This is a genomic window from Lysobacter sp. Root916, assembly GCF_001429785.1.
Taxonomy (GTDB): domain Bacteria; phylum Pseudomonadota; class Gammaproteobacteria; order Xanthomonadales; family Xanthomonadaceae; genus Lysobacter.
The window spans coordinates 469,634-520,044 of record NZ_LMJF01000013.1 but is presented as its reverse complement, the minus strand read 5'-3'; the positions used below and the strand labels follow the sequence as shown (position 1 = coordinate 520,044).

The 50,411-nt window shown below is 67.0% G+C and carries 45 protein-coding genes, 2 rRNA genes and 1 pseudogene (2 of these 48 running past the window's edge); 33 read left to right on the top strand and 15 right to left on the bottom strand.

Annotated elements, in window-relative coordinates; translation table 11 throughout:
- A 23S ribosomal RNA gene (locus tag ASE35_RS14810) occupies nt 1–2,392 on the top strand; it begins 486 nt to the left of the window's first position.
- Nucleotides 2,393–2,576: 184 nt separating this feature from the next.
- Nucleotides 2,577–2,691, top strand: a 5S ribosomal RNA gene (gene rrf, locus ASE35_RS14805).
- Nucleotides 2,692–3,662: 971 nt separating this feature from the next.
- On the opposite strand, the gene ASE35_RS14800 is transcribed toward rrf, so the two are convergent.
- Nucleotides 3,663–4,409, bottom strand: coding sequence for a 2OG-Fe dioxygenase family protein (locus ASE35_RS14800; protein WP_056181222.1), 747 nt, complete (start codon nt 4,407–4,409; stop codon nt 3,663–3,665).
- Nucleotides 4,410–4,501: 92 nt separating this feature from the next.
- On the bottom strand, nt 4,502–4,912 hold the full coding sequence (locus ASE35_RS14795; protein WP_057164317.1) for an MAPEG family protein: 411 nt from the start codon (nt 4,910–4,912) through the stop codon (nt 4,502–4,504).
- A 538-nt stretch (nt 4,913–5,450) separates the two neighbouring features.
- On the opposite strand from ASE35_RS14795, the gene ASE35_RS14790 reads away from it, so the two are divergent.
- From ASE35_RS14790 to ASE35_RS14775, 4 genes are all read left to right on the top strand, one after another.
- On the top strand, nt 5,451–6,029 hold the full coding sequence (locus ASE35_RS14790; protein WP_057164316.1) for a sigma-70 family RNA polymerase sigma factor: 579 nt from the start codon (nt 5,451–5,453) through the stop codon (nt 6,027–6,029).
- Nucleotides 6,026–6,775, top strand: coding sequence for a hypothetical protein (locus tag ASE35_RS14785; protein ID WP_057164315.1), 750 nt, complete (start codon nt 6,026–6,028; stop codon nt 6,773–6,775). Before ASE35_RS14790 ends, ASE35_RS14785 begins: the two co-directional genes overlap by 4 nt.
- Complete coding sequence (locus tag ASE35_RS14780) at nt 6,772–8,112, top strand: S8 family serine peptidase (RefSeq protein ID WP_082611295.1); 1,341 nt, start codon at nt 6,772–6,774, stop codon at nt 8,110–8,112. Before ASE35_RS14785 ends, ASE35_RS14780 begins: the two co-directional genes overlap by 4 nt.
- Before the next feature lie 72 nt (nt 8,113–8,184).
- Nucleotides 8,185–8,619, top strand: coding sequence for a hypothetical protein (locus tag ASE35_RS14775; RefSeq protein ID WP_057161110.1), 435 nt, complete (start codon nt 8,185–8,187; stop codon nt 8,617–8,619).
- Nucleotides 8,620–9,275: 656 nt separating this feature from the next.
- On the opposite strand, the gene ASE35_RS14770 is transcribed toward ASE35_RS14775, so the two are convergent.
- Both ASE35_RS14770 and ASE35_RS14765 read right to left on the bottom strand, forming a co-directional pair.
- Nucleotides 9,276–11,051, bottom strand: a complete 1,776-nt coding sequence (locus ASE35_RS14770; protein WP_057164313.1) for a M28 family metallopeptidase — start codon at nt 11,049–11,051, stop codon at nt 9,276–9,278.
- Nucleotides 11,052–11,168: 117 nt separating this feature from the next.
- Nucleotides 11,169–11,840 (bottom strand): hypothetical protein, encoded by a 672-nt coding sequence (locus ASE35_RS14765; RefSeq protein WP_056181201.1) that lies wholly within the window; start codon nt 11,838–11,840, stop codon nt 11,169–11,171.
- 184 nt (nt 11,841–12,024) lie between these two features.
- On the opposite strand from ASE35_RS14765, the gene gpmI reads away from it, so the two are divergent.
- From gpmI to ASE35_RS14750, 3 genes are all read left to right on the top strand, one after another.
- Nucleotides 12,025–13,593: a 2,3-bisphosphoglycerate-independent phosphoglycerate mutase gene (gene gpmI, locus ASE35_RS14760; RefSeq protein WP_056181199.1), complete on the top strand. Its 1,569-nt coding sequence runs from the start codon at nt 12,025–12,027 to the stop codon at nt 13,591–13,593.
- Entirely contained in the window at nt 13,593–14,843 is a 1,251-nt protein-coding gene (locus ASE35_RS14755) for a peptidoglycan DD-metalloendopeptidase family protein (protein ID WP_057164312.1), read from the top strand. Before gpmI ends, ASE35_RS14755 begins: the two co-directional genes overlap by 1 nt.
- A 270-nt stretch (nt 14,844–15,113) precedes the next feature.
- Nucleotides 15,114–16,472, top strand: coding sequence for a S41 family peptidase (locus ASE35_RS14750; RefSeq protein WP_082611294.1), 1,359 nt, complete (start codon nt 15,114–15,116; stop codon nt 16,470–16,472).
- Nucleotides 16,473–16,593: 121 nt separating this feature from the next.
- Here the strand turns inward: ASE35_RS14750 and ASE35_RS14745 are convergent, their stop codons facing one another.
- The 3 genes from ASE35_RS14745 to ASE35_RS14735 all read right to left on the bottom strand — a co-directional run bounded on the left by ASE35_RS14745 (nt 16,594) and on the right by ASE35_RS14735 (nt 18,608).
- Nucleotides 16,594–17,241 carry a hypothetical protein gene (locus tag ASE35_RS14745; RefSeq protein WP_057164311.1) on the bottom strand — a complete coding sequence of 216 codons (648 nt, stop codon included), beginning with the start codon at nt 17,239–17,241 and terminating at the stop codon, nt 16,594–16,596.
- A gap of 211 nt (nt 17,242–17,452) precedes the next feature.
- Entirely contained in the window at nt 17,453–17,773 is a 321-nt protein-coding gene (locus ASE35_RS14740) for a DUF1820 family protein (protein ID WP_055901988.1), read from the bottom strand.
- A gap of 142 nt (nt 17,774–17,915) precedes the next feature.
- A complete protein-coding gene (locus tag ASE35_RS14735) occupies nt 17,916–18,608 on the bottom strand; it encodes a rhomboid family intramembrane serine protease (RefSeq protein ID WP_056181188.1) in 693 nt (230 codons plus the stop codon).
- Nucleotides 18,609–18,851: 243 nt separating this feature from the next.
- Here ASE35_RS14735 and ASE35_RS14730 point away from each other — a divergent pair, with 243 nt between their 5' ends.
- The 5 genes from ASE35_RS14730 (at nt 18,852) to ASE35_RS14710 (ending at nt 24,633) form a co-directional block, all read left to right on the top strand.
- A complete protein-coding gene (locus ASE35_RS14730; protein WP_057164310.1) occupies nt 18,852–20,213 on the top strand; it encodes a porin in 1,362 nt (453 codons plus the stop codon).
- Nucleotides 20,214–20,480: 267 nt separating this feature from the next.
- Nucleotides 20,481–22,232, top strand: coding sequence for a SprB repeat-containing protein (locus tag ASE35_RS14725; protein WP_200957036.1), 1,752 nt, complete (start codon nt 20,481–20,483; stop codon nt 22,230–22,232).
- Between the two features lie 600 nt (nt 22,233–22,832).
- Nucleotides 22,833–23,138, top strand: coding sequence for a hypothetical protein (locus ASE35_RS22085; protein ID WP_057164308.1), 306 nt, complete (start codon nt 22,833–22,835; stop codon nt 23,136–23,138).
- Nucleotides 23,139–23,301: 163 nt separating this feature from the next.
- On the top strand, nt 23,302–23,787 hold the full coding sequence (locus ASE35_RS14715; RefSeq protein WP_057164307.1) for a hypothetical protein: 486 nt from the start codon (nt 23,302–23,304) through the stop codon (nt 23,785–23,787).
- A gap of 432 nt (nt 23,788–24,219) precedes the next feature.
- Nucleotides 24,220–24,633, top strand: coding sequence for a hypothetical protein (locus tag ASE35_RS14710; RefSeq protein ID WP_057164306.1), 414 nt, complete (start codon nt 24,220–24,222; stop codon nt 24,631–24,633).
- Nucleotides 24,634–24,801: 168 nt separating this feature from the next.
- Here ASE35_RS14710 and putA read toward each other — a convergent pair whose 3' ends face one another.
- Nucleotides 24,802–28,011 (bottom strand): bifunctional proline dehydrogenase/L-glutamate gamma-semialdehyde dehydrogenase PutA, encoded by a 3,210-nt coding sequence (gene putA / locus ASE35_RS14705; protein WP_056181172.1) that lies wholly within the window; start codon nt 28,009–28,011, stop codon nt 24,802–24,804.
- Between the two features lie 455 nt (nt 28,012–28,466).
- Here putA and coxB point away from each other — a divergent pair, with 455 nt between their 5' ends.
- The 5 genes from coxB (at nt 28,467) to ASE35_RS14685 (ending at nt 32,877) form a co-directional block, all read left to right on the top strand.
- Nucleotides 28,467–29,396 carry a cytochrome c oxidase subunit II gene (coxB, locus tag ASE35_RS14700; protein ID WP_056181169.1) on the top strand — a complete coding sequence of 310 codons (930 nt, stop codon included), beginning with the start codon at nt 28,467–28,469 and terminating at the stop codon, nt 29,394–29,396.
- Nucleotides 29,397–29,423: 27 nt separating this feature from the next.
- The gene (gene ctaD, locus ASE35_RS14695; RefSeq protein WP_056181166.1) at nt 29,424–31,043 is read left to right on the top strand and encodes a cytochrome c oxidase subunit I; all 1,620 of its coding nucleotides are present in this window, start codon (nt 29,424–29,426) and stop codon (nt 31,041–31,043) included.
- Between the two features lie 150 nt (nt 31,044–31,193).
- Nucleotides 31,194–31,340 carry a hypothetical protein gene (locus tag ASE35_RS21770; RefSeq protein ID WP_200944024.1) on the top strand — a complete coding sequence of 49 codons (147 nt, stop codon included), beginning with the start codon at nt 31,194–31,196 and terminating at the stop codon, nt 31,338–31,340.
- Nucleotides 31,337–31,942, top strand: a complete 606-nt coding sequence (locus ASE35_RS14690) for a cytochrome c oxidase assembly protein (protein ID WP_057164305.1) — start codon at nt 31,337–31,339, stop codon at nt 31,940–31,942. The genes ASE35_RS21770 and ASE35_RS14690 overlap by 4 nt, the downstream gene beginning before the upstream one ends.
- A gap of 56 nt (nt 31,943–31,998) precedes the next feature.
- Nucleotides 31,999–32,877 carry a cytochrome c oxidase subunit 3 gene (locus ASE35_RS14685; protein WP_056181161.1) on the top strand — a complete coding sequence of 293 codons (879 nt, stop codon included), beginning with the start codon at nt 31,999–32,001 and terminating at the stop codon, nt 32,875–32,877.
- A gap of 127 nt (nt 32,878–33,004) precedes the next feature.
- Here ASE35_RS14685 and ASE35_RS14680 read toward each other — a convergent pair whose 3' ends face one another.
- Nucleotides 33,005–33,229, bottom strand: coding sequence for a twin transmembrane helix small protein (locus ASE35_RS14680; protein ID WP_057161100.1), 225 nt, complete (start codon nt 33,227–33,229; stop codon nt 33,005–33,007).
- Nucleotides 33,230–33,295: 66 nt separating this feature from the next.
- Here ASE35_RS14680 and ASE35_RS14675 point away from each other — a divergent pair, with 66 nt between their 5' ends.
- The 4 genes from ASE35_RS14675 (at nt 33,296) to cyoE (ending at nt 36,723) form a co-directional block, all read left to right on the top strand.
- Entirely contained in the window at nt 33,296–34,015 is a 720-nt protein-coding gene (locus ASE35_RS14675) for an SURF1 family protein (protein WP_057164304.1), read from the top strand.
- Nucleotides 34,012–34,581: a hypothetical protein gene (locus ASE35_RS14670; protein ID WP_057164303.1), complete on the top strand. Its 570-nt coding sequence runs from the start codon at nt 34,012–34,014 to the stop codon at nt 34,579–34,581. The genes ASE35_RS14675 and ASE35_RS14670 overlap by 4 nt, the downstream gene beginning before the upstream one ends.
- A 64-nt stretch (nt 34,582–34,645) precedes the next feature.
- Nucleotides 34,646–35,794 carry a COX15/CtaA family protein gene (locus ASE35_RS14665; protein WP_057164302.1) on the top strand — a complete coding sequence of 383 codons (1,149 nt, stop codon included), beginning with the start codon at nt 34,646–34,648 and terminating at the stop codon, nt 35,792–35,794.
- Between the two features lie 2 nt (nt 35,795–35,796).
- Nucleotides 35,797–36,723 (top strand): heme o synthase, encoded by a 927-nt coding sequence (gene cyoE / locus ASE35_RS14660; protein WP_056181146.1) that lies wholly within the window; start codon nt 35,797–35,799, stop codon nt 36,721–36,723.
- 22 nt (nt 36,724–36,745) lie between these two features.
- Here the strand turns inward: cyoE and ASE35_RS14655 are convergent, their stop codons facing one another.
- On the bottom strand, nt 36,746–37,636 hold the full coding sequence (locus ASE35_RS14655; protein ID WP_057164301.1) for a PD40 domain-containing protein: 891 nt from the start codon (nt 37,634–37,636) through the stop codon (nt 36,746–36,748).
- Nucleotides 37,637–37,751: 115 nt separating this feature from the next.
- Between ASE35_RS14655 and ASE35_RS14650 the strand changes: the two genes are divergently transcribed.
- From ASE35_RS14650 to ASE35_RS14640, 3 genes are all read left to right on the top strand, one after another.
- Nucleotides 37,752–38,198: a RidA family protein gene (locus tag ASE35_RS14650; RefSeq protein ID WP_200957035.1), complete on the top strand. Its 447-nt coding sequence runs from the start codon at nt 37,752–37,754 to the stop codon at nt 38,196–38,198.
- Between the two features lie 130 nt (nt 38,199–38,328).
- On the top strand, nt 38,329–39,465 hold the full coding sequence (locus tag ASE35_RS14645) for a membrane dipeptidase (RefSeq protein ID WP_057161095.1): 1,137 nt from the start codon (nt 38,329–38,331) through the stop codon (nt 39,463–39,465).
- Nucleotides 39,466–39,509: 44 nt separating this feature from the next.
- Entirely contained in the window at nt 39,510–40,643 is a 1,134-nt protein-coding gene (locus ASE35_RS14640) for a membrane dipeptidase (RefSeq protein WP_057164300.1), read from the top strand.
- Nucleotides 40,644–40,969: 326 nt separating this feature from the next.
- Here ASE35_RS14640 and ASE35_RS22210 read toward each other — a convergent pair whose 3' ends face one another.
- From ASE35_RS22210 to rpsU, 4 genes and pseudogenes are all read right to left on the bottom strand, one after another.
- A complete protein-coding gene (locus ASE35_RS22210) occupies nt 40,970–41,524 on the bottom strand; it encodes a hypothetical protein (protein WP_255356397.1) in 555 nt (184 codons plus the stop codon).
- A pseudogene (gene dnaG / locus ASE35_RS14635) lies at nt 41,501–42,739 on the bottom strand (DNA primase); the annotation flags it as partial. The gene ASE35_RS22210 and the pseudogene dnaG, both read right to left, overlap by 24 nt.
- A 358-nt stretch (nt 42,740–43,097) precedes the next feature.
- Entirely contained in the window at nt 43,098–43,544 is a 447-nt protein-coding gene (locus ASE35_RS14630) for a GatB/YqeY domain-containing protein (protein ID WP_057164298.1), read from the bottom strand.
- Nucleotides 43,545–43,757: 213 nt separating this feature from the next.
- A complete protein-coding gene (gene rpsU, locus ASE35_RS14625) occupies nt 43,758–43,973 on the bottom strand; it encodes a 30S ribosomal protein S21 (protein WP_056181125.1) in 216 nt (71 codons plus the stop codon).
- Between the two features lie 125 nt (nt 43,974–44,098).
- Between rpsU and tsaD the strand changes: the two genes are divergently transcribed.
- The 4 genes from tsaD to ASE35_RS14605 all read left to right on the top strand — a co-directional run bounded on the left by tsaD (nt 44,099) and on the right by ASE35_RS14605 (nt 47,254).
- Complete coding sequence (tsaD, locus tag ASE35_RS14620) at nt 44,099–45,121, top strand: tRNA (adenosine(37)-N6)-threonylcarbamoyltransferase complex transferase subunit TsaD (protein ID WP_057164297.1); 1,023 nt, start codon at nt 44,099–44,101, stop codon at nt 45,119–45,121.
- 235 nt (nt 45,122–45,356) lie between these two features.
- Complete coding sequence (folB, locus tag ASE35_RS14615; RefSeq protein WP_057164296.1) at nt 45,357–45,716, top strand: dihydroneopterin aldolase; 360 nt, start codon at nt 45,357–45,359, stop codon at nt 45,714–45,716.
- A gap of 58 nt (nt 45,717–45,774) precedes the next feature.
- Complete coding sequence (gene folK / locus ASE35_RS14610) at nt 45,775–46,263, top strand: 2-amino-4-hydroxy-6-hydroxymethyldihydropteridine diphosphokinase (protein WP_056181115.1); 489 nt, start codon at nt 45,775–45,777, stop codon at nt 46,261–46,263.
- Nucleotides 46,264–46,423: 160 nt separating this feature from the next.
- Nucleotides 46,424–47,254: a DUF6159 family protein gene (locus tag ASE35_RS14605; RefSeq protein ID WP_056181112.1), complete on the top strand. Its 831-nt coding sequence runs from the start codon at nt 46,424–46,426 to the stop codon at nt 47,252–47,254.
- Between the two features lie 364 nt (nt 47,255–47,618).
- On the opposite strand, the gene ASE35_RS14600 is transcribed toward ASE35_RS14605, so the two are convergent.
- Nucleotides 47,619–48,371 carry a pteridine reductase gene (locus ASE35_RS14600; RefSeq protein WP_057161091.1) on the bottom strand — a complete coding sequence of 251 codons (753 nt, stop codon included), beginning with the start codon at nt 48,369–48,371 and terminating at the stop codon, nt 47,619–47,621.
- A 130-nt stretch (nt 48,372–48,501) separates the two neighbouring features.
- Here ASE35_RS14600 and ASE35_RS14595 point away from each other — a divergent pair, with 130 nt between their 5' ends.
- The 3 genes from ASE35_RS14595 to ASE35_RS14585 form a co-directional block, all read left to right on the top strand.
- Nucleotides 48,502–49,716: an SAM-dependent methyltransferase gene (locus tag ASE35_RS14595; RefSeq protein ID WP_057164295.1), complete on the top strand. Its 1,215-nt coding sequence runs from the start codon at nt 48,502–48,504 to the stop codon at nt 49,714–49,716.
- On the top strand, nt 49,713–50,153 hold the full coding sequence (locus tag ASE35_RS14590; RefSeq protein ID WP_157489487.1) for a VanZ family protein: 441 nt from the start codon (nt 49,713–49,715) through the stop codon (nt 50,151–50,153). The genes ASE35_RS14595 and ASE35_RS14590 overlap by 4 nt, the downstream gene beginning before the upstream one ends.
- A 130-nt stretch (nt 50,154–50,283) precedes the next feature.
- Nucleotides 50,284–50,411, top strand: partial view of a TonB-dependent receptor gene (locus tag ASE35_RS14585; RefSeq protein ID WP_082576584.1) — the 5' portion only. 2,386 nt of this gene lie beyond the right edge of the window; 128 of the gene's 2,514 nt are visible here — the first part of the coding sequence; its start codon is at nt 50,284–50,286; the stop codon falls past the right edge of the window.

Here is a 50,411-nt window from a genome sequence, read left to right as displayed (position 1 = left end):
AAATAGACCCTGAAACCGTGTGCGTACAAGCAGTAGGAGCCCGCAAGGGTGACTGCGTACCTTTTGTATAATGGGTCAGCGACTTACTGTTCGTGGCGAGCTTAACCGTATAGGGGAGGCGAAGGGAAACCGAGTCTGATAAGGGCGCATAGTCGCGGGCAGTAGACCCGAAACCGGGTGATCTAGTCATGCCCAGGGTGAAGGTTGAGTAACATCAACTGGAGGCCCGAACCCACTCCCGTTGCAAAGGTAGGGGATGAGGTGTGATTAGGAGTGAAAAGCTAATCGAACCCGGAGATAGCTGGTTCTCCTCGAAAGCTATTTAGGTAGCGCCTCGGACGAATACTACTGGGGGTAGAGCACTGTTATGGCTAGGGGGTCATTGCGACTTACCAAACCATGGCAAACTCCGAATACCAGTACGTACTATCCGGGAGACACACGGCGGGTGCTAACGTCCGTCGTGAAAAGGGAAACAACCCAGACCCACAGCTAAGGTCCCAAATTCATCGCTAAGTGGTGAACGATGTGGAAAGGCACAGACAGCCAGGAGGTTGGCTTAGAAGCAGCCACCCTTTAAAGAAAGCGTAATAGCTCACTGGTCGAGTCGGTCTGCGCGGAAGATTTAACGGGGCTAAGCGATGAACCGAAGCTTGGGGTGCATACTTTGTATGCGCGGTAGAGGAGCGTTCCGTAAGCCGTTGAAGGTGGATTGAGAAGTCCGCTGGAGGTATCGGAAGTGCGAATGCTGACATGAGTAACGATAATGCGGGTGAAAAGCCCGCACGCCGAAAGCCCAAGGTTTCCTTGCGCAACGTTAATCGACGCAGGGTGAGTCGGCCCCTAAGGCGAGGCAGAAATGCGTAGTCGATGGGAAGCTGGTTAATATTCCAGCACCTCGCGTAAGTGCGATGGAGGGACGGAGAAGGTTAGGTCTACCCGGCGTTGGTTGTCCGGGAGAAAGCAGGTAGGTGTGGGTCTTAGGCAAATCCGGGACCCTTTAACACCGAGCAGCGAGACGAGCTCATTAGAGCGAAGTGACTGATACCACGCTTCCAGGAAAAGCTCCTAAGCTTCAGCTTACGCAGACCGTACCGTAAACCGACACAGGTGGGCAGGATGAGAATTCTAAGGCGCTTGAGAGAACTCGGGTGAAGGAACTAGGCAACATGGCACCGTAACTTCGGGAGAAGGTGCACCCCTCTTGGTGGCTCATGCGAGCTACAGCTGAGAGGGGTCGCAGTGACCAGGCCGCTGCGACTGTTTATCAAAAACACAGCACTCTGCAAACACGAAAGTGGACGTATAGGGTGTGACGCCTGCCCGGTGCTGGAAGGTTAATTGATGGGGTCAGCCGCAAGGCGAAGCTCTTGATCGAAGCCCCAGTAAACGGCGGCCGTAACTATAACGGTCCTAAGGTAGCGAAATTCCTTGTCGGGTAAGTTCCGACCTGCACGAATGGCGTAACGACAGCGGCGCTGTCTCCACCCGAGACTCAGTGAAATTGAAATCGCTGTGAAGATGCAGCGTTCCCGCGGCAAGACGGAAAGACCCCGTGAACCTTTACTATAGCTTTACACTGAACGTTGAGTTCGTCTGTGTAGGATAGGTGGGAGGCTATGAAACCATGGCGCTAGCTGTGGTGGAGCCATCCTTGAAATACCACCCTGTCGTGCTTGACGTTCTAACCTAGGCCCGTAATCCGGGTCGGGGACCGTGTATGGTGGGTAGTTTGACTGGGGCGGTCTCCTCCCAAAGTGTAACGGAGGAGCACGAAGGTACGCTCAGCGCGGTCGGACATCGCGCACTGTGTGCAAAGGCATAAGCGTGCTTGACTGCAAGATCGACGGATCAAGCAGGTACGAAAGTAGGTCTTAGTGACCCGGTGGTTCTGTATGGAAGGGCCATCGCTCAACGGATAAAAGGTACTCCGGGGATAACAGGCTGATACCGCCCAAGAGTTCATATCGACGGCGGTGTTTGGCACCTCGATGTCGGCTCATCACATCCTGGGGCTGTAGTCGGTCCCAAGGGTATGGCTGTTCGCCATTTAAAGTGGTACGCGAGCTGGGTTCAGAACGTCGTGAGACAGTTCGGTCCCTATCTGTCGTGGGCGTTGGAGATTTGAGAGGGGCTGCTCCTAGTACGAGAGGACCGGAGTGGACGAACCTCTGGTGTTCCGGTTATCACGCCAGTGGTATTGCCGGGTAGCTATGTTCGGAAGCGATAACCGCTGAAAGCATCTAAGCGGGAAGCGCGCCTCAAGATGAGATCTCCCGGGACTTTAAGTCCCCTAAAGGAACCATCAAGACTAGGTGGTTGATAGGCAGGGTGTGTAAGTGCAGCAATGCATTGAGCTAACCTGTACTAATGATCCGTGTGGCTTGACCATATAACCTCAAGTTGCTTTGGTCTCCACGATATGTCTGACGGCTTTCGTCAACGCTTCTTTATGAAGTAAACTTCGCTACGTCCCAACTTATTCGCCAACGACGGGGATCATTCCGTCGAAAGCAACCCAACGAGAGCGTGCGCGCAACCTCAGTACACCGAGATCTGCGACCCTCCACCCTCTCCCTGGTGATAATAGCTGTGTGGAACCACCCGATCCCATCCCGAACTCGGAAGTGAAACGCATATGCGCCGATGGTAGTGTGGCCTAAGCCATGCAAGAGTAGGTCATCGCCAGGGGCTTCATCCGAAGGCCGGTTCCCGCAAGGGGGCCGGCCTTCTTCTTTGCGCGAAACAAAGATAATGCGCTGGCATGACGAGTTAATGCGGCCCGAATCCGCGGCGTCGGCGAGTTAATCCGGATGCGCTCGTTCGGACACCAAGAGTTAATCCGCGCACCGTCGACCCGCCCCGCAACCCCACCCGCCCCCTGTAGGAGCGGCGCAAGCCGCGACCGCGGAGCAGGGAGGCTGCGGAGGCCACGGGCCGCCCGCATCCCGCCCTGTGGGAGCGGCGTCAGCCGCGATCGCGACACACCGAACTACGGCGCTGCTCCACTGACATCGCGGCTCACGCCGCTCCCACAGGAGGCGGGCCCGAAGCGGCGACGTCGCTCGGACTGGCGCGGTCGCGGCTTACGCCGCTCCTACCCCAAAGCCGGGCGGCGCGCTCGAGGGACCAGGCCGCCTGGACCGGGTGCTGGACGGCGAGTTCGATGTGNCGCAGCATTTTCTCGATCACCGCCGTGGCCGGCGCTGCTCCACTGACATCGCGGCTCACGCCGCTCCCACAGGAGGCGGGCCCGAAGCGGCGACGTCGCTCGGACTGGCGCGGTCGCGGCTTACGCCGCTCCTACCCCAAAGCCGGGCGAGCACCGACGCAACCGACCCGCCTAAAGCCGAGGCAACGGAGCAGGGAGGCTGCGGAGCCACGGGCCGCACGCATCCCACCCTGTGGGAGCGGCGTCAGCCGCGATCGCGGCACATCGAACGACGGCGCTGCTCCACTGACATCGCGGCTTACGCCGCTCCCACAGGAGGCAGGCCCCGAACCGACGATGTCGTTCGGAGAGGCAGGCCCCCGAACCGGCGACGTCGCTCGGACTGGCGCGGTCGCGGCTTACGCCGCTCCTACCCAAAGGGCCTAGCGCCGTGACAAAAATGCCGGCTTGCGCCGGCATTTTTCGTTTGGAGGCTAGCGACAGCAGGCGATCAACGCGCCGCCGAATCCTTAGCACGCAAGGTCACCACCAGCACATCGCGGTGCGAGGGCAAGCTGGGGTCCTGGGCGGTCACGGCGGTGACGCCGTGGAAGACCCGGCTGTCATCGACCAGGGCCGCGTCCAAGGGCGCGGTCAGGGTGAAGCTGCCGAGTTCGCGACCGTCGCCGGCGTGGATCGAGGTCGTCCCGCTGAGGATGTTCTGGCGATCGACCAGCAGAACCAGCACATAGTCGACGCCGTCGCGATGCACGCCTTCCGGGGTGGGCTCGCCGGACTGGTCGACGCGGGCTTCGATCCGGAACTGATGCACCTCGATATGCCAACCGCTGACCGCCGGCGCCAGCGCGCCGTAGAAGTCGCGGCAGAAGCCGAGGATGCGCAGCAGACTGTCGCTGTCGCCGACCTCGGGCAGGATCGGTTCGAACCAGCGTTCGATATCGCCCTGCAGGACGTTGTAGTCCAGGCTCTGATAATGCGGCTGGTGCTTCTCGCGACGCAGCCCGCCCTCCGCGTCGGCGGAGTAGACCGCATAACGGCGTTTGCGGTCGCGGCCGTGGCGGGCGAGGTAGGTATCGGGGCCGAGGTCGTTCCAACTGCCGGCGAAGGCGGGCCAGTCGGCGAGCGGGCGGTCGCGCTCGAGCAGGCCGCGCATGGTGTCGGCTTCGAGGAAGCGGAAGCCGTCGTGCTGCAGTCCGGATTCGAGGTCGCGGACGGTATCGGTGACGCCGGAAGTCATTGCCTTGGCCTTGACGAAGCTAGCGTAGCGCTCGGCCGGGTCGTTCGACCCGGTGGAGATGGAAGGCGGCGGATCGGTACCGCCGCAAGAAATCAGATCGGGGCGATCGCGGCTGCCTTCAACGCCGCCATGACCAGCAGCGCGATCGCACAGACGTAGCCCACCAGCCAGACCAGGCTGCGCAGGGTGTGCTTGTCGGCCAGGTAGAGCAGGCCGTGCAGCACGCGCGCGATCACGAACACCAACGCCAGCGCGGCGATCTGCGCGTGCGCGACGCCGGTGAGCTGCGCCATCACCACGCCGGCCGCGAACGGCGCGAAGGCCTCGAAGGCGTTGAGCTGGGCGGCGTTGGCGCGGATCGAACGCGGATTGTCCTGACGCGCCTGCCAACCGCGCGGGTCGCGGTTGTTGTAGCGCTGGCCGCTGGCCTTGGCGATGTACACCCACAGATAGGGCAGCAGCGCAGCGAACAACACGCACCAGTAAGCGAGGGCCAGGGTCATGACGGGTTTCCGCAGCGAAGGATGTTGCAGAGCCTAGCGGAAAAGCGGTGGCGGCATGGGGGCCGGGCGCGACGGGCTGGACGCTGGGATTGGAGATGCGTCGCCGTCAGTGGCCAGGACGTACCGGAGCGACCGGCCCGCGCCGGATGCACGCTGGATAGCGATGTCGCCCCAATACCCGAGAGCCAGCCACGGACCCGTGTCGAGTGCTGGGACGGGAGCGCAAAGCAAAGCTCCCCCGCCCCCCCACTTTCTGGGGAGCCTATGGGTTCCCTTCGGAATGAGCCACGTGAACGCGCTAGACCAACCGACAGATTCGGCCCGTTCGTTGCTCGACGCGCGTTCGACGGCCGGCCCTCTCAACCGAGGGGCTGTCGAGCCGACGGGCGGCTGATCGGTCTGCGCGGATCGATTCCCCAGCCACGCGCCGCATGGCTACATTGAATAAACCGTCGGCGCTCGTCGATTCTGGAGGCGTCCCCGCAATGCTAGTCTTAATCGCGTCGTACCCGGTGCCGCCATTCAAGAGAGACATTGCATGGGGAGTTTGGAGGAGGCCAACGCGCCGGAAGACGGTAGCGATCTCGCGGCGTTGATCGGCGAGATCGCAGGGGGCAGCCAAACTGCTTTCGCCGCCTTATACACCTTGTTGCAGCCGACGATGGTGCGCTATGCCGCCAGCTTGCTGGCCGCCGACCGCGAAACCGCGGCCGACGCGGTGGACGAGGCATTCTTCGATGTCTGGCGTTCGGCCTCAAACTTTCAGGGGCAAGGCAGCGCCGAGGGGTGGTTGCGACGGATCGTGCGCAACAAAGCTATCGACCTGATTCGCAAGAATCGCGAACGCCTTGCCGCCAGCGATAAGGAAGCGCAAGCCTTCGAAGAGCTGCCCGACGAAGCCGACACTCCAGACCGTCTGGCCGAGAAACTATCGGACATCGATGAACTTTGGCGCCGCTTGCAACGACTGAGTCACGAGCACCGGGAAGCCGTCTGGTTGTGTTATTACGAGGAGAAGTCGCTGGCAGAGATCGCCGAGATCGTCGGATGCCCCGAAAACACCGTCAAGACGCGCCTGTTCCATGCGCGGAAATTGCTCCGGGAGCAAGCATCATGAATCACACCGACGATATCCACGAACTTGCCGGGCTATTGCCGTTTTACGCCAACGGCCGTTTGGACGCCGAGCAACGTGCGCGCATCGACGAAGCGCTCGCTACGATGCCCGAGTTACGCGCTGAACTCGCTGAAGTGCAGGAGTTCCAAGCGCAGATCCAGGCATCCGGCCAACGCTCGCTCGGAGCCGAGCCCGCATCGCCGGCCGATCGACTGCGCAAACTGCAGGCGCGAATCGCCGCGGAGACGGCGGACTCGAACCGTCCGGTCCCGCTATTCGACGCCTCGACAGCATCCGCACCGGCGGCCCAAGCAACGGCGCAACCGGCGCGGATCGAAGTCGGCGCGCCGGCAGCGCAGACGTCGTTCGGCTCGCGCCGGCCGCGCTACCGGCCCTGGTTGAGCAAGGCGTTGGCTGCGGGATTGGCCCTCGTTTGCATGGTTCAAGCCGTGATGCTGTATCGAATGCGGAGCGACGGCGAGAGCGCGGAATACGCTTCGCTGTCCGGGCCCACGGATCGCGCGGCCGCGGCCGGCGTGCGCTTTTCCCTGCGCTTGCGCGCGGACGCGCCTTGGTCCGATGTTCAAGCGCTGTGTGAGCAGCTGAATCTGCGCATCGTCGACGGACCGGAAGACGGGATGATCGATGTGGCGCCTACCGACGGACTAGACGCAGCCCAGATTGAAGCGGTCGAAGTCGCACTCAAACGATCGCCGTCGGTAGCGTTCGTGGGACGGCAGGGATGAACTCGTTCGCCATGCCCCCGTCGCGATGGACGCTCGTGAAACGGCCTCGTCTGGCGTTGATCCTCGCGATGCTATTCGCGATACCGTCGCTGTCCATGTGGGCGCCGGCGTATGCGCAAACCGTCGTCGTCGGGCCGAACGGCGTGCCCATTGCGGGCCCTCCCTCCACTGCACCCAAACGCGGCATTTCTCTGCATGGCTTTTCCATACCGCTCGGTCTACTGAAAAATACCGAGTCGCTGCGCGATCGCGATGTGACTGAGACCTTGCCGGGCCAGGTGCTCTTCACCACCGATGCGGACCCGGCCGCAATCGCGGCCCAAGCGGGGCTCGATCTGATCGAAGCCATTCCGTTGCAAAGCCTGGGTACCACGCTAGTTGTCGCGGGCCTGCGCAAGAGGGATTCGCTCGAAGCCGCCCTGCAACGGCTGACGCAATCGGCGGACGTGCACGGCCCGCAGCCGAATTTCATATTTCAAACGATGAGCGACGCCGAGCCGGCTCCCAAGCGCTTTGCGATTCATGGGTTGGGCGCGCCTACGCAGGTGAACGCGAATACGAGTGCGACCGCCCGCACGATCGCGATGATAGACACCTCGGTGGCGCTCGACCACGAGGCGCTGCGCGGAGCGCGTTTGGAGCAGCGCTTGTTCATCGCGGACGCGACACCCAAAGCGCACGGTACCGCCGTCGCAAGCCTGATCGCCGGCTCTGGTTCCGAGGTGCCCGGCGTCGCTCGCGGCGCCAGATTGTTGAGTTTTGCGGCGTTTACCGAACGCAAGGACGGCGTCGCGGTCGCCACCACCACGAACTTGGCGAAAGCGCTCGATGCGGCCGCCATCGCGAGGCCCGACGTGCTCAATCTCGCGTTCGGCGGCCGAGAGGATCCGCTACTCGGCCTGATGGTGGATGAAATCGATCGGCGTGGCGTTTGCGTCGTGGCCGCTTCGGGCAACGGCGGCGCGCGGCGACGCGTGCCGTTTCCGGCCAGCCACCCGGCGGTGTTGGCGGTGACTGCGATCGACAACGCGCTCAAGCCTTATGAGCACGCCAGTCGCGGCGACCGCATCGATGTCGCCGCAGTCGGCGTGGATGTGTTCGTTGCCGTTCCCGACGGCACGCGCAGTGCCTACCGCAGGATGTCGGGTACGTCGATGGCCTCCGCGCTGGTCGCGGGCGCCTTGTTGCGGGCGACCGAATGCGAGGGCGCACGCGCGCCCACCGCGATACGCCCGACCGCCCGCGCTGCGGCGCGCGATCTCGGCTCGCCGGGCCACGATCCGATCTTCGGCGCCGGCCTGTTCCTGCTACCGCAAGAAAAGTCGCGATCGCATTGAACCTTCCTCGCGCTCGGCGCGACTGGTGGACGTCCATCGCATTCCGCGACGGAAACGCCAGGAGATACACCTATGCTTCGCTCCACCAGAAGCCAGATCATTTGCATCGCGCTCACTTTTTTCACCTTGGTCGGCGGCCATGCCTGGGCGCAAAGCCGGGAAGCGGTGCAGGCCAAGGACGATCCCCGTACGGACATGCCCAGCCTCGCCGAGGCCGCTGTCGTTCTCGAATTCGCTAATGCGCAACCCGAGTTTCACGAGGCGTTGAAGGCGAAGAACACCGAAAAAGTCAGTGACATCCTCCTCAGCTACGGCCTGTCGGAGAAGGTGAAGGTTTACGACGGCCCGATGGAAACCGTCGTCCCCGGCGGCCCGTACTGGGGCTGCTATACCTCGCTGATGCCTGTCTACTATCCCGCCCCGTTTAGCTGGCCCAACCACCCGCGCATAGTCGTTGTCCTAATCTGCAACAACAGCGCATACGGGCAAACCGGTACCTGGGATTAAGGCCGCAGACCCGACCGGCGAGGCAAACCCTAGGCCGCCTTGCGGTTGAGGGAACGAATCCCTGTGGGGCGAACCGCTCGATGCTCCGCGACGCATCGCGCGGACTGCGCATAGAGTGGGCGAGAGAATCCGCCTTCGCGGATGGATTCCATGAGACGCATGCGATGAAGGCCACGAAACGCCGGCCGCGACAGCGCGGCCGGCGTCTCCAAAGGGTGCATGACCGCTCAAAGTTCGAGGAAAGTCGACGACTTGAACGCCCCGTCTATGGGAGCGGCGTGAGCCGCGATCGCCATGCGACGAACTGCGCCATCGCTTCGTTGCTGCGGCGTGGCTTGCGTCGCTCCCACATGGAGGGTGCGTCGTACGCGGGCGCAGCCGAGCTGGCCTGGCCGCGGAGACTGAAGTAGCGGCGCCGTTTCATTGCGGCGGTCGCGGCTCGCGCCGCTCCCGCATCGGGCGGATACGGGATTCGTGGCTCACGATTCGCGGCGGGGAGGGCGATGTTGCGAGGAGGGGGCCGTCGCGGCCTACGCCGCTCCCACAGAAGGCGCGGTCGCTGCAGAGCGCAACGCCCCCGCTCTATTCGATAGCCAAGGCGACCTCTCCCGCTCGCGGCAGCCTAGGCATGCGCGAGCGGGAGAGGCGCCGGGTCGTCACTTGCCGGCCGGCTGCATCAGCTTGTCGTGTGCGGCGCGGAAGGCATTGCCTTCGTACCAGTTCGGCCACTGCTCGTTGCCGGCCAGGGTCTTGCCGACCGCGTACAGCGCGTCGAGGTCCTGCACCACGCCGTCCATCTTCCAGCCCGGATCGAACTGGTCGGCGGGCTTGTGGTAACGGTGGTCGCGGTAATCGGTGTTGGCCTTCTGTCCGGCCGCGGTGCCGCCGTCGATCAGGTCGTCGCCGCCCTTGGCATACAACGCCGGCACGCCGGCCTTGGCGAAGTTGAAGTGATCGGAGCGGAAGTAGAAGCCGTCTTCCGGCGTGGCCTCGGCGTGCAGGGTGCGGCCCTGGGCGCCGGCGACGGTCTTGAGGATGTCCTCGAGCTCCGAGCTGCCGTAGCCGATCACCGTCATATCGCGCGCCTTGCCGATCACCGGCATCGCGTCGAGGTTGATCACCGCGACGGTCTTGTTGAGCGGCACGGTCGGATGGGCGACGTAGTACTTGGAACCGAGCAGGCCGGATTCCTCCAGGGTCACCGCCACGAACAGCAGCGAGCGATCCGGCGGCGGGGTCTGCTTGGTGAAGGCTTCGGCGATCTCGAGAATGCCGGCCACGCCGGTGGCGTTGTCGATCGCGCCGTTGTAGATCGTGTCGGCGGCGGCCGCGGCGGATGCGTCGGCGCCGTGGCCCTCGTGGCCGCCCTTGTCGGCGTGGTCGCCCAGGTGATCCCAGTGCGCCATGTAGACGATGGCCTCGTCCGGACGCTTGGCGCCGTCCAGACGCGCGATCACGTTGCGCGAGGACTTCTCGCTGATCTGGCTCTTGAGATCGATCGAGGCCTTGGCCTGTAGCGGAATCGCCTTGAAGCCGGGCTTGCCCGCGGCCTTGTACAGCGCGTCCAGGTCCTGGCCCAGGTCGGCCAGCAGCTTGCGTGCGGCGTCGCCGGTGATCCAGCCCTGCACCGGCAGACGCGGTTCCGGATCGTCCTTGGCCGGCAGGTCGAACTGCGCGCCCGACCACGAGTTCTTGACCACGTCCCAACCGTAGGACGCGCCCTCGCTATCGTGGATGATCAGCGCCGCCGCGGCGCCCTGGCGCGCGGCTTCCTCGAACTTGTAGGTCCAGCGGCCGTAGTAGGTCATCCGCTTGCCTTCGAACAGCTTGGCGTCCTGGCCGTGGAAGCCCGGGTCGTTGACGAACATGACCACGGTCTTGCCCTTCACGTCGACGCCGGCGTAGTCGTTCCAGTTCTGCTCGGGCGCGTTGACGCCGTAGCCGACGAACACCAGGTCGCTGGCGTCGACCTTCACTTCCGACTTGCCGGTGCGCGTGCCCACCACCATGTCGCTACCGAACTTGAGCTCGCGCGCCTGTCCCTTGACGTCGAGCTTGAGCGAAGTGGTTTCGTCGGCCGTGGTTTCGACCATCGGCACGGTCTGGAAATAGCTGTCGCCGTTGCCCGGCTTCAGGCCCAGGCGCTTGAACTGCGCTTCCAGGTACTGGACGGTCTTTTCCTCGCCGGCGCTGCCGGGCGCGCGTCCGCCGAACTCGTCGGAGGCCAGGATTTTGACGTGCTCGGCGAAATCGGCGGCGTTGATCGCCGCGTCGAAGGCATGGTCGGAGGCGGCGGCAGGCGCGGCGGCCTGCGGAGCTGCGGCGGTCGGCGCTTCGGCCGGCGGCTTGCTGCAGGCGGTCGCGGCGAGCGCGGCGGCCAGCACCGAGGTGGCGCTCAACCAATGAGTGGGGTGGGACGGTGTGCGGGACATGGCGACTCCGGGACGGCCAACATCGGCGGAATCCCATTCTATGTCCCGAACCGGCCCGCGGACCTGACCGCTATCGTGAATACGCGGTCGGGTCCGGGCCGTTCAGCGTCGCCGCGCTTACTTGCTGGGCGGGGTATCGCTGGAATAGCGCACGGCGGTGGCGCCGGTGACCGGGCCGATCTTCGCGCTGGAGTGCACGTACAGGTCCACTTCGCGCTTGAACACCAGGGCGCCGTCGACCTGCGCGTTCGGTCCGATGATCACGCGCGGATTGCGGCGATTGCTGGAGAACAGCTGGAAATTGGGCTTGTCGTAGGTGATGCCGCCCTTGACGTGCGAGCCGGCGCCGACGGTGAGGTCGCCGTTGACGGTCTTGATGCTCTGCGACACATCGGTGTCGACCAGGCCGATCGAGCCGTTCACGGTCTCGACGCCGCCGCGGATGTTGCCGCCGCGATCGACGAAGATGCTGCCGTTGACGGTCTCCAGGCCATCGTTCATCTGCACGTGGTTGGCGACGCGGATGCTGCCGTTGACGGTCTCCAGGCCGCCGGCCTGGACCTTTTCGGCGACGTTGATGCTGCCGTTGACGGTTTCGGCGTTCTTGACCCGGGCGCCGGCACCGATGCGGATGCTGCCGTTGACGGTTTCGAGGTTGCCGTAGGTCTGCCCGGCTTCGACGTTGATACTGCCGTTGACCTTGTCGATGTTCTGATCGGCGGCGAATACGGGCGCGGCCGCTACGGACAGGGCCAGCGAGAGAGCGAGAGCGAAGCGGTTGCGGGTCATGGGCGGGGTCCTTCGGCGTTCCCGTTGGGTGGGTTCGTAAGATCTGATGCGCTGGGCATGGCACAGGTTTAAGGCATCGACACCGATTTCGGCGCGTGTCCTTCGTAATGCCGTCGCGGCCGGCTCCGCTACAATCCCGGGCAACCGCAACGCCGGCTCCGGCCCCCTCACTAGGAAACGCGACGTGCCATCCCCCTCCGCGCGCCCCCACCCCGTGGTTCTGCTGATTCTGGATGGCTGGGGCCATCGCGAGGAGACGGCCGACAACGCCCTGGCCCAGGCCGAGCTGCCGCAGTGGCATGCGCTGCTGGCCAGCCAGCCGCACACCCTGATCCATACCGAGGGCCGCCACGTCGGCCTGCCGGACGGCCAGATGGGCAATTCCGAGGTCGGCCACATGAACCTCGGCGCCGGCCGCATCGTGTACCAGGATCTGACCCGGGTCGACGCCGCGATCGAGGACGGCAGCTTTTACGCCAACGACGAGCTGCGCGCGGCCTGCGCCGCGGCCAAGGCTTCCGGCGGGCGCCTGCACGTGATGGGCCTGCTCTCGCCCGGCGGCGTGCACAGCCACGAGCAGCATATCTTCGCGATGCTGGAACTGGCGCGTCGCGAAGGCGTGGCCGAGGTCGCCGTGCACGCCTTCCTCGACGGCCGCGACATGCCGCCCAAGTCGGCCGCGCCCAGCCTGGCGCGCCTGCAGGAGGTCTGCGACCGGGTCGGCAATGCCCGCATCGCCTCGGTCAGCGGCCGCTACTACGCCATGGACCGCGACCAGCGCTGGGACCGCCAGCGCCGCGCCTGGGACGCGATCGTCGAAGCCGCCAGCGATCACCACGCCGGCGACGCCCAGACCGCACTGGCGCAGGCTTACGAACGCGGCGAGACCGACGAGTTCGTCGCGCCGACCGTGATCGACGGCGCGCGTCCGATCCAGGACGGCGACGCGGTGGTGTTCATGAACTTCCGCGCGGATCGCGCGCGCCAGCTCACCGCGGCGTTCGTGGATCCGAATTTCTCCGGTTACGAGCTGCGTCAGCCGCGTCTGTCGCGCTTCGTCTGCCTGACCGAGTACGACGCCAAACTGCCGGCGCCGGTCGCGTTCGCGCCCGACGACCTGCGCCACACCCTCGGCGAGCTGCTGGCCGAGCACGGCCTCACGCAGCTGCGCATCGCCGAGACCGAGAAGTACGCGCACGTGACCTTTTTCTTCAGCGGCGGCCGCGAGGATCCTTACCCGGGTGAGACCCGCATCCTCGTGCCCAGCCCCAAGGTCGCCACCTACGACCTGCAGCCGGAGATGAGCTGCCCGGAAGTCACCGCCAAGCTGGTCGAAGCGATCCGCTCCGGCGCGATCGACGTCGCCATCTGCAACATCGCCAACCCCGACATGGTCGGCCATACCGGCGACCTGGGCGCCGCGATCCAGGCCGCGCAGGCGGTGGACGTGGCGATCGGCGCGATCGCCCAGGCCGTGCGCGACAGCGGCGGCGCGCTGCTGATCACCGCCGACCACGGCAACCTCGAAATGATGCGCGACCCGTCCACCGGCCAGCCGCACACCGCCCACACCGTCGGCCCGGTGCCGCTGGTCTACCTGGGCCCGCGCCGCGCCAGCCTGCGCAGCGGCGGCGCCTTGCGCGATGTCGCGCCGACCATCCTCGACCTGCTCGGCCTGCCGCAGCCGGACGAGATGACCGGCAAGAGCCTGTTGGTTTCGGACGGCGCGATCGAAGGCGGGTCGGTCGCCTGATGCCGTCCTTGCGCGCGTTCGCCGTGGCGCTGCTGCTGTCGCTGCTGGCCTGCGCGCCGGCGGCGGCGCAGAACAGCAGCCGCGATGCCGAACGCAAGCTCGAACGCATCAAGAGCGAACTCAAATCGGTCGCCGACGAGCGCCGCAAACTCGAAGGCCAGCGCGGCGCCGCCTCGCGCGAACTGCGCGAGGTCGACGAAAAGGTCGGGCAATCCAACCGCAGCCTGCGCGAAACCGAGCAGCGCCTGGCGCGCGAGCAATCCTCGTTGGCGCAGCTGCAGCAGCGGCGCGAGACCTTATTGGGGACTCTGGGCGCCAAGCGCGAGGAGCTCGCGCAGCTGCTGCGCGCCGCCTACGCCCAAGGCGGCGATGCGCCGCTGAAGGTGATGCTGGCCCAGGACAAGGTCGCCGACGCCAATCGCATGCTCGCCTACCACGGCTACGTGCAGCGCGACCGCGCGCGCCGGATCGAACAACTGCGCGGCGAACTGGCCGAACTCGACGCGGTCGAGCGCGACATCGCGACGCGCCGGTCCGAACTCGATAGCGCGCGCAAGCAGCAGCGCGCGCAGCTGGGCCAGCTGCAGAACGACCGTCAAAGCCGCGCGGTCGTGGTCGAGCAGATCAACCGCAAATACCAGGACCGCAGCAGCCGCGAACGCGCGCTAGGCCGCGACGCCAAGGGGCTGGAGGATCTGCTGAAGAAACTGCGCCAGGCCGCCGCGCGCGCCGAGGCCCAGCGCAAGGCCGCCGCCGTGGCCAAGGCCGCGCGCGAAGCCCGCGAAGCGCGCGCCGCCCAGAACAGCGGCAAGCCCGCGGGCAGCACGCCCACGCGCAAGCCGGCGGTGGTCGCCAGCGCGGCGCCGCTGCAGGTCGGCGGCCTCGGCTGGCCGGTCTCGGGCGCGCTGCTGGCCGGCTACGGCGGCACCATGCCCGACGGGCGCGGCAGCGAAGGCCTGCTGATCGGCGCCAGCGCCGGCGCCACGGTCAAGGCGGTCGGCGACGGCCAGGTGGTCTACGCCGAATGGATGACCGGCTACGGCCTGCTGCTGATCGTCGACCACGGCAACGGCTACATGAGCCTGTACGCCCACAACGACGCCCTGCTGCGCAACGTCGGCGACCGCGTCAAACGTGGCGACCCCGTCGCCACCGTCGGCAGCTCCGGCGGCAACGGCCGCCCGGCGCTGTACTTCGAGCTGCGCCGCAACGGCCAGCCGGTGAATCCAGCGACCTGGTTGCGGCGCTGAGGGGAAGGGCAAATCCCCCTTAATCCCTCTTTTGAAAAGGGGGAAGATCGGCCGGGCGGCCCCGCTTTCTCCCCCTTTGAAAAAGGGGGATTAAGGGGGATTTGCTTCACCCGTCACCCGCCCCGCCACATGGCGCCTGAATGCGTCCGCCGGGCGTTAACGAAAGCTTCCCGCCGCCCTGCCTAACGTGTTCCTATTCGAACCACACGCCGCGACCGAACCTCGATCGCGCCGCGCGGTCCAACCGGTATCCGTTACGGAGTTCCATGCATGCGCCTGCGTCATCCGCTGTCCTCCCGTCCTGGCCTGACGCGAGCCCTGCTGCTGGGGCTGGCGCTGGCCGGCGCGGTCCTGCCCGCCGCGGCGCAGGAACCGCCCGCGCCCGCTGAGGCCAAACCGGCCAAGGCCGAGGCCAAGGACGACAAGTCCGAGTCCAAGGTGCCGCTGGACGAGATCCGCCGCTACGTCGCGGTCTACAACGCGGTCAAGCAGGCCTATGTCGAACCGGTCGACGACCGCAAGCTGATGCACTCGGCGATACGCGGCCTGTTGTTCGATCTCGACCCGCACAGCGTCTACCTCGATAAGGTCGCCGCCGACGATTTCGACGAGCAGGCGCGCGGCGCCTACGACGGCATCGGCGTCGAACTGCAGCGCCAGCCCGACGGCACGCTGCGGGTGATTTCGCCGATCGACGACACCCCGGCCGCGCGCGCCGGCATCAAGGCCGGCGACCTGATCATCGCCATCGACGGCAAGCCGTTCAAGGCCGACGAAGGCGACAGCTCCGGGCCGCTGCGCGGCGCGCCTGGCAGCAAAGTCGTGCTGAGCATCGTGCGCGCCGGACGCGACAAGCCCTTCGACGTGACCGTGGCGCGCGAGACCATCCGCGTCGCCAGCGTGCGCAGCCGCATGCTCGAGCCCGGTTACGGCTACGCGCGCATCAGCGCCTTCCAGGCCGACACCGCCGCCGATTTCGAAACCCAGATCGAGAAGCTCAAGACCCAGGCCGGCGGCAAGCTCAGCGGTCTGGTGATCGACCTGCGCAGCAACCCCGGCGGCCTGCTGACCTCGGCGGTGCAGATCGCCGACGACTTGCTGGAAAAGGGCAAGATCGTCAGCACGCGCGGCCGCATTGCGATCAGCGACGCCGAGTTCGGCGCCACCCCGGGCGACCGCATCGACGGCGCGCCGGTAGTGGTGCTGGTGGACGCCGGTTCGGCCAGCGCCTCGGAAGTGCTGGCCGGCGCGCTGCGGGACAACGGCCGCGCGCGCGTGGTCGGCAGCCGCACCTTCGGCAAGGGCTCGGTGCAGACCGTACTGCCCTTGGACAACGGCGATTCGGTCAAGCTGACCACCGCGCGCTACTACACGCCCAGCGGCAAATCGATCCAGGCCCTGGGCATCGTGCCCGACGTCGCCCTGCATCCGGCCAAGGAAGCGGCCAACGGCGGCCGCACCAGCTACAGCGAAGCCAGCCTGCCGGGCCATCTGCGCGGCGACGTCGACGACGCGCCGGGCACCAACGCCGGCGAAGTGCTGGAAGGCGACGCGCCTATCGCGGCCGCGCTGGCGGAGCTGAAAAAGCCGGCGGTGGCCAAGGCCGACGACGGCGCGACCAAGCGCTGAGCGCGGCGCGCCGGGCTCAGCGATCCGGCGCCAACCCGTCCGCACCAAACCCGACGACGCCCGGCCGCAAGCCGGGCGTCGTCGCATCCGCTCGCATCGTTTCGCGACGCACGCGCAGGTTTCAATCCAGCGGATCGAAGAACACGCGCATCAGTCGGTAGTGCTCGTCGCCGGGATCGTCGCGAAAACGTTTGTGTTCGCGATAGCGCAGGTGCTCGCCGGACAGTCCGCGTCGCGCCATGACCGCGCGGGCGGCGCCTTCGTAGTCGTCGCCGTCGTCGCGATGCCAGTAGCGGACCTCCTGATGCGCGAACGCAATCTCCAGGTCGATCTCGAACGGCATGTCCTCGCCATAGCGTTCGTCCCAGTTGGCCTCGGCCAGGCCGCGCCAGTGCAGGGCGAAGCGCGCGCCGCGGCGCGCACCCAGGCGCAGTTCGCTGCGCGACAGGCTCAGATGCGAACACAGATACAGGCTAGGCAGGCTGTCGCCTACCGCGTCGTCGCGCTCCAGTTCGAAGCTGTAGGCGAAACCCTCTAGCCGGCGCCAATCGTCGATCCGCGCCGGCATGATCTCGTCGTAGAAATGCGGTTGCAGATCCTGCTGGACCTCGCCTTGGCCGAAGCGCTGCGCGCTGCCGTGCACATCGATCGACCAGCGGGCCTCGCCGCTGGCGTCGTCGTACAGCCAACCGGCGATTTGCGCGCGCTCGACGGCGAAGCTCAGATCCTTGAGCCGTATCGTGCCGCTGGCTGGTTCGTCGTGGCTCATCGTCGCGCGCTGCGTAGGGCCTGGAAAGCAGCCTAGCATCGCAGCGGCGTGTGCCGCCGCGCGTCAGCGGCGCCGCGGATGGATAGACGGCGCACTCATGAATGAGTGGATTTCATACGCAGTTGAAGCGCGAAATTGGCATTAAAACGGTGGGCCATGCCGCGGCGCCAGCGATGTGCGCACGCGCTTACGCTGCGCGTAGGCGCCTGCGTCAGCGCGGTTTCGCCGGCAGCGGGAACGGCGTTACCACCTTCTCGCCGGTCGCCGCGTCGCGGATCGCCGACTGGCCTTTGCGCTCCACTTCCTCGATGCGCACGATGCTGTGCATCGGCAGGTGCAGCATGCGGGTGTTGCCGAACTCGTCGCGCAGGCGCTCCTCGGTCGGATCCACCACCAGGCCTTCGTGCACGTCGAACACCAGTTCGCCGACTTCGGTGAAGCCCCACAGCGCGCCCGAGGCCACGTGCCGCGCGTACAGCTCGTAGACCTTGCCGGCGTTGAGGAAGGTGACTTTGTATAGCGTCTTGGCCATGGGGCAGGGATTCGGGATTGGGGATTCGGGATTCGCAAAAGCGTGAGCGAGCGCCTGCCTCTAAGCTTGGGGGGCGAGTACCGAAACTCAACTGCGCAGTACCGAACTGCTGTGTCGAATCCCTAATCCCCAATCTCGGCCTTCAGAAGCCGCGCCGCCGCCTCATCCGTCGCGCGATGCCCGCGCGCGCGATCAGCGCGAACGCGCCGCCGAAGGCGAAGCCGGCCAGATGCGCCGACCACGCGACCGCGCCGAAGGCCGGGCCGATGAAGGTGAAGACCACCTGCAGCAGCGCCCAGACGCCGATCAGCAGCGGCGCCGGCACCTTCACGAACTGCAGGAACAGCCCCAGCGGCACCACCACCCCGAGCTTGGCGCCCGGAAATAGCGCCAGGTAGGCGCCGATCAGGGCCGAGACCGCGCCGCTGGCGCCGATGATCAACCGGTCCGGCGTGCCGATCGCGATCACCGCGGCCAGGTTGGCGACCGCGCCGCCGCACAGGAACAGGGCCAGGAACCGCCACGGCCCCATCGTCCGCTCCGCCGGCAGGCCGAAGATCAGCAGGAACACCAGGTTGCCCAGCAGGTGGGCCCAGTCGGCGTGCAGGAACAAGGCGCTGAACAGGCGCAGGCCGCTGCCGTCGCGGATCGCGTGCCACCAGGCCTCGGGGGTGGCCAGGCCGCCCGACAGCGCGCCCCATTCCAGCATCAGGCGGCGTTCGTCGGTGTCCGGCAGCAGGGCCGAGCCGATGAAGCACAGCCACAGCACCGCGAACAGCAGGGGGGTGGCCCAGCGCAGGGGTGCCTTTTCGCGGGAGGGGATGGCGATGAACATCGGTTTGGGGCGTCGCGGATTCAGGTCCGGCCGGTACGAACAGGGGGGAACCGGCACGGCATGAGGCCAAAAACGGTAGCGGTGGAACTGGGACCTATTGTTAGCTTTCAGTTAACGGCCGCGCTATAGTGCATACGGCGTCGTACGTCGGGAGGGGCTTTCCGGCGGTGCGAGCTCCAGCCAGATCGGAGCCGCTCGGACGGCCGAGGAATACCAAAAAATACTCCAATGGAGACTACACGCATGCAACACGCACACCGCTATACGCGCCTGACCGCCCTCGCGCTGGGCATCACCGGCGCCCTGGCTTTTGGCCAGGTCCACGCTTCGGGCTTCCAGCTCAAGGAAAACAGCGTCAAGGCCATGGGTCGCGCGTTCGCCGGTTCCGGCGTGGCCGCTGGCGACTCCTCCGTCGTCGCCAACAACCCGGCAGCGATGACCCAGTTCGAAGGCACCACCTTCCAGGCCGACGTCACCGTCATCGACCTCAACGCCAAGTTCAGCGGCGGCGGTTACGACCTGCTCGGCCGTCCGCTCACCGGCGGCGACGGCGGCGAAGCCGGCGACGTCACCCCGGTTCCGGCGATGTCGATCATCCACAAGTTCGATAACGGCCTGGCCGTGGGCGCCATGGTCAGCGCGCCGTTCGGTCTGAAGACCGAGTACAAGCCCGGCTGGGTCGGCCGCTACTACGCCGCCAAGTCCGAACTCAAGACCGTCGACCTGACCCTGTCGGCCGCGTTCGACCTGGTGCCTGACCACCTGTCGGTCGGCGGCGGCATCATCTGGGAGAAGGCCGAGGCTGAGCTGTCGAAGTCGGTCGATTTCGGCACGATCCTGTTCGGCCAGCTGCCGCCGGCGGCTCGTCCGACCGCGCCGGCGTTCGCGCGTCCGCAGGGCTCGGATGGCTTCGCCAAGGTCGAAGGCGACGACACCGGCCTGGGCTGGGTCATCGGCGTCAACTTCCGCCCGAACGACAAGCTGGCGATCGGCCTGTCGCACCGTTCGGAAATCGATCACGAGCTGAGCGGCACCGTCGACTGGACCGTTCCGGCCGCCGTGGCCGGTGGCCCGCTCGGTGCCACGCCGCTGTTCAAGGACGGCAAGGCCCTGGCCAAGCTGACCACCCCGTCGGTCACCACCGTCAGCGTCGAGTACAAGTTCAACGACCAGTTCTCGCTGCTGGCCGACTACTCCGAGACCGATTGGTCGTCGCTGCAGGAAATCCGCATCGACTTCGCCAACCCGGACGCGGATTCGGTCGAGCACTTCGGCTGGGATACCACGCGCTTCATGTCGCTGGGCGGCGAGTACAAGCTCAACGACGCCTGGACCCTGCGCGCCGGTTACGCCTACGACGAAACCCCGACCACCTACGCCACGCGCACCCCGCGCCTGCCGGATGAAGACCGTCGCTGGTACTCCATCGGCGCCACCTGGAACTTCAGCGAGAACCTCGAGCTGAACTTCTCCTACGTGCGCATCGAGCCGGACACCCCGCAGATCGGCATCGTCACCCCGCCGGCCCAGGGCGGCCAGCGCCTGTTCGGTTCCTACAGCAGCGACGTGAACCTGTTCGGCGTTTCGGCGCAGTACCACTTCTGATCCACGGTACGACGCGTTATTCGAAAAGCCCCGCTTCGGCGGGGCTTTTTTTATGCCTTTTGTGTGCCATTTCGGTGAGGCCGCAGGCAGCGCTCCGCGAAACCGATTGACAGCGGGGCACGCGAGTGGACAGATGGACGCGATGCGCGCGACGGCACACAAAGCCCGTCGCGGGGCGCAGGGCCTGCGCGGACCGATGCAGGCAGCCCTTCCGCATCATGAACTCGCCTGCCCCGGCAGGTGCCTTGATGGATTAAGGAGACACCGATGCACCCTGTGAACCGTTCCGCGCCGTCCGCTGCCAAAGCGGGCGGCGCTCTCTCGCCGCGCCTGCCCTTGCGCTGGTGTTCGATCCTGTTGTTGTTCCTTGCCGCCGTGCTCGCCAGCGGCGTCGCGTCCGCGCAGGCCTGGTTGCTGACGCCGGCCGAACGCAAGACCTATCTGCAGCACTACGCGCCGGTGATCATGCAGCGCGCCGAGGAAAGCAGCAGCAAGAAGGGCCGCGACTGGATTTCGAACTACGACTTCGATCGCGACGGCAATTTCGCCAACAACCGCTACACCTGGCCCAACCTGCTGTCGCAGTACATCGCCGCCTCGGCCGCGGGCACCGGCGCCTATTCGAACTGGCGCATCCGCCCGACTCTGTATTCGTCGGTGATCGAGTACATGGACGGCAACAGCAAGGCCCTGGTGCTGCTGTACCACGTCTATCACCCGGTCGATAAGAAGGCCAACGAGATCCACGACTGGGAACGCATCGAAGTCGTGGTGCGCGGCGTGACCGGCACACCGGGCGCGGGCGGCGAGTACGTGGGCCACGTCACCATCACCAGTCACAAAGACCATGTGATGCGCAGCTACGGCAGCTCCGACCTGAACTTCATGCAGGTCGCCGGCGGCAAGCACGTGATGATCTGGCAGGCCGACGAGGACAACACCGAACTCGGCACGCACGGTCACGAACTGCATTTCGTGCAGGACGCCTACAGCACCATCGCCGCGCGTCGCACCGCCAACAACAAGGCCGAAGTCGAAGTCACCAACGACGACGACAAGTCGGTGCACTACGTGTGGGTGCCGGAGACCTCCAACGCCGCGGTCACTGCCTGGGGCGCCAGCAGCATCAACTACGGCAACGCCAACGCGCTGGCCGCCGGCCGCGACGACACGGTGTCATGGTCGCTGGTGAAGCGGATCACCTACGAACTTCAGGACCTGGCCGACGTGTTCGGCGGGCAGTGGTCGGGCGCCAACTGGTCGATCAATTGGAATTCGGGCCAGACCGCCGACATCCTGCTCGACACGCCGATCACCGACGAGTTGGGCCAGGTCGAAGTGCCGGTCGGTCTGCAACGTTTCTACGTGCTGTCGCGCGATACCTCCAGCTCCAGCCTGACCGACGGCCGCGACGGCGTGCTCGGCAAGGATTGGCTGTGGGGCGCGTACTCGGCCGAGACCAATGCCGACACCATCTCCGGTTCCGACAAGCTCGGCGGCTACAGCGGCGCCGGCCGCGACAGCTACAACCGCAATCGCGCCGACGCCAGCGGCGACTACGCGTCCTTGAACGCCTATTGGCGCCAGCACGATCTGCTGGTGCACTCCGGCGGCATCGACACGCGCGAGAACTACGAAGCCGGCCAGTGGCTGCTCAACGGTTGGGAGCTGCCGCAGAACGGCGGTTATGACGGCCGCTGGGCGCAGCTGTACGACGATCGCGTGGCCTATGAGCCGCTGGGTCCGCTGATCGTGATCATGCCGGCCTCGGCGCGCGGTTGCGGCGACTCATGGAGCGTCACCGCCACCGTCAACGGCGGCCTGCCGCCCTACACCTACAGCTGGAGCAACGTGATCTGGTACTCGCCCGACGGACGCACCGCCGAAGTCGGCAGCGGCCAGAGCGCGACCCTGGTGGTCGGCAGCGCGGACGGGCAGAGCGCCACGCGCAGCTTCTTCAACATGGCCAGCTGCCCGGGCGGTGGTGGTGGCGGCGGCGGTGGGAATCCGATTCCCTAAGTCTTGCCGCCGCAATGGATCGCGGTGATCGATCACTGCGATTTCACGAGCCCCGCTGACGCGGGGCTCTTTAGTAGATTCGCGCGCGGGTCCCAAGGCATCGGAAGTGAAAGCGCCAGGCTGAGCACCGCTCACATGCCGTGTTCCTGGCTTGCGTGGCGGCGTTCTCGATCGGCGCGCTGGGCACCCTCCCTGGGCGCAAGTTCGCTGCGCCTGGGCGCGGCGGCTGGGGCAACGTCGCCGGCGGCTGATTGATCGACGTGGCCGCGGCTCGCCACTGGCGGTGGCGGCCGCGATCAGTGTTCTGTGCGGCAGGTTTGGTCAGCGCAATGGGATCGTTCGGTCTGACTCGCGGTTCCAGGCTCCAGGCGCAGGCATCGACCTGAGCGCGACTTGCAGTCCATCCCAGGCGCCCTCATTTTCGCGAAGCGCCGGCTGGCATCAGGCCGGATCGAGTTGGCGTCGCTTGGCCCGCGGACCGGCATGGGCGCGAACATGCCATTGATGCATCGGTCGGTATGACGCGCACTACCGAAGGCTTTCCGCGCGGAGTACAAAGCAAGCGAGCGGCCTCACTCACTCTATCGCGGGGATTAATCTATGCGTGGCGTTGGATCTGCCCTGGGTGCTTTGCTTATTGGCGCGGTAGTGGGGGCCTATGTGGCGACCGAGCGTGGCAGTTCGCAGGAAGCCATTCTCGTGGGGGCCGGTGTAGGAGGAGCCTGTGGCTTGGTGTTCTTCGGCTGTGGCGGAATCCTCGGGTGTGCGCTTTCGGCAATCAAAGTGTTGCGAAAAGACGCATCCATCGACCAGCTGAGGATGTGGCTTGAAGGCTATCTGGCGATGGGGATATCGCTCGCGCTTGGCGTCGTCGCCCTCGCCGCCGTATTCTTTTTCTGGGTGTGAGCACGCTGCTTCGCAGTTCAGGGCTGCGGGTGCCGGCAGGCGTTGAGGCCGCCCAGGCTCCTGGTGTACCGGCCGTAGTCCCGAAGGGCGAATGGCTGAAGATGTCTCGGGACGACTGCGTGGCGCCGTTGCAGGAACTCGATGCCCTCAGGAATGAGTTTCCATGAAGACCTCCATTGTTCTGGTCGTTCTTGCGGGTCTAGGTATGGCGGGTGGGTGCTCAAGGGTCTTCGGTTACGAAGAAGTGCTTTCGGAGACCTACGCCACATACTCCGAGGCAGCGACGAAGCGAGCCTTCGAGTCGGGCTGGCTTCCAAAGGAAATGCCGCGGTCTGCCCGGAGCATCGTTGAGGTGCACAATGTCGACACCGGGGAGCTGTGGTTGCGATTCCGATATGGCAGTGGAGATATCGCGGGGCTGCTCGCGAATTGCGCGGCGCGACCCGCGCTGGATCTTCCGGATCGCAGAAGGACACAGCGGAGCACGCCATGGTGGCCGGAGTACTTGGCGAAGGACTCGCAGGGGCCGTCGCCTATGCCGCTCGGCCTCTACTCGTGCCCGAAAATGAGCCATGCGGGCTCCATCTATCCGGCAGGAATAGCGGTCGACCGCGAGACGGAAACCGTTTGGTACTGGATTACCAGGTAATCCTGCCCAGCTGCGTTGCCGTACAGAGGTCTCCGGCGAAGTAGGCCCGGTTGTTTTGACGGGAGATCGAACGATGGCGTGCAAAGCCCGATAGCGGCTTGTTAGCCCCTACAAGAGCAGCCCCGCATTCGCGGGATACGCTGGAGGGGCATGGAGCAACCAAATCTGACTAGGTGGCGAACCCATTGGTGTGCGCCGGGGCGGTCAGCTCTATTTTGTCCATAACGATCATTTGGGGCGGCTGGAGTGGGGCGCCGATGCGGCGCAGGGGTGCCGAGGGGCTCTATTTTCGCGTTCCTCCGTTACCGGCGGCCCCCAAGTTGCTCACTATTCCGAAGGCGGGTTGTCTCTCTCCTTCGACGCGAGTAAGTCTGTAGATGCGATGATTTGCGGCGACTTGGATCTCGGCTGGCGGTTTGTGGGAGGAGGGCCATGAAACTTGTAGCCTGCGTGTTGGCGTTCTTGCTGGGCACGTGGTTCTCGGCGAGCTTCCTTGGAGCCGAGCACGTCGACATCCGCCTCCCGGCCGAAAGGCTCTGGGTTCTTTGCGGCTACGCATTGGCGACCGCAATGGCCTTCGCGACGCTTGAGGAATTCATCAGGAGGGTAGCGCCAGGCGTTCGTTACGGCTGGCTCACGGCAACCATTGTTCTTCTGGCTTTCTTCTTTCTTGGGGCGTCGGTTGCTCGGCTGGCTTATCTCACCGTTCAAAGCCAGACTGCCTCCATTGATGCTGTAGCGGTTGGCTTCTTTCTGGGGTCGTTTTTATTGGCCATTGGCGTCGCTCTGCCAAAGATCGTGATGGCGGTGTTCAAGATCCGCAGGGCGCGCAAGAAGGGGGCGTAAGCAATCGGACTGGGTATCCCGCGGATGCATACTCCGAGTGACAACGAGGTGCGAGCGCGCTCAATAGGGGCTGCGAGTCACGGAGCGGTACGACCCGCGTTCGCTTAACCCCAAAACCAACAGCCCCGCATTCGCGGGGCTGTTGGTTCTGCGGGATGCCGTACGCGATCAGTCGCCCAGCGTCAGCAACGACGCGTTGCCGCCGGCCGCCGTGGTGTTGACGGTGATCGTCTTCTCGGTGGTGAAGCGCGGCAGGTAGTGCGGGCCGCCGGCCTTAGGGCCGGTGCCGGACAGGTTCTGGCCGCCGAAGGGCTGCACGCCGACCACCGCGCCGATCTGGTTGCGGTTGACGTAGCAGTTGCCGACCTTGACCCGCGCGGCGATGCGCTCGATGGTCTCGTCGATGCGCGAGTGGATGCCCAGGGTCAGGCCGTAGCCGGTGGCGTTGATCGCGTCGATCACCGCGTCGAGCTGGTCGCCCTTCCAGCGGATCACGTGCAGGACCGGGCCGAAGACTTCCTTGTGCAGCTGGTCCAGCGACTTCAGCGCGTACGCGCGCGGGGCGAAGTAGCTGCCGTGGGCGCTGTCGGCGTCGAGCGCGACTTCGGCGATCTTGGTCGCTTCCTGGTCCATGCGCGCGGCATGGTCGTTGAGCATCTTCAGCGCGTCTTCGTCGATCACCGGGCCAACGTCGGTGGAGAGCAGGCCGGGGTCGCCGACCTTCAGCTCGGCCATCGCGCCGGCCAGCATCGAGGTCACCTTGTCGGCGATGTCTTCCTGCACGAACAGCACGCGCGCGGCGGAGCAGCGCTGGCCGGCCGAGGTGAAGGCCGAACCGATCGCGTCCTTGACCAGCTGTTCCGGTAGCGATGAGGAGTCGGCGATCAGCGCGTTCTGGCCGCCGGTCTCGGCGATCAGCACGCCGATCGCGGCGTCGCGCGCGGCCAGGGCACGGTTGATCGCGCGCGCGGTGTCGGTGGAGCCGGTGAAGGCCACGCCGGCCACGCGCGGGTCGCGGGTGAGCGCGGCGCCGACGGTGGCGCCGTCGCCGGGCAGGAACTGCAGCACCGCTTCCGGCACGCCGGCTTCGTGCAGCAGCTTCACCGCGTAGTAGCCGATCAGGTTGGTCTGCTCGGCCGGCTTGGCGATCACGCTGTTGCCGGCGGCCAGCGCGGCCGCGATCTGGCCGGCGAAGATCGCCAGCGGGAAGTTCCAGGGGCTGATGCAGACGAACACGCCGCGGCCGGACAAGTGCAGGGTGTTGGACTCGCCGGTGGGGCCCGGCAGCGCCTCGGGCGCGAACAGCTTGCGCGCCTGCTGGCCGTAGTAGCGCAGGAAGTCGACCGCCTCGCGCACTTCGGCGACGCCGTCGGGGATGGTCTTGCCGGCTTCCTTGGTGCACAGCGCGATGTAAGCGGGCATGCGCTGTTCGAGCAGGTCGGCGGCGTGTTCGAGGATCGCGGCGCGGCTGGCGGCCGGCGTCGTATCCCAGGCTTCTTGCGCGGCGACCGCGTTCTTCAGCGCCAGCTCGACGGTGGCGGCATCGGCGGCGCGCCACTGGCCCACGGTCTCGCGGCGGTCGGCCGGGTTGGTCACGGCGATGTCGGGGCCGGCGGCGTTGGCGCCCGGCACCAGCGGCGCGGCGCGCCAGTCGCCCACGGCGGCGTTGACCTGCTCGGCCAGGGACTGCAGTTGCTGATCGTTGGCGAGGTTGACGCCCATGGAATTGGTCCTCTCGAAACCGTAGCTGCGGTACAGGTCGACCGGCAGCGGAATGCGCGGGTGGGGGATGCTGGCGAACGCGGACACGGTTTCGACCGGGTCGCGGATCAGTTCGTCGATCGCGATGTCTTCGTCGGTGATGCGGTTGACGAAGCTGGAGTTGGCGCCGTTCTCGAGCAGGCGCCGCACCAGGTAGGGCAGCAGGTCCTCATGCGAACCGACCGGCGCGTACACGCGGCAGGGCACGTCCAGGCGGTCGGCGGGCACGACTTCGGCGTAGAGGTCGTCGCCCATGCCGTGCAGCTTCTGGAACTCGAACGCGCGCCCGGCGGCCATGCGGTGCACGGTGGCGATGGTCTGGGCGTTGTGGGTGGCGAACATCGGATAGATCGCGTCGCTGGCTTCGAGCATGCGGCGCGCGTTGGCCAGGTAGGACACGTCGGTGTTGGGCTTGCGCGTGAACACCGGATAGCCGAGCTGGCCGTCGACCTGGGCGCGCTTGACCTCGCTGTCCCAGTAGGCGCCCTTGACCAGGCGCACCGGGATGCGGCGGCCGGTGCGGCGGGCCAGGTCGGCCAGGAAGTCGATCACCTCAGGCGCGCGCTTCTGGTAGGCCTGCACGGCCAGGCCGTAGCCCTGCCAGCCGTCCAGCGACTTGTCGGCGTAGGCCGCGGCGATCACGTCCAGCGACATTTCCAGGCGGTCGGCTTCCTCGGCGTCGATGGTGAAGCCGATGCCGTAGCGCTTGGCCAGCTGCGCCAGTTCCAGCACGCGCGGGGTGAGTTCGGCGAACACGCGCTCGCGCTTGGCGTGCTCGTAGCGCGGGTGCAGCGCCGACAGCTTGACCGAGATGCTGGGCGCGGCGAACACGTCGTGCTGCAGGTAGTGGCCGCCGGGCCCGCTCTTGCCGATCGCGTGGATCGCCTGGCGGTAGGCCTCCAGGTAGCGCAGCGCGTCCTTGGTGGTCAGCGCGCCTTCGCCCAGCATGTCGAAGGAATAGCGGTAACTGGCGTTGTCGCCCTTCTTGGAGCGCGACAGCGCCTCGTCGATGGTGCGGCCCATCACGAACTGGTGGCCCATGATGCGCATGGCCTGGCGCACGGCCAGGCGGATCACCGGCTCGCCGACGCGGCCGATCAGGCGCTTGAAGGCGTTATGGACGTCGCGCTTGGTGTGGTCGGCCAGATCGACAAGGTGGCCGGTCAGCATCAGGCCCCAGGTCGAGGCGTTGACCAGGACCGAGTCGGACTGGCCCAGGTGGCGCTTCCAGTCGGCCTCGCCGAGCTTGTCGCGGATCAGCTTGTCGGCGGTGTCCTGGTCCGGGATGCGCAGCAGCGCCTCGGCCACGCACATCAACAGCACGCCCTCCTCGCTGCCCAGGTCGTACTGGCGCATGAAGGCTTCGATCGCGCCCTGGTCCTGGGCGCGGGTGCGGACCCGCGCGACCAGGTCGGCGGCGGTGGCCTGCGCGGCCTGGCGGTCGCTCTCGGGCAGGCGGGCCTGTTCGAGCAGGCGTCCCACGTGTTGGGCCTCGTCGCGGACCCAGGCGGCGGTGATCGCCGCGCGCGGGCCGGCCGGGACCGGGGGGAGTTCGGGGCTGATCAGCGCGCGCGGCGGCGGGCCGTCGGCGGCGTCGGAGGAGGAGTCGATGGTCATTCGGACCGCAGCGCAGCGGAGGGGAGCCGCTTAGTTTAGAGCTTTCGGTCCAATCCGGACTGTCGTAACCCGGCGTCCGGCGTTGCGGCCCGCGCATCGGAGCGCCGGGCGGCCCCGAATCGGGCCGAATGGAGCCGGTCGCCGCGCTGTCGGCGTCGGCCGGAGCGGCGGTCGGCAGGGCCCGCACAGCCCCCGGCGACGGTCGCTCCGGGCCGTTCGCGCAAGGCCCGCAGCGCGTGCGTGAACGCCTCGCGGGTTGCCGCAGAGCGGGTCGGAGGCTACCATTTCGCGGATTATCCGTAGCGCCGTCACCGGCGTGATGGGCCCTGGACGGGGCTCGCCAGCCACCTTCTTCCGGACGGTCCCCCGCGCCAGCATCTGGCCGGGCCGGTGCCGGGAGGGGCAGCCCGCGGAGCAGACAACGCAACCTTCTACGATTTTCGGGGCTCGAACTGATGAAAGCCGGTCGTTTCAAGCAGTGGGCAGTGGGTGTCGCCGCGATGGCGGTGCCGGTCCTTGCATTTGCTCAGGCGGCCGATCCCAAGCCGTGGCAGTTGAACATGGGCCGTGGCGTCACCGCGCAGTCGGTCAACGCCTACGAAGCGCACATGATGGCGCTGTGGATCTGCGTGGCGATCGGCATCCTGGTGTTCGGCGCGATGGCCGTGGCGATGTTCAAGTTCCGCCACTCCAAGGGCGCGGTGCCGGATAAGGACTTCACCCACAGCACCAAGCTGGAAATCATCTGGACCGTGGTCCCGGTGGTGCTGCTGGTGGCGATGGCGTTCCCGGCGACCAGCAAGCTCATCAAGATGTACGACACCCGCGAGTCGAAGATGACCATCAAGGTCACCGGCTACCAGTGGATGTGGAAGTACGACTACCTGGGCGAGAACGTCTCGTTCACCAGCCGCCTGGACCGCAAGAGCGACGCGCTGCGCCAGAGCAAGAAGACCGTCACCCAGGCCGACCACGAGCATTACCTGCTCGACGTCGACAACGTCCTGGTGCTGCCGACCGATACCAAGATCCGCTTCGTGATTACCGCCGACGACGTCATCCACGCGTGGTGGGTGCCGGCGCTGGGCTGGAAGCAGGACGCGATCCCGGGCATCGTCAACGAAGCCTGGACCGAGATCAAAGAGCCGGGCGTGTACCGCGGCCAGTGCGCCGAACTGTGCGGCAAGGACCACGGCTTCATGCCGATCGTCGTGCGCGCCGTGCCCAAGGCCGAGTACCAGCAGTGGCTCGCCGAGCAGAAGGCCAAGAACGCTCCGGCCGCGGCGCCCGCCGCCCCGGCTGCGCCGGCCGAAGCCGCTCCGGCGCCCGCGACGGCCGGCACCCCGAACTCCGACGCCACGACCGCTCCCGCGGTCGCCGGTTGATCGTCAAAGCATTCCTAGAGGTAGGCCATGGCAGCCACGCACCCCGTCGCCGATCATCACGATGATCATCACGCCCACCAGCAGGGCTTCATCGAGCGTTGGTTCTTCTCGACCAACCACAAAGACATCGGCACGCTGTACCTGATCTTCAGCTTCGTGATGTTCATCATCGGCGCGGGCATGTCGGTGATCATCCGCGCCGAACTGGCGACCCCGGGCCTGCAGTTGGTCAGGCCCGAGTTCTTCAACCAGATGACCACCATGCACGCGCTGGTGATGATCTTCGGCGGCGTGATGCCGGCCTTCGTCGGCCTGGCCAACTGGATGATCCCGCTGCAGATCGGCGCGCCGGACATGGCGCTGCCGCGCATGAACAACTGGTCGTTCTGGATCCTGCCGTTCGCCTTCAGCCTGCTGCTGATGACGCTGTTCCTGCCGGGCGGCGCACCGGCCGGCGGCTGGACCCTGTACCCGCCGCTGTCGCTGCAGGGCGGCAACAACGTCGCCTTCACGATCTTCGCCATCCACATGATGGGCATCAGCTCGATCATGGGCGCGATCAACGTGATCGCGACCGTGCTCAACATGCGCGCGCCGGGCATCGACCTGCTGAAGATGCCGATCTTCTGCTGGACCTGGCTGATCACCGCCTTCCTGCTGATCGCGGTGATGCCGGTGCTCGCCGGCGCCGTGACCATGCTGCTGACCGACAAGTTCTTCGCCACCTCGTTCTTCAACGCGGCCGGCGGCGGCGACCCGGTGATGTTCCAGCACATCTTCTGGTTCTTCGGTCACCCCGAGGTCTACATCATGATCCTGCCGGCGTTCGGCGTGGTCTCGGAGATCATCCCGACCTTCAGCCGCAAGCCGCTGTTCGGCTACCAGGCGATGGTGTACGCGACCGCCTCGATCGCCTTCCTCTCGTTCATCGTGTGGGCCCACCACATGTTCACCGTCGGCATGCCGCTGGGTGGCGAGATCTACTTCATGTTCGCGACCATGCTGATCGCGGTGCCGACCGGCGTGAAGGTGTTCAACTGGGTCACCACCATGTGGCGCGGTTCGATCAGCTTCGAATCGCCGATGCTGTGGGCGATCGCGTTCGTGATCCTGTTCACCATCGGCGGCTTCTCGGGCCTGATGCTCGCGATCGTGCCGGCCGACTTCCAGTACCACGACACCTACTTCGTGGTCGCGCACTTCCACTACGTGCTGGTGACCGGCGCGCTGTTCTCGATCATCGCCGCGGTCTACTACTGGTGGCCGAAGTGGACCGGCCGCATGTACAACGAGACCGCCGCCAAGTTCCATTTCTGGTGGACGATCGTGTTCGTCAACCTGCTGTTCTTCCCGCAGCACTTCCTGGGCCTGGCCGGCATGCCGCGCCGCATCCCGGACTACAACGTGGTGTTCGCGGACTGGAACCTGATCAGCTCGATCGGCGCCTTCGGCATGTTCCTGACCCCGTTCATGATGCTGGGCATCCTGTGGCACTCGAAGAAGTACGGCGCCAAGGCCGAAGCGCGTTCGTGGGAAGGCGCCAAGGGCCTGGAGTGGACCCTGTCGAGCCCGCCGCCGCACCACAGCTTCAGCACGCCGCCGGTGATTCGCGATGGCGACCTGGCGCATGGCGACATCACTCATTGAGGCTTACGCCGCAGTAAGAAGCTCGGAGAACATTGCTTCGGATTGATACGGATTGCACGCCACATCCCCGCCTACTCCGCTGCGCGGAGCAGGCCGCCCCCTTTACTAAAGGGGGCTCCAAGGGCTGGCTTTCCGGAGCATAGGAAACGTATGAACAAGACGCCTGACAACTCGGATATCGCAGCGCGCCGCAAGAGCGCGCGGCGCACCGCGTTGTGGGCGGCGGCGATCGCGGTGACGGTGTACGTGTTGTTCATCCTTAGCGGCGTGATGTCGAGCGGTGTGGTCTCGAAATGAGCGCCGGCAGCGACGACCGCGGCAAGAAGAACACCGCCGGGCTGGTGAAGCTGGTGCTGGTGGCGCTGGCCGCGTTCGCCTTCACCTTCACCCTGGTGCCGCTGTACCGCATCGCCTGCGAGAAGGTGTTCGGCATCCGCCTGGAGCGCACCGCCGCCGAAGACGTGGGCCAGGCCCAGGACCAGGCCAAGGGTGCGCGCACCGTCACCGTGCAGTTCGACGGCGGCGTCAATTCCAAGCTGCCGTGGTCGTTCCATCCCAACCAGGTCACCATGCAGGTGCGCCCGGGCGAACAGTACGAAACCACCTACTACGCGCATAACGACAGCGACCGCACCATCGTCGGCAGCGCCGTGCCCTCGGTCGCGCCCGCGCGCGCCTCGGGCTATTTCAGCAAGACCGAATGCTTCTGCTTCACCGCGCAGACCCTGGCGGCGGGCGAGAAGCGCGACATGCCGGTGCGTTTCATCGTCGACCCCAATCTGCCGGCCGACGTCAACACGATCACGCTGTCGTATACCTTCTTCAAGAACGATGTGCTCACTGCGCGACATCAGGGCTCGACGGCCAAGACGCCGGCGTCGCCGCTGTCGGCGCCGTGATCCCGGTTTCGCCGCGCACGCCCCTTCATCAGTACCGAACCTAACGGAACGCCGCCATGGCCCAAGCACACACGCCAGACGCCAACACCTACTTCGTGCCGCACAGCAGCCGCTGGCCGTTCCTCGGTTCGATCGCCCTGTTCACCACGATGATCGGCATCGCCAGCTGGCTCAACGAAGTCAGCTGGGGCAAGCCCACCTTCTTCGTCGGCCTGGCCCTGATGTGCGGCGTGCTGTTCGGCTGGTTCGGCGACGTGATCCGCGAATCGGTGCGTGGCCACTACAACCGCCAGGTCGATATCTCGTTCCGCATGGGGATGATGTGGTTCATCTTCTCCGAAGTGATGTTCTTCGCGGCCTTCTTCGGCGCGCTGTTCTACGCCCGCCAGTTCGCGTTGCCGTGGCTCAGCGGCGTCGGCGACGGCGTGATGACCAACAGCCTGCTGTGGAGCGGTTACGCCGCCGGTTGGCCGACCAACGGCCCGGGCGCCGTCGGTGGCGTGTTCGAGACCATCCCGGCGTGGGGCCTGCCGCTGCTCAACACCATGATCCTGCTGACCTCGGGCATCACCGTGACCATCGCGCACCACGCGCTGAAGGCCGGTCACCGCAAGCAGCTGCTGGTGTTCCTGGGCCTGACCGTGGCCCTGGGCTGCCTGTTCCTGTTCTACCAGGCCGAGGAATACATCCACGCCTACAAGGAGCTGAACCTGACCCTGGGTTCGGGCATCTACGGTTCGACCTTCTTCATGCTCACCGGCTTCCACGGCGCGCACGTGACGCTGGGCACCCTGATGCTGGCGATCATCTGGTTCCGCTGCCTGAAGGGCCATTTCGACAAGGACAACCACTTCGCGTTCGAGGCGGTGGCCTGGTACTGGCACTTCGTCGACGTGGTCTGGCTGGGCCTGTTCCTGTTCGTCTACGTGCTTTAACAGCCGGGATTCGGGAGTAGGGATTCGGGATTCGCAAGGGCGAAGCTCGAATTCCTAGGCCAAAGCAAAAAGCGACGGGCCTGCCGTCGCTTTTGCTTTTAGCGAATCCCGAATCCCAAATCTCGAATCACGGATTTCGGCCGATACCGTGCGGCTGGATCCAGCCCATCTTGATCGACAGGATGATGATCAGGATCAGCGCGACGGACAGCGCGATGCGGCGGGTCAGCGCGTTCACCGTGCGCTTGCTCTGCCCCTTGTCCACGAGCATGTAATAGAGGCCGGCGCCCAGGTTCCAGAGAATGACGACCAGGAACGCAATGATCAGCAGGGTCTTGAGCGAGTCGTTCATGGCGGCCTCCGGCGGCGCGCGCGATACCGCGAGAGCCGGATTATCGCAGTCCGGCCGGAGGATGTCGTGAGCCGTCGGCGCAACCTGATCGTGGGCTGGACGCTGGCGCTGCTGACCATCGCAGCGTTCGTCAACCTGGGCCTGTGGCAGTCGCGGCGCGCGGTCGAGAAGCAGGCCATGCTCGACGCCTCGGCGCGCGTGCTGGGCGAACGCCGGCCGGGTTCGTTGGCGCTGGCTGCCGATCCGGCGCGGCGCCGCGACTACGACTGGGCCGCCGGCCGCGGCGCGTTCGACGCGCGCGGCGCCCTGCTGCTGGACAACCAGCAGCGCAACGGCCGCGCCGGCGTGCGCGTCTACCGCGTGTTCGTGCCCGAGCAGGGCGCGCCGCTGCTGGTCGACCTGGGTTGGCTGGCGCTGGACGGCCAGCGCCGTTTCCCCAGCATCCCGCGCCCCGAGGGCGGTCTGGAGCTGCGCGGCCTGCTCGCGCCGCCGCCCTCGACCGGCATCGCGCTGGGGCCGGCGCTGGGCCGCCAAGGCGAGGGCTGGCTGCTGACCCGCGTCGATACCGAGGCGATCGGCGCCGGCATCGGCCTGTCGGTGCCGCTGGCGCCGCGCGTGCTGCGCCTGGATCCGGCCTTGAAGCTGGGCTACGAGCGCGACCTGGAATTGCTCGCCAACACCCTGCCGCCGGAACAGCATCGTGGCTATGCGGTGCAGTGGTTCGCGCTGGCCGCGGCGGTGCTGGCCACCGCCTTGATACTCACTTTCCGGAAATCCCGTCGATGAACGTTCCTCCCACCGACGCCAAGCGCAATCGCAATCGCGTGATGCTGCTGGCGATCTTCGCGCTGTTCTTCGGCAGCATGCTGGTCGCCGGCGCCCTGCGTTTCTCCGGTTGGCGCCCGCACGGCATGAAGAACCACGGCGAGCTGCTGCAGCCGCCGGGCGACCTGCGCCAGGTCGTGCCGCGCCTGGCCGACGGCAAGCCCTACGAGTGGCGTCCGGGCGAGCGCCTGTGGCGCATCGCGCTGGCGCCGCCGGCCGAGTGCACCGCCGCTTGCGTCAAGCTCGCGCGCGACCTCGACACCGTCTGGCAGCTGTTCGGCAAGGATGCGGATCAGGTCCACATACTGTGGATCGGCCAGCCGCCCGCGGGCGCTCCGCATCCGGCCGCGCTGCGCATCGTGCAACCCTCGCCGCAACTGCGCACCGGCCTGCCGCGCCTGGACGATCCCAAGGGCGTGCCGGTCTATGTGATCGACCCGAACGGCTTCGTGATTCTGCGCTACGCTCCCGGCTTCGATCCGGCCGACCTGCGCGAAGACCTGTCCAGGCTGCTGAAACTGATGTGACCCGGCCGCGGGTCGCTACAGCGCCCGCGCCCTGTCGCCACCGAGTCAACCGCAAGAGTTCCGCATGAACGTGACGTTCAAACCGACCTGGTACCGCAACTTCCACCGCATCGCCTGGCTGGCGGTCGCGCTCGCGCTGTGCGTGATCGTGTTCGGCGCGTTCGTGCGCCTGTCCAACGCCGGTCTGAGCTGCCCCGATTGGCCGACCTGCTACGGGCGCGCCGCGTGGCCGACGGCCGCGCACGAGGCCAGCGATCATGTCGCCACCGCGATCCGTCCGGTCGAGGTGCACAAGGCCTGGCGCGAACAGTTCCACCGCATGATCGCCGGCCTGCTCGGCGTGCTGACCCTGACCCTGGCGCTGCTGGCCGCGCGCCGGCGTCGTTACGGCGTGGCTCAGGTGATCGTGGCCGCTGTGCTGGTTGCGGTCTCGATTCCGCTGTACATGAAGGGCCAGCACGTCGCCGCGTCGGTGCTGGCCGCATTGGGCGAAGCGATCCTGCTGATCGCCGCGCTGCGCTGGAACAACAGCGACTTGTCGCGCGTGGCCGCGCTGACCCTGGCGGTGATCGTGTTCCAGGCCCTGCTGGGCATGTGGACCGTGACCTGGCTGCTCAAGCCCATCGTGGTCATGGGCCATCTGCTCGGCGGCTTGCTGACTTTCTCGCTGCTGCTGTGGATGGCCTGGCGCGCGACCGATCTGCCGATCCGTCTGGCCGAGGCGGTCACGGTGCGCAAGCTGGTGATCCTGGGCATCGCCCTGCTCGGCGTGCAGATCGCGCTGGGCGGCTGGACCAGCGCCAACTACGCCGCGCTCGCCTGCGGCAACGATTTCCCGACCTGCGTCGGCCAGTGGTGGCCCAAGCACGACGTGCGCGAGGCCTTCGTGCTGTGGCGCGGCATCGGCGTGGACTACGAAGGCGGCATCCTCGACGGCGAGGCGCGCATCGCGATCCAACTCGCCCACCGCGCGATGGCGATGCTGGTGTTCGTGTACCTGCTGGGCCTGGCGGTGAAGCTGCTGCGCACGCCGGGCATGCTCGGCTGGGGCACGCTGCTCGCGCTGCTGACCCTGGCCCAGGTCGGTCTGGGCATCGCCAACGTCAAGCTCGGCCTGCCGCTGACGGTCGCGGTGCTGCACAACGCCGGCGCGGTGCTGTTGCTGTTCGTGCTGGTGTCCCTGTTGGCGCGCCTGCGCGCGCCGGAGCACTGAGCATGGCCGCCGCCCACGCCAGCCTGCGCCAGTACTGGTCGTTGACCAAGCCGCGCGTGGTCGCGCTGATCGTCTTCACCGCCCTGGTCGGGATGCTGCTCGCGGTCGACGGCGTGCCCACCGGCGCGGAGACCTTGCGCGGGCTGCTCGGCTTCCTCGGCATCTGGTTGGCCGCGTCCAGCGCGGCGGCGATCAACCAATTGCTGGACTCGCGCATCGACGCCAAGATGGCGCGCACCTCGTGGCGTCCCATCGTCGCCGGCCAGATCACCCCGAGCCAGGCGCTGGTGTTCGCGCTGATCCTGGCCGCGCTGTCGATGGCGATCCTGATCCTGTGGGTGAACACGCTGACGGCGGTGCTCACCTTCGCTTCGCTGATCGGTTACGCGGTGATCTACACCGTCTTCCTCAAGCGCGCGACCCCGCAGAACATCGTGATCGGCGGCATCGCCGGCGCGGCGCCGCCGGCGCTGGGCTGGGCCTCGATCACCGGCACCCTCGACCCGCACGCACTGCTGCTGGTGCTGATCATCTTCGTGTGGACGCCGCCGCACTTCTGGGCGCTGGCGATCTTCCGTCGCGAGGACTACGCGCGCGCGATGGTGCCGATGCTGCCGGTCACCCACGGCGTGCAGTACACGCGCTGGCAGATCCTGTTCTACACCGTGCTGCTGGTGGCGGTGACCGTGCTGCCCTGGGCGACCGGCATGAGCGGTCTGTTCTATCTCGGCGGCGCGCTGGTGCTGGGTGCGGTGTTCCTGGGCTACGCCTGGAAGCTGATGGACCCGCCGGACGAGCTGTACGCGATGAAGGTGTTCAACTACTCCATCGTCTACCTGATGGCGCTGTTCGCGTTCTTGCTGGTCGACCATTGGCTGCTGCCGCTGATGCAGCCGGGGCCGTTGTTCGAATTGCAGCCGGTGGCTTAAAGCCGGCGCGTATAGATCGGCCTCAGCCGCCGCAGCGCGGCGGCCAATTCGTGTCCACGGTCGGCTGCAGGTCGACCAGGAACAGTTCTCCGGAATCGCGCTCGTTGGCGACCTGGCCGAACAGCACCCGATCGCCCTTGGGCGAGAACAAGGGCCCGACCTGGAACACGTCCTCGCGCGCGGGCACGCGTCCGCGCGCGACCCAGGCTTTGCCTGCGCGCTCGAACCGGTACAGATGCGAGCGCCCGTCGCCGCGCTGCCCGACCAGGATCAACTGGTCCTCGTCGCGCGATACCTCGACTTCGTACTCCTGTTCGGCGGTGCTGATCGGCGGGCCGACCAGGCTCACGTCCCAGCCGCCGTCGTTGCGCAGCCGGCCCTCGTAGATGTCGGTCAGGCCCGGCCCGCCGGGGCGCGAGGACCCGAAGTACAACCGGCCGCTCGCGGTCTCGCGTGGCAGCAGTTCCGATTCGGGCGAGTTCACCGGCGCCGGCAGGCGCTGCGGCGCCGACCACGCGCCGCTGGCATCGCGCCGCACCATCCAGATATCCAAGTCGTCGGCGTTCGCACCCTGGCGCGAGGACACGTAGTACAGGCGCTGGCCGTCGTGGCTGACAAAGGGGTCGGCCTCCTGCGCGTCCGGCGGGCCGGCGAAGGGCGGCGGCAGCGGCGCGCTCCAGCCACCGGGCTCGCAGCGCGACATCAGCAGGCGGTAGCGGCCGAAGGCGCGGTCGCTGCGCATGAAGTAGAGCTCGCGGCCGTCGGGGGTGAACGTGGGCGAGGATTCGTACTGGTCGCTCGCGATCGCGGCGGGCGTCCACGGCCGCGCCTGCGGGTGTGGCTCGCCGGCGTGGCAGGACAGCGGGAGCAGAGGAAGCAGGCACCAGCCCAGGCGCGGGAACGCTCGTCGCATCGCGGCATGCTCGGGCGGTTCGGCTGCGCCCCGGTAATCCCAGGCTAGCGCGCCTCTACCGGTAAAACAAGTTTTAACGGTTATGATCGCGACCTATCCGAAACGAGGGCGGGCGATGGACAGGAGAGGCTTCTGCGCGATCGGTCTGGCGCTGCCGCTGACGACGCCGCCGGCCGCAGACGGCAAAATGGAGCGGCGCAGCTACGCCGTCGCCGACGGCACCTACGCCCAGGCCGCGGAGATACGCGAGCCGAGGCGGCTGCTGTTCGTGAGCGGGCAGGTGCCGGCCGACGCCGAGGGCGAGGTGCCGGCGGGATTCCGCGATCAATGCGCGCTGGCCTGGCGCAACGTCGGCGCCCAGCTCGAGGCCGCGGGCATGGCCTACGAACACCTGGTCAAGGTCACGGTCTATCTGGCCAGGCGCGAGGATCGCGAGCTCGCGCGCGAGGTCCGTCAGCAGGTGCTGGGCCGTCTAGCGCATCCGCCTGCCTTGACCGTGGTCGTGGTTGAGATCTACGACGGCGCCTGGCTGCTGGAGATCGCGGCGATCGCGGCGGCGTGATCGGCGGTCGCGCCCGGGCAGGCGCCGCCCCGGCGCGGTTCCGTCTCCCGAGCGGACGATGCGTTGAATCGGTCAATCGCGGAGCCGTGGACTGGGCTAGAGTCTGCGCGACGCACCACGGAGGGCAGGCATGATCGATCGACGCACGTTCATCGGCGCCGCGGGACTGGCCGCATTGGCCGCCGCCAGCAATCCCGTATTCGCCGCCGCGGCCGCGCCGCCGCGCTGGAAGCCGTATCGCGACACCCTCGCGATCGACGCGCTAGGCGGCAGCGAGCTGTTCTACATCAAACCCGACGACCCGGCGGTGCCCAATGCCGTGCAGGCGCTGCGCGAGTGCGGCCTGAGCGGCATCATGGCCAGCGTCGCGCCGCAGGGCCGCTTCTGGTACACCGACCAGGCTTACGCCGAAACCAAACAGCGCGTCGAGGACTGGAAGGCGGTGATCGCACGCCATCCCGACGTGATGATGCTGGTGCGCGATGCCGCCGATCTCAAGCGCGCCCAGCGCGAGCGCCGGGTCGGCATCATCTTCACCTTCCAGGGCACCGAGCCGCTGGGCGAGGACGTCGACCGTATCGCCCAGTTCCGCGAACAGGGCCTGCGCGTGCTGCAACTCACCCACAACCGTCGCAATCTGGTCGGCGACGGCTGCATGGAGCCGGGCAACGCCGGGCTGAGCAATTTCGGCCATCAGGTGGTCGAGCGGCTCAACGCCGAAAAGATCGTGGTCGATCTGGCCCATGGCGCGCCACGTACCATCCGCGAAGGCATCCTGGCCTCGAAGGCGCCGGTGTTGATCGGACACACCGGTTGCCGGGCCCTGTCCGACGTGCCGCGCATGGTCTACGACGCCGAGCTCAAGCTGCTGGCCGACCGCGGCGGCGTCGCCGGCATCATGTTCTGGCCCTACCTGCGCGCGCAGGGCCAGCAGACCTCGGCCGACATCATCCGCCATATCGAGCACGCGCTGAAGGTCTGCGGCGAGGACCATGTCGGCATCGGCACCGATCTCAACCTGACCGCGGTCGACATCACGCCCGAGTACGTGAAAGACAACACCGAGATGATCAAGGGCATGATCGGCGACGGCATCTTCGAAAAGGGACGCGATCCCAACCTGTTCCTATTCGCGCCCGACCTCAACACCGCCGACCGCTTCGAGACCCTGGCTGGCATGCTGTCGGCGCGCGGGCATTCCGATGCGCGCATCGCCAAGATCCTGGGCGGAAACTTCGCGCGGGTGATGACCGAAGTCTGGGGCTGATCGATCGCGGCGATCGCCGCGATCCCACCAATGGAGAGCACTGCATGGCAAATAGACGCGAGTTCCTGATCGGCGCCGGCGCCTTGGCGTTGGCGAGTTGGGCCAAGGGCGCGCATGCGCTGACGCCGCCGGCGCCGCTGCCGACCTGGGCGCCCTACGCTAGGACCTTCGCGCTGGACGCCTGCGGCACGATCGGGCGCCAGGACCATCAGCCCGACGCCATGCTCAGCGCCGAGGAGCTGGCCGACCTGCGCGAATCCGGCCTGAGCGCTCTGCAGATCACGGTGGCGCCGGTAGGCCACTACCTCAACGCCTTCGAAGAGACCATGGGCCAGATCGCGTTTTGGGACGCGGAGCTGGCCGCGCACCCCGAGCAACTGCTGTCGTTGCGCGACGCCGCCGACCTGCAGCGCGCACGCGATGAGAACAAGACCGGCCTGATCTACAACTTCCAGGACACCACGCCCTTCGGCGAGGATCTCGATCGCGTGGGCGTGTTCCATCAGCTTGGCGTGCGTTCGGTGCAGCTGACCTACAACCTGCGTAACCTGGTCGGCGACGGCTGCCTGGAGCCGGCCAATGCTGGCCTGAGCAAGTTCGGTCGTCAGCTGATCGAAGCGCTCAATCAGAAGAAGATGGTGGTCGACCTCGCCCACAGCGGTCAGCGCACCGCGCTGGAGGCGATCGCGGCCTCGAAGTCGCCGGCGGTCATCAGCCACACCGGCTGCGCCGCGTTGGCCGCGTTGCCGCGCAACAAGACCGACGCCGAACTGCGTGCGGTCGCCGAGCGCGGCGGCGTGGTCGGGATCTACTTGATGCCGTTCCTGCGCACCCAGGGCCAGCCGATGGCGGCCGACCTGATCGCGCATCTGGAGCACGCGGTGAACGTCTGCGGCGAGGACCATGTCGGCATCGGCACCGACGGCACCGTGTCGGCGACCCAGCTGACCGCGCAGTACAAGGCCGAGCACCGCAAGTTCATCGCCGAGCGCCGCGCCAAGGGCATCTCGGCGCCGGGCGAGGCGGATGACGTGTATCTGATCCTGCCCGACCTCAACCATCCGCGCCGCTTCGAAACCCTGGGCGCGATGCTGTCGGCGCGCGGGCACTCGGACGCGCGCATCGGCAAGATCCTGGGCGGCAACTTCAAGCGGGTGATGAGCGAAGTCTGGGGTTGAGCCCTGGGCTGCGGCCGAGGACGTCGACGCGATCGAGAGCGTCGACGTAGGGTGCGGTGAGCGCTATCGAACCGCACCGTCGCGCGGGTGCGTGGCATGGCGATGGTGCGGTTGCCACCGCACCCTACGGAGCCGTTGCCGTCATTCCCGCGAAGGCGGACTCCCCCTTACTTCGGCGGGGCGGAACAACCAGTAGGGTGTGGTGAGCGCTAGCGAACCGCACCGTCGCGCGAGTACGAGGCATGGCGATGGTGCGGTTGTCACCGCACCCTACGGATGCGGTGGGCGCATCACGCGCATCACGCGATTCGCCGCACCCGCTCCACTCAGAGCGCCGGCCCCGAATACCCCGCGATCTGCGCGCGCAGCGCGCGCGCGTCCTGCAGCAGGCGCGCGGTTTCGGCGCGCTCCTCCATGCTCAACGCCGAGGGCCCGAGTTCGCGCAACTTGTCGGCGATCTCGGCCTGGCGCTGTTCCACCGCCTGCAGCTCGAGCTGGCTCATGGTGCCGAGGAAATAGCGATTGATGACCTGCTCGTCGCCGACGAAGCTGCTGGCGGCGAGCTTCTGCAGCGCCTTGGCTTCCTCGCGTTCGGCGAAGTGTTCGATCAGCGCGCCGGTGTTGATGTCCGGGCGCGCGGCGATCAGCTCGACGATCTCGGTCAGCAGCTCCACGCCGTTCTGGCGCAGCGCGGAGAAGCGGTAGGGCGACTGCAGTTCCAGCGCCAGCGCGGGCTGCTGCAACAGCAGTTCTATCGCCGCGCGCACCAGCGAGCGCTTCTGCGTCGGCGCGCCGGCGCGCGCGCGCTGCGCGGGTACGTGGGTCTCGGGCGCGCTCGCTCGCGCGCCGACGCCGGTGAGTTCGGTCAGGCGCTGGCGCATCAGGTCGCCGAAGGCGCCGTCGGGGATCTGCGCCAGCAGCGGCTTGGCGCGCTCGGCCAGGCGGCCCTTGCCTTCCAGCGTGCCCAGGTTGACGTCGGCGGCCAGCGAGTCGAACAGGAACTGCGACAGCGGCGTGGCCTCGCGCAGACGCCGGTCGAAACCCTCCGCGCCTTCCTTGCGCACCAGCGAATCCGGGTCCTCGCCCTCGGGCAGGAACAGGAAGAAGGCCTGGCGGCCGTCCTTCATGCGCGGCAGCACCGATTCCACCGCCTTCCAGGCCGCGCCGCGGCCGGCGCGGTCGCCGTCGAAACAGAAATACACGTCGGCCGCGTTGCGGAACAGCAGCTCGGCGTGGTCGGGCGTGGTCGCGGTACCCAGGGTGGCCACCGCGGTGTCGACGCCGTGTTGGAACAGCGCGACCACGTCCATGTAACCCTCGACCACGATCAGGCGCGGGATCTTGTTGTGGGCCTGGCGGACCTGCCACAGGCCGTAGAGTTCGCGGCCCTTGTGGAACAGCTGGGTCTCGGGCGAGTTGAGGTACTTGGGCCCGTCTTCCTTGTCCAGCACGCGCCCGCCGAAGGCGATGGTGCGGCCGCGGCGGTCGTGGATCGGGAACATCACCCGGTCGCGGAACTTGTCGTAGACGCGGCCGCTGTCGTTCTTGGAGAACAGGCCGGCGCGCTCCAGCAGCTTCATGCGGCGCTCGTCGGTGCCCAGCGCGTCGCGCAGTGCGTTGAAGCCATCGGGCGCATAGCCGATGCCGAAGCGTTCGCGGATGTCGGCGCTGACGCCGCGGCTGTCGAGATAGCCCTGGGCCTTGCCGCTGTGACCGTACTGCTTTTGGAAGAAACGCGAGGCCGCCTCGACCGCGGCGTAGAGATCGCGACTGTCGGAATCCTCGTTGCGCTGCTGGGTATCGCGCGGCACTTCCACGCCGACGCGCTTGGCCAGTTCCTCGACCGCGTCGAGGAACTCGAGGCGGTCGTAGTTCATCAGGAAGCTGATCGCGGTGCCGTGCGCGCCGCAGCCGAAGCAGTGATAGAACTGCTTGGTCGGCGAGACCGTGAACGAGGGCGAGCGCTCGTCGTGGAACGGGCACCGCGCCGAGTATTCCTTGCCTTGGCGCTTCAACGGGATGCGCGCGCCTATCAGCTCGACGATGTCGGAGCGGGCGAGGAGGTCGTCGATGAAGGCGTCGGGGATGCGGGCCATCGGAGGGCTAGGATGCCATGGGGGTCAGGCGAAAACGACAAAGCCGGGCGGACCCGGCTTCGTCTGGACTAGCGTTTTCAGTCGCGGACGTAGTGGTCGCGCTCGGAGCCTTCATAGCGGCCGCTGCGCAGGCAGCAGTACCTTGAACCTCCGAGCCGACCCGCACGGACAGGGATCGTTGCGGCCCAGCTTCTCGAGCAATTCCTTGTCCGAGTGGACCACCCGGTCGCCGCGTTTGACGCGGGTCTCGGACGGATAACCTTTGCGACGCTTACGCGTGATCTCGAAAGCTCACGTCGTGGGGGTGGTTGCGCTTCATGGTGCACCTCCTTGCAGGGGCCCGGTCGGGCCCAAACCTTTACTTGCTAAGACGCTGCTTCACCAGCGCCGACACCTGGCCCATATCGGCCTGGCCGGCGAGCTTGGCCTTGAGCGGGCCCATCAGCTTGCCCATGTCGGCCGGGCCGGTGGCGCCGGTCTCGGCGATGGCGGCTTCGATCGCGGCCAGGATCTCGGCCTCGCCCAGCTTGGCCGGCACGTAGCGCTCGATCACCACGATCTCGTCGCGTTCGACCGCGGCCAGGTCCTCGCGCGCGGCGGCTTCGTATTGGCTGACCGAGTCGCGGCGCTGCTTGACCATCTTGTCGAGCACGGCGATCACGGCGGTGTCGTCCAGCTCGATGCGCTCGTCGACTTCCTTTTGCTTGATCGCGGCGTTGATCAGGCGGATCACGCCCAGGCTCTGCTTGTCGCCGCTCTTCATCGCGGCCTTCATGTCGTCGGTGAGTCGTTGCTTGAGGCTCATAAGGGCAGGGATTCGAGATTGGGGATTCGGGATTGGCAAAAGCGCGGATCGAAGGTGCGCAGGGTGGCTTCAGGGGGCTTTTACGAATCCCGAATCCCGAATATCCAATCCCGGCTGCAAACGCAAAAAGCCGGCGGCGCAGGGCGCGGCCGGCTCCTTGGTCATCCCTCGCTGGCCCCGTCCGCGGACGGTGGGGCTGCGCGGGATGCGCGATCAGTACAAGCGCTTGCGCTTGGTGACGTCGCGGCCGACGCGGCGCGCCTGACGCTTCACCGCGGCAGCGGCCTTGCGCTTACGCTCCTGGGTGGGCTTCTCGTAGAACTCGCGCTTGCGGGTTTCGGCCAGAACACCGGCCTTCTCGCAGGTGCGCTTGAAGCGGCGCAGGGCAAACTCAAAGGGCTCGTTTTCGCGGACTTTGACGCTGGGCATACGTAATCTCGGATTCGGGGACCGGCCCGTACAGACCGGGCGAGCCGTGCATTATAGCGGCGGCCCTACGGAAGGTGCAACATAGCCCCCATGAAGGCGAAAGACCCCCAACAGCAGGCCCGCCGATGAAGGTTCTGGGCATCGAAACCAGCTGCGACGAGACCGGTGTGGCGGTGTACGACACCGAAACCGGGCTGCGCGCGCACGCTCTATATAGCCAGATCGCGCTGCATGCGGAGTATGGCGGCGTGGTCCCCGAACTGGCCAGCCGCGACCACGTGCGCAAGCTGCTGCCGCTGATCCGCCAGACCCTGGATGAATCCGGGCTGCAGGTCGCGGACCTGGATGGGGTGGCCTACACCGCCGGCCCCGGCCTGGTCGGGGCCCTGCTGGTCGGGGCCGGGGTGGCGCGCTCGCTGGCCTGGGCCCTGGACCTGCCTGCGGTCGCGGTCCACCACATGGAGGGCCACCTGCTGGCGCCGCTGATGGAGGACGACCCGCTCGGCCGCCCGCAGCCGCCGTTCGTGGCCCTGCTGGTGTCCGGCGGCCATACCCAACTGGTTGCGGTCGAGGCCATCGGCCGCTACCGCCTGCTCGGCGAGACTCTGGACGACGCCGCCGGCGAGGCCTTCGACAAGACCGCCAAGCTCATGGGCCTGCCCTACCCGGGCGGGCCGCAGCTGGCCGCTCTGGCCGAGCGCGGCCGGCCCGGCCAGTACAAGTTCTCGCGGCCGATGACCGACCGGCCCGGCCTGGATTTCAGTTTCAGCGGCCTCAAGACCCAGGTCCTGCTGACCTGGCGCGACAGCGACCAGAGCGAGCAGACCATGGCCGACATCGCGCGCGGTTTCGAGGACGCGGTGGTCGAGACCCTGGCGATCAAATGCGCGCGCGCGCTGGACGCGGCCGGCTGCGACACCCTGGTGGTCGCCGGCGGCGTCGGCGCCAACAAGCGCCTGCGCGCGCGGCTGGCGCAGATGGCCGAGCGCCGCGGCGGCCGGGTCGCGTTCCCGCGTCCGGCGTTCTGCACCGACAACGGCGCGATGATCGCCTACGCCGGCGCGTTGCGGCTGATGGCCGGGCAGCGCGAGGATGCCTCGGTGATGGTGACGCCGCGCTGGGATATGGCGCAGTTGCCGGCGGTTTGAGAGCCGGGAATCGGGAATGGGGAATCGGGAGTGGTTAAGGGCAGGGGGTTCGCTTGCCTTGTCGGTTCGCCACCATCGGCGCTTGCGCTAAAGTCACTGGATTCCCGTCCGGCCGAAGGCCGACCTGTCCTGAGCTAGTCGTTGGGCGGGGATGACGGTACTGGAGCGGCGAGGCGGTTCATGCTGCGGCGCTCCTCAACGATTCCCTATTTCCGATTCCCTATTCCCGGCGCTTATGGACCACGTCTTCATCGAAGGCCTCGAGATCGAGGCGCTGATCGGCATCTACGACTGGGAGCGGCGCATCCGCCAGCCGCTGGTGTTCGACCTGGAAATGTCGTTCGACAATCGCATCCCGGCCGCGAGCGACGCGATCGAGCACACCTTGAACTACAAGGCGGTCAGCAAACGCATCATCGAGTACGTGTCGCAGTCCGACTTCGGCCTGGTCGAAACCCTGGCCGAGCGTGTGGCGGCCATCGTGATCGAGGAGTTCGGCGTGCGCCGGGTCAGGCTCAAGCTCAGCAAGCCCGGCGCGGTGCGCGGCGCGCGCGCGGTCGGGGTGTCGATCGTGCGCGAGCGCGTCGGCGGCTGAGCCGCGGCGCCACTTCCTCTTTCCGCCCCGCCGCCGGCCGGGCGTACCGGATACAGCGATGGGTAAGGCTTACCTCAGTCTCGGCAGCAACCTCGATGCCGCGACCCACCTGCGCGGCGCGATCGCCGCATTGCGCGAGCGCTTCGGCGAGGTGGTGCTGTCGCCGGTCTACCGCACGCGCGCGGTCGGCTTCGACGGCGCCGATTTCTACAACAGCGCCGCCATCGTCGACAGCGAGCTCGAACCACAGGACCTCAACGACTGGCTGCACGCCCTGGAAGACCGCCACGGCCGCGACCGCAGCGGGCCGCGCTACAGCGACCGCACCCTGGACATCGACCTGGTGCTCTACGACCAGCGCGTGCTCGAAGGCCCGGGCAACCTGCGCATCCCGCGCCCGGAACTCAAGCACGCCTTCGTGCTGCGCCCGCTGGCGGACATCGCGCCGGAGGTAGTGGTGCCGGGCGTCGGCCGCAGCCTGGGCGAGCTGTGGCGCGAGCATCCGGATTACGCGCAGCCGGCGGTGGTGGCCGACATCGGCGACTGAGCGGCGCGCCGAAGCGCGCTCGCCGGCGGTCACATTCTTCGCCTCGCCCGAGTCTGTATCGGGGAGCGAGCGTGCCGCCGGTCGGCGCAGGCTCGCCAGCGCTTGCGATGCGCCGGGTTTGGCCTGAGCATGCGTCCATTCATCCAAGGGGGATCGCACGATGTTCGAAAAGTTTTCGCGTAGCTGGGGCCTGGTCAAGGCGAGCGCGGGCGTGTTGCGCTCGGACAAGGAACTGATGCTGTTCCCGGTCCTGTCCGGCGCGGCCACGCTGTTGGTGCTGGCGACCTTCCTGGTGCCGATGTTCGCGCTGCGCCTGTTCGAGAACGGCGTTGGCGTGGGCGGGATCGTGTTCGGTTTCCTGTTCTATTTTTGCCAGTACAGCGTGATCATCTTCTTCAACTGCGCCCTGGTCGGCGCGGCCATGATCCGCCTCGACGGCGGCGACCCGACCCTGCGCGACGGCTTCGACGCGGCCAAGTCGCGCCTGCCCTCGATCCTGGGCTACGCCGCGATCGCCGCGACGGTGGGTCTGATCCTGCAGTCGCTGAAGGACCGCGACAATAACTTCATCGTGCGCATGATCGGCTCCGGCCTGGGCGCGGCCTGGACCCTGGCCACCTTCATGGTGGTGCCGGTGCTGGTGAGCCAGAACGTGGGCCCGATCGACGCGCTCAAGCGCAGCATCGGCCTGCTCAAGCAGACCTGGGGCGAGAACGCGATCGGCAACGTCGGCATCGGCGCGGCGTTCGGCCTGATCACCTTCGCGGTGATCGCGGTGGGCGCGCTGCTGGCCTTCGCGGCGGCGCAGGTCTCGGTCGCTCTGGCGATCGCGGTGGGCGCGGTGTTCCTGATCGCGGTGCTGCTGCTGGGCGTGTACCAGGCCGCGCTGAGCGGCATCTACTCGGCGGCGCTGTACCGCTATGCGACCGAGGGCGAAGCGCCGGAGGCGTTCCGCGCGCTGGAGCTGCAGTCGGCGTTCCAGGCCAAGTAATGAGCCTATAGCCCCTCTCCCGCTGGCGGGAGAGAGGCTGGGGTGAGGGCCGCCGCAGGCGTGTGGCTCCACCTTCAGTCGCTGCCCTCATCCGCCCTTCGGGCACCTTCTCAGCCTTGCACTCCCTTCGGTCGCCGCAAGCGGGAGAAGGGAAATGCGAAGAAGGGTGTGAAGATAGCCCCTCTCCCGCTGGCGGGAGAGGGGTTGGGGTGAGGGCCGCCGCGGGCGTATAGGTCCAACTCAGTCGCTGCCCTCATCCGCCCTTCGGGCACCTTCTCAGCCTCGCACTCCCTTCGGTCGCCGCAAGCGGGAGAAGGGACTGCGAAGAAGGGCGTGAAGAATGGAGGGTCGAAGGCTTTGCGCCTCACTCCCCCAGCAAGCGCCCGCCATCCACCCGCAGTACCTGCCCGGTGGTATAGCGCGCCTCGCGCAACAGCCAGCGCACCGCTTCGGCGATTTCCTCGGCGCTGCCGGTGCGGCCCAGCGGCGTGCGCGCCAGCATCGCCGCCTTGGCTGCCTCGTCCTTGGCGCCCTCGGCTTCCGGCCACAGGATCGCACCCGGCGCGACCGCGTTCACTCGCACCTCCGGCGCCAGCTCCAGCGCGAGCGCGCGTGTGGCCATGACCAGTGCGGCCTTGGCCATGCAATACAAGCTGTGATCGCGCAGCGGGCGCTCGGCGTAGATGTCGGCCAGGTTCACGATCGCGCCGCGCGCGGCCTTCAGGTGCGGCGCCGCGGCCTGCGCCAGGAAGAACGGCGCGCGTGCGTTGCTGGCGAACATCGCGTCCCATTGCGCGGGCGTGGCGCTGCCGATCGGCGTGGGCGCGAAACCCGAGGCGTTGTTGACCAGGGCGTCGAGCCGACCGTAACGGCCGACGGTGCGCGCGATCAGTTCCGGCAGGCGGTCGAATTCGGCCAGGTCGGCCTGCAGCGTCAGCGTGCTGCCCGGCCGTGCGGCTTCGAGCTCGGCCGCGAGCGCGGCCATGGCCTCGCCCGAGCCGCGGTAGTGCAGGGCCAGGTCGTAGCCGTCGGCATGCAGCGCGCGCGCGATCGCGGCGCCGATGCGCTTGGCGCTGCCGGTGATCAGGGCGACGGGTGCGGCGGGAGTGGCGGGCATGGCGTGTCTAGGGCCTCAGTAACGAGTGCAGAGTAACGAGTAACTGGTGAATAGCGGTGGCTCCACTCGTTACTCGTTACTCTGCACGCGTTCCTTATACTGCAGGCCGCCCGCCGCGCCTCCGCCCGCCATGTCCGATCCCACCCCGAACGACCCCCGCCGCGAAGCCGCGACACTGCCCGCGCCGGGCCAGGACGCGCTGGAACACAGCGCGCGCCTGGAGGCGTTGATCCGCGAGCAGATCGGGGTCAACGAGGGCGCGATCCCGTTTTCGCGTTACATGGAGCTGGCCCTGTACGCGCCTGGCCTGGGCTATTACAGCGCCGGCGCGCGCAAGTTCGGCGACGACGGCGATTTCGTGACCGCGCCCGAGATCGGGCCGGTGTTCGCCGCCTGCGTGGCCGAGGCGGTCGCGCCGGTGCTGCGCCAGATCGGGCCGAGCGCGCGCATGCTCGAGTTGGGCGGCGGTACCGGCGCTTTCGCCGAGGTCGCGATCAAGCGCCTGCTGGAACTGGACGCGCTGCCCGATCGCTACGCCATCCTCGAACCCAGCGCCGAGCTGCGCCATCGCCAGCGCGAACGTCTGCAGCAACGCCTGACGCCGCCGCTGTTCGAGTTGGTGGAATGGCTGGACGGACCGTTCCCGGAAGACTGGGACGGCGTGCTGTTCGCCAACGAGGTCATCGACGCCCTACCGACGCCGCGCTTCGCGATCCGCAACGGCGAGGTCTATGAGGAAAACATCGTGATCGACGGCGATGGTTTCGCGCGCGAACTGCGCGAGGCCGACGCCTTCCTCGGTAACGCCGTGCGCCAGGTCGAACGCCGGCTAGGGCGCGAGTTCGAAGAGGGCTACCGCTCCGAGCTGCTGCCGCAGCTGCCGTACTGGATCCAGGCGGTGTCCGGCGGCATGCGCGCGGGCGCGATGCTGTTCGTCGATTACGGCTACGCGCGCGCCGAGTACTACGCGCCCGAGCGCAGCGACGGCACCCTGCGCGCGTTCTACCGCCATCGCATGCATCACGATCCGCTGCTGTGGCCGGGCCTGCAGGACATCACCGCCTCGGTGGACTTCACCGCCCTGGCCGAGGCCGGGGTCGCCGCCGGTTTCGACTTCGCCGGCTACTGCTCGCAGGCCAGCTTCCTGCTCGGCAACGGCCTGGCCGGCGTGCTCGAACGCATCGACGCGATCGCCGACGACGCCGAGCGCCAACGTCGCCACAACGAGATCAAGCGCCTGACCCTGCCTAGCGAAATGGGCGAACGTTTCCAGGTCATGGGCTTCGAGAAGGACGTCGAATTCGGCGTGGCGTTTCTGGCCGGCGATCTGAGCCACCGCCTGTGAGGGCGCGCGCGGGCGACGCAGCCAAGGGGCCGTGGCTGCGTCCGTTCCATACCCCGCGGCGCTGGCTGGCCCTGGGCGCGGCGGGCGTGCTGGCGGTGATCGCGGTGTCCCTGCTGCCGGCGGGCGATCTGCCGCCGTCGCCGTTCGCCGGCTCCGACAAGGTCGGTCATTTCCTCACCTACGCCGCGCTGTCGGCCTACGCCGGCATGCTGTTCGCGCGCATGCGCCCGCAGGCATTGAGCGCGGCCGCCCTGATCGTGCTCGGAGTGGCCCTGGAATACGCCCAAGCCGCGCTCACCGACAGCCGCATGGGCGACAGCCGCGACGCCCTCGCCAACGCCCTGGGCGCCTTGGCCGGGTTGGCCTCGGCTTCGACCCCGCTTGCGCACGTTTTGCAGCGCATGGACGCACGCCTCGCCAATATTCGTTCGTCATAATGTGACAAGCGCCGCAAAGCCAAAGTCGGCACAGTCACGCGACGTATTGCGCAAAGGTTAAGAACTTGTGAATCTCGGGCCGGACTTCCGGGAAGTCCGTCCCCCGAACCTTATTCGCAAGGAAACGACCATGTCCGCAGTGCACCGCAACCGATTGGCGCTGGCCGTGGCCGCCGCCATGGCCGCCAGCGCCATCGCCCCCGTCTACGCCCAAACCGCAGCGCCGGCTCCCGCTGAGGACACCGCCACCACGCTGGA

Excerpts from the sequence above, each read along its gene's own strand:
- ASE35_RS14745 (WP_057164311.1), bottom strand. The coding sequence starts at position 17,241 with ATGAGCCACGACGAACCAGCCAGCGGCACGATACGGCTCAAGGATCTG.
- ASE35_RS14770 (WP_057164313.1), bottom strand. The coding sequence starts at position 11,051 with ATGTCCCGCACACCGTCCCACCCCACTCATTGGTTGAGCGCCACCTCG.
- ASE35_RS14645 (WP_057161095.1), top strand. The coding sequence starts at position 38,329 with ATGATCGATCGACGCACGTTCATCGGCGCCGCGGGACTGGCCGCATTG.
- ASE35_RS14690 (WP_057164305.1), top strand. The coding sequence starts at position 31,337 with ATGAGCGCCGGCAGCGACGACCGCGGCAAGAAGAACACCGCCGGGCTG.
- ASE35_RS14780 (WP_082611295.1), top strand. The coding sequence starts at position 6,772 with ATGAACTCGTTCGCCATGCCCCCGTCGCGATGGACGCTCGTGAAACGG.
- ASE35_RS14790 (WP_057164316.1), top strand. The coding sequence starts at position 5,451 with ATGGGGAGTTTGGAGGAGGCCAACGCGCCGGAAGACGGTAGCGATCTC.
- ASE35_RS14725 (WP_200957036.1), top strand. The coding sequence starts at position 20,481 with ATGCACCCTGTGAACCGTTCCGCGCCGTCCGCTGCCAAAGCGGGCGGC.
- ASE35_RS14630 (WP_057164298.1), bottom strand. The coding sequence starts at position 43,544 with ATGAGCCTCAAGCAACGACTCACCGACGACATGAAGGCCGCGATGAAG.
- ASE35_RS22085 (WP_057164308.1), top strand. The coding sequence starts at position 22,833 with ATGCGTGGCGTTGGATCTGCCCTGGGTGCTTTGCTTATTGGCGCGGTA.
- ASE35_RS14730 (WP_057164310.1), top strand. The coding sequence starts at position 18,852 with ATGCAACACGCACACCGCTATACGCGCCTGACCGCCCTCGCGCTGGGC.
- folK (WP_056181115.1), top strand. The coding sequence starts at position 45,775 with ATGGGTAAGGCTTACCTCAGTCTCGGCAGCAACCTCGATGCCGCGACC.
- ASE35_RS14670 (WP_057164303.1), top strand. The coding sequence starts at position 34,012 with ATGAACGTTCCTCCCACCGACGCCAAGCGCAATCGCAATCGCGTGATG.
- putA (WP_056181172.1), bottom strand. The coding sequence starts at position 28,011 with ATGACCATCGACTCCTCCTCCGACGCCGCCGACGGCCCGCCGCCGCGC.
- ASE35_RS21770 (WP_200944024.1), top strand. The coding sequence starts at position 31,194 with ATGAACAAGACGCCTGACAACTCGGATATCGCAGCGCGCCGCAAGAGC.
- ASE35_RS14595 (WP_057164295.1), top strand. The coding sequence starts at position 48,502 with ATGTCCGATCCCACCCCGAACGACCCCCGCCGCGAAGCCGCGACACTG.
- folB (WP_057164296.1), top strand. The coding sequence starts at position 45,357 with ATGGACCACGTCTTCATCGAAGGCCTCGAGATCGAGGCGCTGATCGGC.
- ASE35_RS14800 (WP_056181222.1), bottom strand. The coding sequence starts at position 4,409 with ATGACTTCCGGCGTCACCGATACCGTCCGCGACCTCGAATCCGGACTG.
- ASE35_RS14605 (WP_056181112.1), top strand. The coding sequence starts at position 46,424 with ATGTTCGAAAAGTTTTCGCGTAGCTGGGGCCTGGTCAAGGCGAGCGCG.
- cyoE (WP_056181146.1), top strand. The coding sequence starts at position 35,797 with ATGGCCGCCGCCCACGCCAGCCTGCGCCAGTACTGGTCGTTGACCAAG.
- ASE35_RS14600 (WP_057161091.1), bottom strand. The coding sequence starts at position 48,371 with ATGCCCGCCACTCCCGCCGCACCCGTCGCCCTGATCACCGGCAGCGCC.
- ASE35_RS14750 (WP_082611294.1), top strand. The coding sequence starts at position 15,114 with ATGCGCCTGCGTCATCCGCTGTCCTCCCGTCCTGGCCTGACGCGAGCC.
- tsaD (WP_057164297.1), top strand. The coding sequence starts at position 44,099 with ATGAAGGTTCTGGGCATCGAAACCAGCTGCGACGAGACCGGTGTGGCG.
- ASE35_RS14735 (WP_056181188.1), bottom strand. The coding sequence starts at position 18,608 with ATGTTCATCGCCATCCCCTCCCGCGAAAAGGCACCCCTGCGCTGGGCC.
- ASE35_RS14710 (WP_057164306.1), top strand. The coding sequence starts at position 24,220 with ATGAAACTTGTAGCCTGCGTGTTGGCGTTCTTGCTGGGCACGTGGTTC.
- ctaD (WP_056181166.1), top strand. The coding sequence starts at position 29,424 with ATGGCAGCCACGCACCCCGTCGCCGATCATCACGATGATCATCACGCC.
- ASE35_RS14785 (WP_057164315.1), top strand. The coding sequence starts at position 6,026 with ATGAATCACACCGACGATATCCACGAACTTGCCGGGCTATTGCCGTTT.
- ASE35_RS14775 (WP_057161110.1), top strand. The coding sequence starts at position 8,185 with ATGCTTCGCTCCACCAGAAGCCAGATCATTTGCATCGCGCTCACTTTT.
- ASE35_RS14680 (WP_057161100.1), bottom strand. The coding sequence starts at position 33,229 with ATGAACGACTCGCTCAAGACCCTGCTGATCATTGCGTTCCTGGTCGTC.
- ASE35_RS14655 (WP_057164301.1), bottom strand. The coding sequence starts at position 37,636 with ATGCGACGAGCGTTCCCGCGCCTGGGCTGGTGCCTGCTTCCTCTGCTC.
- ASE35_RS14685 (WP_056181161.1), top strand. The coding sequence starts at position 31,999 with ATGGCCCAAGCACACACGCCAGACGCCAACACCTACTTCGTGCCGCAC.
- ASE35_RS14765 (WP_056181201.1), bottom strand. The coding sequence starts at position 11,840 with ATGACCCGCAACCGCTTCGCTCTCGCTCTCTCGCTGGCCCTGTCCGTA.
- ASE35_RS22210 (WP_255356397.1), bottom strand. The coding sequence starts at position 41,524 with ATGCGCCAGCGCCTGACCGAACTCACCGGCGTCGGCGCGCGAGCGAGC.
- coxB (WP_056181169.1), top strand. The coding sequence starts at position 28,467 with ATGAAAGCCGGTCGTTTCAAGCAGTGGGCAGTGGGTGTCGCCGCGATG.
- ASE35_RS14715 (WP_057164307.1), top strand. The coding sequence starts at position 23,302 with ATGAAGACCTCCATTGTTCTGGTCGTTCTTGCGGGTCTAGGTATGGCG.
- ASE35_RS14640 (WP_057164300.1), top strand. The coding sequence starts at position 39,510 with ATGGCAAATAGACGCGAGTTCCTGATCGGCGCCGGCGCCTTGGCGTTG.
- rpsU (WP_056181125.1), bottom strand. The coding sequence starts at position 43,973 with ATGCCCAGCGTCAAAGTCCGCGAAAACGAGCCCTTTGAGTTTGCCCTG.
- ASE35_RS14650 (WP_200957035.1), top strand. The coding sequence starts at position 37,752 with ATGGACAGGAGAGGCTTCTGCGCGATCGGTCTGGCGCTGCCGCTGACG.
- ASE35_RS14795 (WP_057164317.1), bottom strand. The coding sequence starts at position 4,912 with ATGACCCTGGCCCTCGCTTACTGGTGCGTGTTGTTCGCTGCGCTGCTG.
- ASE35_RS14740 (WP_055901988.1), bottom strand. The coding sequence starts at position 17,773 with ATGGCCAAGACGCTATACAAAGTCACCTTCCTCAACGCCGGCAAGGTC.
- ASE35_RS14755 (WP_057164312.1), top strand. The coding sequence starts at position 13,593 with ATGCCGTCCTTGCGCGCGTTCGCCGTGGCGCTGCTGCTGTCGCTGCTG.
- ASE35_RS14665 (WP_057164302.1), top strand. The coding sequence starts at position 34,646 with ATGAACGTGACGTTCAAACCGACCTGGTACCGCAACTTCCACCGCATC.